The following is a 55953-nucleotide window of genomic DNA, read 5'->3' on the forward strand; positions in this document are numbered from 1 at the left end:
TGCCGATCCGGGTGCAGCAGGCCTCGCGCCTTGTGGGTTCGAAGGAGCTTGCGCTCACCAAGAAAGAAGTGGCTGATGGAAAGACCGACATTGTCGTCGGCACCCATGCGCTGCTCGGTGCGGGCATCAGCTTCGCCAATCTCGGCCTGCTGATCATCGATGAGGAGCAGCATTTCGGTGTGAAGCACAAGGAGCGGCTGAAGGAGCTGAAAAGCGATGTGCATGTGCTGACGCTGTCGGCAACACCCATTCCGCGCACCTTGCAGCTGGCCATGACCGGCGTGCGCGAGCTGTCGCTCATCACCACGCCGCCAGTGGACCGCATGGCGGTTCGCACCTTCATTTCGCCCTTCGATCCGCTGGTAATCCGTGAAACGTTGATGCGCGAGCATTATCGCGGTGGCCAGAGCTTTTATGTCTGCCCGCGCCTCGCCGATCTCGCTGACATCCATGCATTCCTGCAGTCGGATGTGCCGGAACTGAAAGTGGCGGTGGCGCATGGCCAGATGGCGGCGGGTGAACTCGAAGACATCATGAACGCCTTCTATGACGGCAAATACGATGTGCTGCTTTCGACCACCATCGTCGAATCCGGCCTCGACGTGCCGACCGCCAATACGCTGATCGTGCATCGTGCCGACATGTTCGGTCTCGCCCAGCTTTACCAGCTGCGTGGCCGTGTCGGTCGTTCCAAGGTCCGCGCCTTCGCGCTGTTCACCCTGCCGGTCAACAAGGTGTTGACGACGATGGCGGAGCGGCGGCTGAAAGTGCTGCAATCGCTCGACACACTCGGCGCCGGTTTCCAGCTTGCCAGCCACGATCTCGATATTCGCGGCGCTGGCAATCTGCTTGGCGAAGAACAGTCCGGCCACATCAAGGAAGTCGGCTTCGAGCTTTACCAGCAGATGCTGGAAGAGGCCGTGGCCGAAGTGAAGGGTGACGAAGAGGTGCGCGACAGCGGCTGGTCGCCGCAAATCTCGGTCGGCACCTCGGTGATGATCCCGGAAGACTACGTGCCGGATCTGCATCTGCGCATGGGTCTCTACCGCCGTCTCGGCGAGCTTGCGGATATAGGCGAGATCGACGGTTTCGGCGCAGAAATGATCGACCGTTTCGGCCCGCTGCCGAAGGAAGTGCAGCATCTCCTCAAGATCGTCTACATCAAGTCGCTCTGCCGCACGGCCAATGTCGAGAAGGTGGATGCCGGGCCGAAAGGCGTTGTCGTGCAGTTCCGCAACAAGGAATTCCCAAATCCGGCAGCGCTTGTCGGTTACATTGGCAAGCAGGGCTCGATGGCGAAAATCCGCCCGGACCACAGCCTGTTCCTGAACCGCGATCTGCCGACGCCGGAAAAACGGCTGGCGGGTGCGGCGATGGTCATGACGCAATTGGCGGAGCTGGCTCGGTCGTAGATTTAAGCCTTTGGGGGGGGCGGCGGTGGGTGTGGCTTACCCCACTTCTGCCCTGCCGGGAATCTCCCCCACAAGGAGGGAGATCGGCGAGACGCGCTGTCACCACTTCATTCTCTAACGTTGATATAGGCAAAACCTTGCCGCATATCGATCTCCCCACCTGTGTGGGAAATGCCCGGCAGGGCAGAGGGGGTAAGCCACCCATCGTCGGCTCATTTCCATTAGCCAATCCCTCGAAAACTCCACTCACTGCCTTCAGCGAAAATTACCGCGATGTAACGAAACGGACATGTATCGGTAGTCTTCGCGGGCGTAATCTTTCCTTCATACCCGGTGCGGCGGATCGTAAAGCCGCCGGGTCTTGAAGGAGCAGGACGATGTGGACCAACATCAACAGGTTTGCCACCGCTGGTCTGGTTGCTTTGACAATTGCGGGCACCACAATTGCCACCACCAGTCAGGCGGAAGCGCGCAATAATTTCGGCCGCGGCCTTGCCGCCGGGATCGCAGGAACGATCATTGGCGGAGCGCTCATCGCCGGGGCAAGGCATCCCGGTTACGCTTATGGCCCCGCTTATTATGCACCGGCCTACGGTCCACCCGTCTACGCCGTGCCAGCTTATGGACCGCCTGTTGTTTACCAGCCGGTTTATCCTCGCTGCCACGTGGCCTGGCGACAGAACGCCTGGGGCGACATGTATCGGGTCAGGGTTTGTGATTGATCGAATGCCATGCCAGCGACGCAAACATGCGTCGCTGGTTCTCATGCATTTTTGACTTTAGCGCTCGTCTTCCGGCGTGATCCCGACGGCGACATTCTGGTCGGTCGCGGCGATGGAGGCGGGAAGCGGCACTTTTCGCTGCTTCTCGCGGATCAGCGTCAGCAGGCCGGAGCCGACGATCAGGGCGATGCCCATCAACATCCAGCCATCAATACGGTCGCCGAAAATCAGGTAACCGAACAGAATCGCCCAGAGCATCTGGCTATATTGCGTTGGGCCGATCATGGCGGCGGGCGCATATTGGGCAGCATACATGACAAGCACGTTGCCAAGCGCGCCGAGCAGGCCGTATCCCGCCAGCAGCAACCATTGTTCGCCGCCCGGCATGATGAAGGTCGGCACCATGGCGATGCCGCTGATGGTAAGACAGCCCAGTACGCCGGCCCCATACAGCGAGACGTTCTTTTCCGACGGACCCATGGCGCGGAAGATGACTATGCTGAGTGCGCCGCTGAAGCCACCGATGATTGCGCCGATATGGCCGATGCCGAGTTCACGGAAACCCGGCCGCAGGATGACCAGCACCCCGAGGAAACCGATGATGACCGCAGACCAACGGCGGATGCCCACCTGTTCCTTCAAAAACACCACCGACATGATGGTGACGAAAGAAGGAAGCAGGAAGATCAGCGCGAAGGCTTCGGCCATGGAAAGATGGGTGAAAGCGGTGACGCTGCCGACGGCACCCGTACCGGCGGCAAAAAATCGGATGATCCATAAAGGCCGGTTGGTCGTCTTCACCACATCCACCCAGCGATCATTGCGCTTGCGGATGAAGGGCAGGGCGATGAGGCCGAACAGGGCGCCGAAGAAGGCCGATTCGATCGGCGAAATCTGGCCTTCTATGAGTTTAACGCTCGCGTCGCTCCAGGCGTAGGCAGCGAAGGCGGCAAAGGCAAGCAGAATGCCTTTCAGGGTCTGGTCGGACACGGGAAAACACCAACAGTTTATCGATTAGGGCAAGCTGCCGGTGTTCGACCGTCAGTTCATCGACTTATGCTCGTCCGCCTTGATTTTTGCAATATCCCGCAGTGCAGCAATCAATACATCAGGCGTTTGTGCACCGCTGATGGCGTATTTCTGGTCAACGATAAAGAACGGTACGCCGGAAACACCCATTTGCTGCGCCGCGTCAATTTCGGCAATCACCGTGTCCTTGTCTGCGTCCGATGCCAGAAGCCGTGTTACCACCTTTGCGTCCATGCCCGCCTTTTCGGCGATATCGGTCAGCACGGCGTGATCGCCGATATTGCGGCCTTCCTCGAAATTCGCCTTGAACAACGCGGTGACGATCCTTTCCTGAACGTCACGGCCTTCAGCATGGGCCCAGAGCGACAGGCGATGTGCGTCGAGCGTGTTCGGGCCAATCTTGATTGCATCGAAATCGTAGTGGATGCCGACCTGTTTTCCGAGTTCCACCAGCGAGGCATGGGCCTGCTCGAGACGCTCCTTGCCGAGCTTTTCCTCAAGCGCGGCCTTCTGGTCAACGCCTTCAGGCGGGTAATCCGGGTTGAGCCGGTAAGGTCGCCAGTTCACGTCGACGCTGATTTCGTCCTGCACCTCGGCAATGGCAAGATCGAGCCTTGCCTTGCCCAGATAGCACCAGGGGCAGACCATATCCGATACGACGTCGATAACGATGCGTTCCATGGCTTCATCTTCCGTTGTCTTGGACCGGGCAGGGGCGGGTTATTGCGCCCGCGCATCCCACCAGGTCTGTTTCTGATTGCCTGATATCGGGGTCATATCCGGGCGGTCGATATATTTCCAGCGGGCTATCCATTGCGCGCCGATGTAGTAGAGCGGAATGACATAGTGGCCGGCGACGAGAAGACGATCATAACCACGCACTGCCGCCTGAAAATCCTCCGTGGATCGGGCCTGCAACAGGGCCTCGATCATGCGGTCGATGTCGGGGCTGGCCGCACCCGCATAGTTGAAGCTGCCCTGCGCATCCCGCGACAATGAACTCCAGCGGTTGAGCTGCTCGGCGCCCGGCGAGAGCGATGAGGGCAGGGACCGGATGATCATGTCGTAATCGAAGCTGTTGGAGCGTGCCTGATATTGGCCATCGTCAACCGAACGGATGCCCATGGCGACGCCGATCAGGTTCAGCGAACGCTGATAGGCAAGCGCTATGCGTTCCTGCGCCGGGTTCTGCGTCATGATTTCGAATGCGAGCTGGCGGCCATTGGCGTCGGACATCCTGCCGTTCTTGATGCTGTATCCGGCCTCTTTCAGCTTATCGACGGCGAGCTTCAGGACCTTGCGGTCCGCGCCGGTCCCGTCGGTGGTGGGCATGGCGTAGGTTCCCGCCAGAAGTTCCGGCGGCATGCTCTTGGCCGCATCGCCAAGCAGCGCAAGTTCGCGCTCATCTGCGGCATTGCCATAGGCACCGAGCGCGGAGTTCTGCCAGTAGCTTTGCGTACGCTTGAAGGCGCCGCCGAGAATGTTCTTGTTCATCCACTCGAAATCGAGTGCATAGGACAGGCCCTCGCGCACCTTTTCGTCAGCAAAGACCGCGCGGCGGGTATTGAAGACAAGGCCGAACATGCCCGATGGCAGACGTGGCTGGAACACATCCTTGACGATATCGCCGCGATGAACGGCGGGGAAGTTGTAGGCCTGGCCCCAATGGGACGTATCGGAGGTGCCGTTGATGGCGTCGCCTTCGGGATAGATGTCGATATCGCCTTTCTTGAAGGCCTCGAACATGGTGGTGACCTGAAGGAAATAGGTGATGCTGATCTCGTCGTAATTCTCGAAGCCGACCTTGCTCGGGATATCCTTGCCCCAATAGTCCGGGTTTCGCTCCCAGATGATTCGTTCACCCGGCCGCAATGTCTTGATTCGGTATGGACCCGACCCGACAACAGCGCCGAGGCCCGCCTGCTCGAATTTTTCCGGATCGATCGCGTGTTTCGGCAAAATAGGGGTGGAAGAGGCGAGAATGAGCGGCGTTTCGCGGTTCGCCTTGTCGTTGAAGGTGAAGCGGACGCCGTGTTCGCCGATCTTTTCCAGCTTCGCCACGCCGTCTAGGCGGCTGTTGAACGGCGGACGGCCTTTTTCCTTCAGGAGATTGAATGTGAAGATAACATCGTCAGGCGTCACCGGCTCGCCATCCGACCACTTGGCCTTGGGATTGATGTTGAACTGGGTGAAGGTGCGTTCCTCGTCCCACTCCACGGTTTCCGCAAGCAGGCCGTAAAGGCTGAAAGGCTCGTCGCTCGAGCGCTGCATCAGCGGCTCGTAGAGGAGATTGCCGAATTCAGGGTCCCAGACGCCGCGCGCCGTTGTGCGCATTCCCTTGAGAACAAAGGGGTTGAGGCTGTCAAAGGTGCCGACGACACCGTAGGATATGCGACCACCTTTTTTCACGTCCGGATTGACATAAGGGAAGTGCCGGAAGTCGGCGGGAAGTTCCGGCGTGCCGTGCATGGAAATGCCGTGAAGCGGCTGCGCTACGGCAATTTCCGGAGAAAGCAGGGCCGTTCCCCAAAGAAACAATGCGGGGATGAGGGCCGCAAGCTTGCGCATGTCACTATCCTGTCTCAACTGTCGGTCCGTTTTGTCGTCGTGGTCGGTTATCGTCATGATTGGTTTTTTGTTATGATTCTGGCGAATATGTAGCACAAGCCCATGGCTGGACCCATGCGAGGGCGGGAAATCTTGGGTTGCCTCAAGAAAAAGTTAAAGAAGTGCTGGATATCGCCGCGAACGGCATGTAACAGGGTGGCCGGAAGAGACGGGTCACGCATTTGCCTCATTTAAACGACAGTTGAACGGGCAGAAGGATACCGCCATCGGCGAGCAGGACCCGCGGTTCTGTTCTGGCAGACATTCAGGAGACGGAACTCTTATGATGCAAAAGGCAAACACATTCACCCGGACAGCTCTGTCCGCTCTCGTTCTTTCCCTGGGCGCGGTTTCCGCTCCGGCCATCTCGCAGGCACAGGATGCTCCCGCCAATCAGGGCGCTGGCGCTCCGCCGCTCGGCTGGTTCAAGACCTGCTCCAAGCAGGAAGACAACGATGTCTGCGTCGTGCAGAACGTGGTTCTTGCCCAGAACGGCCAGATGATCACTGCCGTCGGCCTCATCACTGTCGAGGGCAAGGTCAACCGCAAGCTGCTCCAGGTTTCCGTTCCGACCGCGCGTCTCATTCCCCCGGGTGTGATGATGCAGATCGACGGTGGCAAGGGTCAGAAGCTCGATTACGCTGTTTGCCTTCCCGACAAGTGCACGGCTGAAGTTCCGCTGACGGACGCCATGATCGCGTCGCTGAAGAAGGGCAACGAGATCGTCTTCACCTCGATCAACTTCCGCCGCGCGCCGAACCCCATCAAGATCGCGCTTACCGGCTTTACCGGCGCTTATGACGGCGCGGCTATCACCCAGTCGCAGCTCGCAGAAAGCCAGCGCAGCCTTCAGGAAGGCATGCAGAAAAAGGCCGAAGAGGCTCGCAAGAAGCTGGAAGCTGCTCAGGACGCCGCAAAGGGCGCGCCGAAGCCCTGATCTCTTTACGAGAACACGAAAAAACCGGCCTGTTTTCAGGCCGGTTTTTTTATGCGCGGTTTTGATCCGACGTATTTTCAGTCAAAGCGCACAGCGCCCTTATGACTGTTGTCAAATCGGGCGTGCGCTAATGCGCCAGCGACATCTTCGGCCGCCACTCGCCGTTGGGCGCCTTGTCGAACATCCGCTCGATATTGCGGTTGCGGAGCGGCGCCTCGTTTTCATCGTGGACGAGGTTCTGTTCGGAAACGTAAGCGACATATTCAGTCTCATCGTTTTCCGCCAGAAGATGGTAGAAGGGCTGGTCGCGCTCCGGGCGAATATCGGCGGGGATGGCGTTCCACCACTCTTCCGTATTGGCATATTCCGGATCCACGTCAATCACCACACCGCGGAACGGAAACACCTTGTGGCGGACGATCTCGCCAAGCGTAAATTTTGCGTCTCTTTGTTTCATGGTATGAACTTCCTTTCCCACTAATAGTTGGGTGCGGAATGGGAAATATCAAGGGCTAGCGGTATTCGGCCCTTTTTCCCGTTATGTTCTTAAGCGACCCTGCGGCCGATCGGTGCGGTGGCGATGACGACGCCGCCGGTAACCAGCACGATGCCGATGGCGTGATATGTTTCAAACGTTTCACCAAGGAAAAGCGTGGCCATGACAATCGAGACGGGTGGCATCATGTAAAGCGTGATGCCTGCCGTGGCGGGGCCGAAAACGCGGACCGTATGGGTGAAGCAATAAAAGGCAAGCAGTGAGGCGAACAGGATGATGCCGCCGATCTTGGCCCAGGCGATGGCCGTGGCCGGCAGCAAGCCACCATGCGCCAGTTCGACCGCTGCCGGCGGGAGCAGGACCAGCGCGCCGGAGAAGGCGATGAGGCCGAAAAGGCTGAACGAGGCCATCTGCCGCGCCGCGGGATCGCGCAACAGCAGCGAATAGACCGCAAACGCAATCGCTGCCGTCAGAATGGCAAAATCGCCAATGTTGAATTTCATCTGCCAGAGAGCGGACATATCGCCCTTGAGCACGATTGCCGCCACGCCCGCAAAAGCGATGATCATGCCCGCCACTTCGAGCCTGCGGATCGGGCGGCCCTGAAAGATGCGCTGGAACAGGATGATGAATAGCGACGAAGTCGTGTAGATCAACGTACCGTTGGCAGCCGTCGTCATTGTGAGGCCCCAATAGACCACGCCGCCGCAGACGCCCATGCCGAGAATGCCAAGAACGAGCCAGAGCAGCGTTTTCTGGCGCACGAAGGCGAGGCAGTTCCGCCAGTCGGCGATCATGAACGGAGCGATGATGAGGCTCGATCCGATCCAGCGAATGAAGGCGGCAATGAAGGGCGAGACCTCTCCGATGACGCCGCGGCCGAAAATGATGTTGCTGGAGAAAAAGAACGGTACCGCCAGAAAGATGAGCCAGTCCGTGAGGCGCGTTTGCTGAGAGGCTGGCTTGATCGACATTGTTCGCGACATGGCTGGGCATCAAAAGAAAACGGCGGCTTTCCAGGGGAAAACCGCCGAGCGGGAAGGGACGCCTCTAAAGGCGTCCCAAATGCCGGTCAGGCCGAGTAGTACATGTCGAATTCGACCGGATGCGGGGTCATTTCGAAGCGCATGACTTCCTGCATCTTCAGCTCGATGAACGAGTCGATCTGGTCGTCGTCGAACACGCCGCCTGCGGTCAGGAACTTGCGATCCTTGTCGAGGCTCTCCAGCGCTTCGCGCAGCGAGCCGCAGACGGTCGGGATCTTTTTCAGTTCCTTGGCAGGAAGGTCGTAAAGGTCCTTGTCCATCGGCTTGCCGGGATGGATCTTGTTCTTGATGCCGTCGAGGCCGGCCATCAGCATGGCTGCAAAACCGAGATAGGGGTTCTGGGTCGGGTCCGGGAAGCGGACTTCGACGCGCTTTGCCTTCGGGTTGGAGCCGAAGGGAATGCGGCAAGATGCGGAGCGGTTGCGGGCGGAATAGGCCAGCAGAACCGGAGCTTCATAACCCGGTACCAGACGCTTGTAGGAGTTGGTGGTGGGGTTGGTAAAGGCGTTGATTGCCTTGGCATGCTTGATGATGCCGCCGATGTAGTACAGGCAGTTTTCAGACAGGCCGGCATATTCGTCGCCAGCAAAGGTCGGCTTGCCGCCCTTCCAGATCGACTGGTGCACGTGCATGCCCGAGCCGTTGTCGCCGAAGATCGGCTTCGGCATGAAGGTTGCCGTCTTGCCATAGGCATTGGCGACCTGGTGCACGACGTACTTGTAGATCTGCATCTTGTCGGCGCTGGATACCATGGTGTCGAACTTCACGCCCAGCTCGTGCTGCGCGGAGGCGACTTCGTGGTGGTGCTTTTCGACGACGACGCCCATTTCAGCGAGAACCGTCAGCATTTCGGAACGCATGTCCTGCAGGCTGTCGATCGGCGGAACCGGGAAGTAACCGCCCTTGACGCGCGGACGGTGGCCAAGGTTGCCGGTTTCGTAATCCGTGTCGTCGTTGGACGGCAGTTCCGATGAATCCAGCTTGAAGCCGGTGTTGTAAGGGTCTGCCTTGTATTTCACGTCGTCAAAGACGAAGAATTCCGGCTCGGGGCCAACGAAGATGGTGTCGCCGATACCGGAGGCCTTGAGGTAGGCTTCGGCCTTCTTGGCGGTGCCGCGCGGGTCGCGGTTATAGGCTTCGCCGGAAACCGGGTCGAGAATGTCGCAAAGGATGACGAGGGTCGACTGGGCGAAGAACGGATCGGTATGGGCAGTTGCCGGATCGGGCATCAGCACCATGTCGGATTCGTTGATGGCCTTCCAGCCGGCGATCGAGGAGCCGTCGAACATGACGCCATCGGCGAACATGTCTTCGTCTACGCAGACAACATCCATGGTGACATGCTGCAGCTTGCCCTTGGGGTCGGTAAAGCGCAGGTCCACGAACTTGATGTCGTTATCCTTGATCTGCTTCAAGATATCGTTTGCGGTCGTCATTTAAACGTTTTCCTTGAGTGTGGTGGTGACGAGGTGAAAAACCTGAGCCTCCCCGGCTCAGGACCTGGTTCCGATTATATGGCGTCCACGCCTGTTTCACCGGTACGGATTCGGATGACTTCCTCGACGTTGGAAACGAAAATCTTTCCGTCGCCGATACGTCCGGTCTGTGCCGCATTGCGGATAGCCTCAATGACGGCTTCCGCATTTTCGTCCGCCAGTACGACTTCGACTTTCACTTTCGGCAAAAAGTCCACAACGTACTCTGCTCCGCGGTAGAGTTCCGTGTGGCCCTTCTGACGACCAAAGCCTTTTGCTTCCGTGACCGTGATTCCCTGAAGTCCGACTTCCTGAAGGGCTTCCTTCACTTCATCGAGCTTGAAAGGCTTAATGATCGCTTCGATCTTTTTCATGAGAAAATATCTCTCCGCTTCTCCCGTTAAAGCAGGTTATTCCCGCTCTGCCACAAGAATGCACGTATTGTGCCAGATCGGAAGCGGGCTTGAAGAAAAAACTTCGCTTGCCCGGCTTTCTGGCACAAAATGCATTCGCTTTTTGTGGTTTTCCAGCCAATTTCTCGCCAAAACCCGAAAAATCCGTCATCAATTCTGTCGGTTTTCCTTATTTTAGTTATGTTGAATATTTCGGGATGCACTGACGGCGTTTTGTTGATTTGTTTATATTTTATGCATTTGATTATTATTTCGCCGCAGCCATTTGCTTATTTTTGTATCGATTGCCTTTCCGGCGTTTTGAAGGGATGATCGCTCCATGAAATCCCTATTGAATCTCTCTCTTATCGACCCTGCTGTGATGGCCCGCATCGATGCGGCCTCAGGCCAATCCGGTATTCCCCTATACGATCTTATGGAGCGGGCAGGGCAGGCGGTCGCTGCTTCGGCCCTTCGCTACTATCCGGACGTGCTGCGTTTCGTCGTGCTCTGCGGAGGCGGCAATAATGGCGGTGATGGTTACGTTGCGGCACGCTCGCTTGTGCAAAGCGGGGCGACAGTTGCGGTTCATCATCTTGGCCACGTTACGGCCATGAAAGGCGATGCCCGCACGGCTTTCGAGGGCAGCGGCGTCACAGCCCTGCCGCTTGGCGACTATGTGCCCATGGCTGGAGACGTGGTGATTGACGCGGTGTTCGGTGCCGGATTGTCCCGCGAGATTCCGTCGGAGCTTCGGCGCGTGATCGATGCGGTGACGCAGGCAGCCGTGCCGGTTCTCGCCGTCGATCTGCCGTCTGGTCTTTGCGGCAGGAGGGGCGTGCCTCTGGGCGCATCGTTCAAGGCGGAGCGGACCGTAACCTTCATGGCGCGAAAACCCGGCCATCTGTTGATGCCGGGGCGGGAACTGTGCGGGACGCTTGAGGTGTTCGATATCGGTATCCCCTCCCGTATTCTCGCCGCTCATGCGGGATCGGTTGCGGAAAACGATCCACTTGTCTGGCGCGACGCCTTGCCCCCCTCCGAAATGGAAACGCATAAATTCCGCCGTGGGCATCTGACCGTCTTTTCCGGACCGCCACATGCGACGGGAGCAAGCCGCATGACGGCAATCGCGGCGCTGAAGGCGGGGGCGGGCATCGTCACCATCGCCGCGCCGAAGCAGGCGCTCGACGTGCTTTCGGTGACATTGACGGCGGTGATGAGCTCCGGTCTGGATGATGCGGACGATCTGCGCCACTGGCTGGACGACAAACGCCACGGCGCTTTCGTCCTCGGTCCCGGTTTCGGCGATCTCGAAAAGGCGCGGCAATTCGTGTCCCTGCTCGGGGACAAGGTGGTGGTGCTGGATGCCGACGCGATCACCGCTTTCAAGGACTGCCCGGAAACCCTCTTCGACCGGGTGATTTCAGGCGCGGGGAAATTCGTATTGACGCCGCATGAGGGCGAGTTTGCCCGGCTGTTTCCCGATCTCGCCGCTGACACGTCACTGAGCAAGATCGAGAAGGCGCAGACCGCATCGGCGCGCAGCGGCGCAGTGCTGGTCTACAAGGGTGCGGATACGGTCATCGCCGCGCCGGACGGCCGCGCGCTGGTCAATACCAATGCGCCGTCGAGCCTTGCGACGGCGGGGTCAGGCGATGTGCTGGCGGGCATCATCGGCGCATTGCTTGCGCAGGGAACGCCTGCCTTTGAGGCCGCCGCTGCCGGTGTCTGGCTGCATGGCGAGGCGGGCAGCAGGGCGGGTGCAGGTATGACGGCAGAGGATCTCGCCTACGCGGTGCGGCCGTTTGCGTGACCTTGAGTTGTTGTCCACTCCGTCACCCCGGACTTGATCGCAGGAGATACCTTTCGCTGCGCAGACGCGTCGTGGCTGGATGCCGGATCTAGTCCGGCATGACGGGGGGAGGTTTTCATCACTGAGGCGAGGGCTTTTTCGCGCTCGAAGTTTAAAGCCGCGTCAGTGCGCGGCTTTGCCCTGGCTCGCGGTTGCCATCCGCGAAGCGCTGATCAGCAGCTTGCGTTCCGCCCGTTCCTGTTGCGGCGTGCGATTGTAGATTTCGCGATAACACTTGGAGAAATGCGAAGCGGAGACGAAACCGCAGGCAACGGCAACCTCGACCACCGGCATGGCCGATTGCACCAGCAGGTGGCGGGCGCGGTCCAGGCGAATTTCAAGATAGTAGCGGGCGGGTGAGCGGCCCATTTCCTGCCGGAAGAGACGCTCCACCTGTCGGCGCGACAGATCGGCCGCATCGGCGATGTCGAGCAGTGACAGCGGCTCGGACAGATTGCCTTCCATCAATTCGATGATCGACAGGACCTTGCTATTCTGAACGCCGAGGCGCGCACGCAGCGGCAGGCGCTGGCGGTCGTTGGGGCTGCGCACCCGGTCCGTCAATTGCTGCTCGCAGACGCGGTTGACAAGATTTTCGCCGAAATCCTGACCGATCAGGCTCAGCATCATATCGAGCGATGCGGTGCCGCCGGCGCAGGTATAGATGTTGCTGTCGACCTCGAAGAGATCGGCATAGACTTCCACCTGCGGGAAGGCTTCGGAAAAACCAGGCAGGTTCTCCCAGTGGATCGCACAGCGTTTGCCGTTCAAGAGACCGGCCTGCGCGAGGATATGCGCGGCGGTACAGAGGCTGCCGATGGCGATGCCGCGATTATAGGCTTCACGCAGCCAGGCATTGACGGATTTGTTGATGTGCTGGTCGACATCGATGCCCGAACAGATGATCGCCATTTCAACGCGGTTTTCGCCGCTGACATATCGGCGCTCATCGGCAAGACAGGTGTCGACCTCAAGACAGATGCCGCTTGATGACATGACCTTCTGGCCGTCGAGCGAGGCGAGGCGCCATTCGTAAGCCTGATACCCCAGCATGCGATTGGCGATGCGAAGCGTTTCAACCGCTGCGGCGAACGGCAGCATGGTAAATTGCGGAATGAGAAAAAAGACGATTGAGCGTTTCTTCTGGGAGTTCCTGCTCATTTGCCCGTGCTCCGTTGCGAATACGCAATTCCTCCCTTGGAATCGGTCTTCTGGATGTCCTGTTTCCGACATCTTTAACGAAAAATACGCCGTGAAATCCGGGCTGTCAAAAAATAGCTTTTGAAATATGCAAAATTTGCGACAAGCCTTTTTAAAGGGCGTCGTGTCGCATGTAAAACAGGCAGGTCATTTTACGCCTCTGCCGGCGCGTCTCGGGATTGACGGGGATGGCTCGCAAGTCCTGGGACGGTTGCGAGCCATGGGGTTGCGCATCATTTGCGGATGACCCTGATGCGGTTGCTGTCGGTTGTCGGCCATCCAATGTCCTTCAATGTTTCAGGCGGCAAACCTTCCAGCGCGCGGAGCATTCTTGCGCGCTTCCATGACGTATGGAGAGCGGAAATCTGGCCGGACAGGCGCTGGAGCCAGCTACCGGTCGAGGGGCGTTGCGATGAACGGCTCGCTGCGGGGTGATAATGTATCATGGCCATGTCTTGATCCTTTCGTGAACCACGATCCTGTTTACGACTTCGGTATGCGCTTACATATCTCATCAAACAAGAGAATGAATTTTATGTCATTCATCAGTTCTAGGAATGACTCGCGCTCGCCGCCTGCTGGACTTTCTGTCGTTCCGTGATGGGCCAGCGCTTCATTCCGACAAGGTGTTAGTTGCCCTGTCATTCGATGTCCCGGATGGTGCGCCTGTGTTGACATTCAATCAAACGAAATGATATCCATCTATAAATCAAAATATTTGAAGGTTCGTGCCATGACCGTAACTTTCCGCCAACCGCTGCCGCTGCTGGATAACGACATTCTGAGAACCTTCGTCGCGATTGCCGAGACCGGGAACTTCTCCACCGCTGCAGAGGTGGTGTTCAGAACGCCGTCCGCCGTTTCCATGCAGATAAAGAAGCTGGAGGAACAGCTGAAGACGACGTTGTTCCTGCGCGATGCCCGCTCGGTTACTTTGACGGCCCATGGCGAAACGCTTCTTACCTATGCGCGCCGCATGATCGCGCTGTCTAACGAGGCCGTGTCGCGTTTCGTCATGCCTGAACTGTCTGGCGTCGTCAGGCTCGGTGCGCCGGAAGATATTGGCGAGCGCGGTTTGCTCCCGGGTATCCTCAAGCGTTTTGCCGAGGTTTTCCCCGGCATCATGATCGATGTCACGATCGATTCCAGTTCCAATCTCTACAAGCGCATGGATGAACGGCGGCTGGATCTGGCACTGGTCAACTGTGCGTCGCATCCGCTGCGGGATACGGGCGAGGTGCTGATGCGCGAACGTCTCGTCTGGGCAGGGGCAAAATGCGGTACGGCCTATCTGCGCGATCCGCTGCCCATATCGATCTGGGAAGAGGGCTGCATCTGGCGTTCGGAAGCGATCAACTCGCTTGAAAAGCGGGGTCGCAATTTCCGCGTGGCCTATCTCAGCGGCCATACCATGGCGCAGCGCGCAGCAATTGCCGCCGATCTCGCCATCGCGCCCCTGCCGCGCTCCTATGTGCAGAACGACATGGTCATTCTGAGCGACAAGGAAGGCCTGCCGGAACTTGGTTATTTCGATATTCGCCTGATCACGGGCGAAAGACCCTCGCGCCCCATCCTTGCGGTCGCGGAAAGCATCCGCAACGCCTTTGTCGAGGTCGCCAAGGCGGCCTGAGGTAGATCTTTATAAGGAATGCGCGACGGCGAGCGTCCGTCGCGCCATAGGCAAAGGTGGGCCTAGATCGCTACCGTGCCCCGCTTTGCGGAAAAGTCCGCATCGCCGGTTTGCCAGCTTCCACGACCGGCCAGCCAGTCTGCCGAATTCTGTAGCCCACCAAATGGGAAAACGTGTATTTGCCGGATCGGCCCTGCCGGATTTGCCTGCCAGTGCCGTTCGATAGGGCCGACCACGCTTTCCGGTGAATGGCCCTTGGCCAGCGTCGTCAGGGAGAGCGCGTTCTTTTTCAGATAGGCGATGGAATTGCCGACGCCGCAGAGAGCTGCATATTTCAGCAGCGTCGTGATCCTGGCCGGACCGGAGACGCCGATATGCACCGGCAAGTCGATGCCGGAGGCGGCAAGTCCTTCCGCCCAGGCGATGAAGCGCGCGGGGTCGAAGCCGAACTGGGTGACGATGCGCATTGCTGCATCGCTTCTTTCGGCAAAATCATACTTCAACTTCAAGGCGGCCGTCGCCGTCTCATCGCTGAAATCGGGGCTGCCTTCGGGATGGCCGGCGATTGCAATCTGATTGATCCCGCAGCGATCCAAGATGCCGGTCGACAGCATATCCATGCTGGATGCGAAGGGACCAGCCGGCGTGGCGACGCCACCGCCGACTACCAGCACATCCGACACACCCGCTTCGCCTGCCAGCCGCTTCACCTGCTCCTCGAATTCCACGCGAGACGATATGCGCCGTGCCGCGAGATGCGGCACTGGTGTGTAGCCGAGATCGCGAAGATGTTTTGCAGCGTCGACCAGCCTGTCCTGCGAGGCCTGTCCGGTGTCTGTCAGATAGACACGCACGCCCTCTGGAAAGATACCGGCAAGACTTGCCGGGCCGAGCACCTGTGCGGGTGAGGCTTCAATGGAGGCGGCAATGGCGGGAGAGGTCGAGATATCGTGCAATTTGAATTTGGTCCTTTTCCTTATCATGCACCGCTTTTTTGCCCACGTCTTTGCCTGTTGCGGCAAGACAGCCCTGCATCTGCGACGAAGCTTGATTTCATGCGTTTGGCTGGCGGCAATGGCTGGTTGTCCTCACCAGACACGTTTGGTGAGGCCGTTCCACAGCCATGTCCAGATCGTCGGCGGAAACCGCAGCACCGATTTGCCAGGCAAGGGCGGTTGCGGCGCAAGGCTGCCGGAAAGGGCGTCCTCGATAGCGCTGACCGCAATATCGACCGAGGCGGCGGTCAGAAGCAGGGGGTAGGTGGCTATGGTATCGGAAGGCGAGGGCTTCAGCCGCTTTTCGTAAAGGGTTGCGCCGGTATCCACGCCCTTGTCGACCAGATGCACGGTCGCGCCGAAATTACCCCGGTCCTTTTCCACCAGCGCCCAATAACCGCCCATCTGGCCGCGATAGGCGGGATTGATGCCGGCGTGGAAATTGATGACCGGGCAGCGCAGAGCTTGAAGGGTTGCCGGTGTCAGAAGGCGGCAGGAAATGGTGAAGATCGCCGCCGGTTGCAAGGTGTTGATGGCCTTGTGGCACTCTTCGTCGTTCAGGGAGGCAACATGTGTAACAGGAACTGCCTGGCCGAGATCGGCAGAGAGGCCATGTTCGGCAATGATCTCATTGGTGCGCCGAACAGTGAAGCGTTTGCCGAGCCGGGAGGCGATCATCGTCGCCATCTGGCCTGCGGCTGTCATCCAGCCGAGCCGCCGCGCCCGTCTTTTCAGAATGGCCGATTTGCTTTCCGCCTGCTCCACGATGACATGGATATCCGGAAACCGGGCGGCCAGCGCATTGATCATGACATTGGGGTTCAGCCCCCCCGCCGTCATCACCAGTAGCCGATTGTTTATCTCAGTCATGTCACCCACACGATTTTCCCGATCATGATCCCTGCGCCCGAGTTTCCCTCGCGAAGTTCAAAACCATGTTAATTTTCACCGACGGGATTTTTTCAAACGCCGGTGGAACCGATTTCCAATGCTCACGTTATTGTGACGCATATCACATCGGCGCTTGCCTTTGGACGGCAAGTCATAGGGGAGTTATTTCAAATGATCACACGTATTCTTTCGACAGTTTTCGTGGCTTTGTTGACCGTCGTGACCTTGAGTTCCTGCGGTAATACCATTCGCGGCGTTGGCCGGGATACGGCAAATGCAGTGGACGCCACGCAGGACGCAGGTCGTAGCGTAGACCGCGCCGCGCGTCGCTAAGTCTCTCCCCTCCAAGGTCTGGCGTCTCCCTGAATGAAGGGGACGCCTTTTCTTTGACCTGATTTCACCGTCACAGTTCATGAAGTAAGAATCGCGCCGTATTAAGATGGGGCGAGAGGGCATGAGCGGGCGTTGATGAAAAGACTGGTGACGAAAAGACTGATTGGCTTGCTGCTGCCATTGCTTTTGCCGTTTTCGGCTGAGGCGGGCGGACAGGCGGATTTCTGCAAAACCATGGAGCATTCGGGCGGACGTTACATCGTCTGCAGTTTCGATCCGGCGAAAAGCATGATTCGGATTTACGACCGCGATCATGTTTCGGGTGAGGGATATCGCTCCTTCTCCGATCTCTCCTCCGCCCTGTGGCGGCAGCACATGTTCAGCGTTTTCGCCATGAATGGCGGCATGTATCATTCCGACTATTCTCCCGTTGGCCTTTTTGTCGAAAATGGCGTCGAACGTTCACCGATTATTACCGGCGGCGGGTGGGGCAATTTCCATCTTCTGCCGAACGGCGTGTTTTATCTGAAGGGTGCAATGGCGGGCGTTCTGGAAACGCAGGCCTATGTCTCTGCCGGCTTGAAGCCGGATTTTGCCACCCAGTCCGGCCCGATGCTGGTGATCGATGGAAAGCTGCATCCGCGTTTTCTGCCCGATAGCGACAGCCTGAAACGCCGCAACGGCGTCGGCGTGTCGCGCGACGGCATGGTGCATTTCGCGATTTCGGAAAACACCGTGCGTTTTTACGACTTCGCGACGTTGTTCAGGGATGCGCTGGATGCGCCAAACGCGCTGTATCTCGACGGGACGATTTCCAGTGTCGACATTCCCGCGATGAAAAGGCGCGATTTCCTGTTTCCCATGGGGCCAATTATCGCTGTCGTCGACAGAGTGCCTGACTAAGTCAGATCGGCGCCTTGGGGTAGGCTTTTTCGAGGCCTGCCGATGCCGTCAGTCCCTTGCGGAAGGCCAGATAGGCAGGATGCTGGCTGGCCTTGGCCGCCTCCGTGATGCGTATCTGCAGGCGGGCAGGGGCGTTACAGCCCAGCCATTCGCCTGATGTCTCCAGTTTCAGACTGTTAAGGAAGCGGGCATTGGCCTGTTGATCGAGATAGAGATTGAGGCCGGCCAGCAGGTTTTCATCCTGCAACACGTTTTCCATCAAAAGCAGCACCCACGCCTTGTCCTCGCTTGCAAGCGAGGCAAGTTTCGATGCGACCGTCTCGCGGTCCGGAAAAGATGATGCCTGCTGCATGTAATGACGAATCCCGTTGCCGTTTTCTGTCGATAAGGCACAGCCGAAAGGCTTTCAAGGCACAACAGTCCGGACACTGAAATTCAACTCTGGAATGCCGATTGCCGCTGGCTTCAACAGGTGTTTGTGCGAAACCTTCATAAACCAGTTACACTTTGGTTCAAATTGAGGCGAACGACAAAAAGGGGTAACCTGAAAGCCCCGATCTAAAGCCTTGTTTTTTCACACACCTATGCAACTGACGAATGGCAGCCCGTCAAAAACGCCTTCATTTAGCCGCTTTTTGCATTTGCGTTCTGCGCCGGATTTTAATAAATGCTTCCCCCAACGGGCCCGGTCTTGAAGATCGCCCGGAGAGTGAATAGCTGGAGTAATCATGGAAGAAACCGCTCAGAAATCCTGTTGGGCCGTCACCTTGCGCGCGCTTGCAGGCTTTGCCGCATTTCTCGCATTGACGTACATTTTTGGCAGCCCATAAGCACTTCTCATGAATGACGGGTTTTGAAACGGCGCGGTTTCCTCTGGAAACCGTGCTGTTTTCGTTTCTGCGGCCCGCATGTCGCAGCTGCAAAAGCCGGTGCCGCTCTTTTGTGGCGATCCGTCGCGGCTTTGGATATGATGGCGGTGGAATCCATTCTTATTCAAGGTAAGCCTCATGTTTCTTTCGGTCTTCGACGTCTTCAAGATCGGTATCGGTCCTTCCAGCTCGCATACGATGGGGCCGATGACGGCGGCGAACCGCTTTCTTGCGCTTATCCTCGGTGATGAATGGCCGCGTCCGGCGGGTGCTTCCGTGTCGCGCCTGAAGGTCAGCCTGCACGGTTCGCTTGCCTTTACCGGCATTGGCCACGGCACCGGCCGTGCGGTCATCCTCGGCCTGACGGGCGAGCGGCCGGATCTCGTCGACCCCGACGCCATGGACCCGATCATCGAAAAGGTTGAAAAGGCGGGCACCGTGTCGCCACCCGGCCACCCCTCCTATGAGTTCAACCCAGCCGAGGATCTGGTCTTCGACAAGAAGAACCCGCTGCCCGGCCATGCCAACGGCATGACCTTTTCTGCCTTAGACAATCAGGGCAGGCTGCTTCTCAAGCGCATCTATTATTCCGTCGGCGGCGGTTTCGTCGTGACCGATACGGAACTGGAAGCGATCAAGCAGCGCGGCAAGACCATCGATAATGGTCCGCGCGTGCCTTATCCGTTCGCCACGGCGCGGGAAATGCTTGAGATGGCGGGCCGCTCCGGCCGCACCATCGCCCAGATGAAGCGCGCAAACGAAGAAACGGTAATCTCCCGCGACGAGCTGAACGAGCGCCTCGACCAGATCTGGGAGGCGATGAACGGCTGCATCGAGCGCGGGCTGAGGGTGGACGGCATCATGCCGGGTGGCCTGAAGGTGCGCCGCCGTGCCCGCTCCATCTACGAGAAGCTGAATGAGGAATGGCGCAGCAACAGGCTCAATCCTGTCATGGCGAATGACTGGTTGAGCGTCTATGCCATGGCCGTGAACGAGGAAAATGCTGCGGGCGGGCGCGTGGTGACAGCGCCGACCAACGGTGCTGCGGGCGTCGTTCCGGCCACGGTCCGGTATTTCCGGCATTTCCACGAGGATGCGACCGTTGACGATGTTCGCGATTTCCTGCTGACGGCGGCCGCAATCGGCGGCATCATCAAGCATAATGCATCTATTTCAGGTGCCGAGGTCGGCTGTCAGGGCGAGGTTGGGTCCGCTGCCGCCATGGCGGCCGCAGGCCTTGCCGCCGTCATGGGCGGTTCGCCAGAACAGGTGGAGAATGCCGCCGAAATCGCGCTCGAGCATCACCTCGGCATGACCTGCGACCCGATCGCCGGTCTGGTGCAGGTGCCCTGCATCGAGCGCAATGCGCTGGGTGCGGTGAAGGCGGTAACGGCGGCTTCCCTGGCGCTGAAGGGTGACGGCCAGCATTTCGTGCCGCTCGATGCCTGTATCGAAACCATGCGCCAGACCGGCAACGACATGAGCGACAAGTACAAGGAAACTTCCACCGGCGGTCTTGCCGTCAACGTTGTGGAATGCTGAGCGGGCAGGGCGTCAGGCATGGTCCACATGCTTGACGCCCGACGCAAAAAGGCATTGATAAGCATATGCCTCTACATCTTATAAAACTTTGCGTCGGCGCGGATTCACTCCAGGATTTGAGAGACTGGGTTGCGCATCGCTCGCTGACCGCGATCGCAGCTGGCCTTGAGCCGCACAGCGTCCACACCACGCGGATGATCCCGAAACGGCTTGACGAATTGCTGGAAGGCGGTTCGCTCTATTGGGTCATCAAGGGCCAGGTGCAGGCACGGCAGAAACTTCTCGACATACGTTCCTTCAAGGGCGACGACGGCATTACCCGCTGCGATCTCATTCTCGGCCCCGAGGTGATCGAGACGTCGCCTGCGCCGAAGCGGCCGTTTCAGGGCTGGCGCTACCTCAAGGACAACGAGGCCCCACGCGATCTCGGCGGCGGTGATTTCGGCGGCGAGGAGATGCCCTCCGACCTCAAGCGGGAACTGGCCGAACTAGGCCTGCTCTGATCGTCAATGGATGTGATTGAAATGAAAAAGCCGGCTTCCTTGCGGAGCCGGCTTTTTCATTTGGGGAGACGGTATTTGCGTGGGTTTGGATGGCTTCAGTTGATGCCGCCAACCGCAGTGGTGGCGCGGCCATCCTGTATTTTCACCCAGCGTCCGGGATTGGCGGTGTCCTGACGCTTCAGGTAGGTATATTCGGTCTCCGACCAGTTCATGACCTTGTTGCGCATGTTGTCGAGGACGAAATCACCGCGATCGGTGCGAACGGTCAGAACTGCATGGCCTTCGCCATTCGGCTGCAGAACAACCGTGATCAGCAGGTTGTTGGCGGAGAAGCCCTTGTTCATCAGCATCTTGCGCTTCAGAAGCACGAAATCTTCGCAATCGCCGACCGTGGTGGGGTAGGCCCAGCGCTCTTCGACGCCGTAGATTTCCATGTCGGTCATCGGCGTGATCGTGGTGTTGGCGGTATAGTTGACGTCGAGCATCGTCTTCCAGCGCTCTTCGGTCAGTTTCATCGGGCCGTTGTCCAGCGATGTCGGCTGGCATTCGCTCTGATAGGTCTGGCAGAACTCGTAGTGGCCGATCGGCGGGTTGGCCTTGCCGATCACGCGCATGGCGGCGGATGGCGAAGCGCTGGCCTGATGGGCGATGGCGCTGACGATGAATGCGATCAGAAAGAAACCGAAACGGTTGTTTTTGCTCATTGCTTGTCTCCCCGTGTTGAGGAGACACTCGCATGTATATTTTGACCCCGCGGAAAGATGCGCGTGTCAATTTGAGCTTATATTTCAGCAAATTAGCGCTTGTTTTGAACTGTATTCGAGTTAGTTTTTACGCGTGTTTGAAGCAAATTTTATTACAATTTTACGCATCTCGACCTTAGGTTTTTGGTAGCCATTTAGGCTGCTGTATTGAAAGCGATTTTCGGCACAGAGATATTTTTGCGATGCTGGGTAGACAGGCCGCGGAGCGTATCGAAGACGCGGATTTCCCGTTTTGGGATTGGTGTTTCAAGTCGGGACAGGGCAAAAAGGCAGCGAAAAAAACTTCAAGAAAACTGTTTTTTTCTTGGAAAAAATGCCTGGAGCGGGATTTTCCAGTGCGGTTTTGCGCGAGAACTAACGCGAAATGGAGCGCGCCGGGCACTCTGACCGGATAGCACGGAAGTCAGCTTCAACGGAATCCAAAGTGCGGGAATGCAGTATTTTAGACTGTCAGCGCAAATGCACGAGCGGCATTTTTTGTAGACGAAAGCACTCTGCTCCCATCATTCCGGCCTTGCGCCGGAATCGGATCGATATGCGCCTGCGTGGCGGGAAAAGCTTTTTCGGCGCAGAGACTTGTGCTGGCTGTAGTCCGGCTCACGGCCGGAGCGCCGGAAAGCGATAGCCGTGACAAGATCTGGCGAATGCCGCACTTGCCGCACGGACATATCGCTCCACGGTATTACGGGAAGTGACCTAGAGAAATTCGATCAGGGCGTCGGGCGACTGGACCCGGTCGAATTCGACCGCAACGCCTTCCATGAAGTGGCGTACGATCTTGCCGCTCATGTTCTTGCCAAGCTGGACCCTGGTGCCGAGTGGAGGCCGGTTTTCGATCTCGATGGCTGCGCCCGACAAGGAAAGGTCGATCAGCCGGCAGGCGAGAAGCACGCCGTCTTCCAGCATCAGATGTGCCCGGGTATTGCGTGGTGTCAGGCGGTCGTGGCGGCGGTCTTCCGGCAGGCCGAGCAGCTGGCGCTTGGCGATCCATGCGAGCTGGGCGGCCAGCTTTTCCCGCTTGCGTTCGGGCGCATTGATGGCAATGACGAAGCCTAACGCGGTAAGCGCCGTAACCGTTCCTTCGATGCGGCCGATATGCTGGAGATAGGAGATGACGCGATCACCGTTGCGCGCAATGCCCGAGCAGGCGAACAGCGCTCTTTCGGCGGTCATCTCGGTTGCGGTGCAATCATATTCCTGGTGATCGGGCAACATGAGGCGGCCAGTGAAGGACACACGGACGGGATCGTCGAAGTGAACCTCTTCAACCGGACGCAGGGTTTGGGCAGTGTTGACCGAACGTGATGAGAACATGGCAGCGCAATTGTAACCAATGATGATGACAAATCTCTACGCCGCCCGGGTTAACAGACTGTATTGTTTAACCCTTACAATTTTTGCAATCGTCAAAATCGTTACAGCTTTGACGTATTTCTTACGAAATTCCGGTGCGATCATACGCGATCCACCCTCACCATGCGGGGTGGGATGCGGCAGTCAGCGGGTTACCGCATGCGGCATGACAGCGGTTCGCGCATTCGTAGAATAGGTTGTCGGCGCGATATCCATGCGTAGCAGGCGGCTGCTTTTCATGACGAGGCAACTGATCGGTGCTGCGAATTCGTGACGGGGCCGCTCCGGCAGCAGCGCTCCGAGCAATCTCGGGGCTGTGTCATTATCCGAACTTAGTGGCAAGAGCAGCATTTCGAAAGCAAGCGGCGCCGCGCCATGGTCGTCCTCCGCTTCGATATCGAACACCACGGGCAATTGATGTTGCAGGATGCCGCGTGCGACACGGCAGGGGAAGGTGGCACTTGCCGCCGGCCACAGATCCGAGAACGGGCTGTCGCGCAATTCCCTGCCGAACAGGTCGCACAGGTGCGTGCCTGCAAGGCGGAAGAATGGCGTCCTTTCTCCCTTGTCCACGAGGATGAAGAGGTCGCCGAGATGATGTTTCAGCTTTGCGGGATCGAAGTCTTCTCGGCGGGGCGCAGGTTTATTGCCGCGCAGCGTGTCCCAATAGGCATATATCTCCAGTCCGGCCATGCTCTTCATAGCATCGTTCTCCATGTTCGTTTTTGGGACATCATGTCCATCCGAACGTCTGTTACTTGTGGTGTAGCGAATTTCATGCCAACCGATTTTATTAAGGTTAACAAATGGTTGAGATTGCGCGACGACCAAGGTCGTGGCATCGCTGCGGCCATGTCGGGGACATGCTCCCAGTCAGCACAATTGATGCTTTCGCCCGTAACTTTACGGCGGGCGTGCAGGCCGGACTGCCCCTGGGTACAGGCGCTCGAACCGATTGCTGTTTTTGCGTCGTGGCTCGAAAGGCAGGACGGCTTTTTTTTCGCCCGGGCTTCCTATATTGCTCGGGGGACGCAAATTTCCACAAAAACAGGGATGGAATCATGTCCAACGGCGACGGCGAACAGCCGCCGGTTTCGGAAAGTCAGGAACTGAAAGAGGACGCACATAATCCCGTCTTCAACCTGCCGCCGCTTCTGGTCGGCATATTGGCGGCGCTGCTCTTGGCCTTCGTGGTTCCGGCCTATCTTCTTTCGGAGGATGGCAACGGCTGGTTCATCTTCACCTTCGGCTTCATTCCGCTGCGTTACGCGGTGCCATTATCCCAGCAGGGGCTGGAATGGCTCTGGACGCCGGTGACATATTCTTTTCTGCACGGCGGCATCGAGCATATTCTTTTTAACGGATTGTGGTTGATGGCCTTTGGCGCGCCGGTTCTGCGCCGGATCGGAACGCTTCGCTTCGTGCTAATATGGTGCATATCCGCCGCCGTTTCAGCTTTTGGCCACGCGGCGCTGAACTGGGGCGATGTGACGGTTCTGATCGGAGCATCTGGTGTCGTTTCGGCCCTGATGGGAGCCGCATGCCGTTTCGCTTTCCCGTCACGCGGCGGCTACAGCGCCTCTTTCGGCCATCTGATGCCGAGGCAGAGCATTGTCGCGGCGCTTTCGAACAGGACCGTGCTGATCTTCACGCTGATGTGGCTTTTCGGCAATGTCCTGATCGCGGTCGGCGTGCCGCTGTTTGGCGATGTCGGCGGCGAAGTCGCCTGGGATGCCCATGTCTTCGGCTTTCTGCTCGGCTTCCTTTTCTTCGGCCTGTTTGATCGCCCGATCCGCGGGAACCTTTCCAGTGGAAGTGTGGAACACCCGCTCTAGGGCGATCACGCTCCTTGTCGGCGGTGGCGCAAATTTGCTTGTGCAGGTCCCATCCGGGATTGCATTCGCATAGGCCTCAGCGCACCATGTTCCATGATTTGCAACCGCGGAGAGACTTCGCCGCGTTGCAGATTGCTGACAGGAGGAGGAAGGCATGGCAACATTCGTAAAAGATCTTCTCGACCGCAAGGGCCGGAATGTCGTGACTGTGGGACCGAGCGTAAGCATCGGCGAGGCGGCAGCAACGCTGAATGCGCACAAGATCGGTGCACTCGTCGTGACCGATGCCGACGGCGTCGTTCTCGGTATTTTCACGGAACGCGATCTGGTGAAGGTCGTGGCAGGCGAGGGCGCTGCCTCCCTTCTGCAATCCGTTTCGGTGGCCATGACCAAGAACGTCATCCGCTGTCATCACAATTCCACCACCGACGAATTGATGGAAATCATGACCGGAGGGCGGTTCCGCCATATTCCGGTTGAGGACGACGGTCGTCTTGCCGGCATCATCTCCATCGGTGACGTGGTAAAGGCGCGGATCGGCGAGATCGAGGCGGAAGCCGAACATATCAAGGCCTATATCGCCGGATGAGGTTTCGTTTCCGGCGCGTCCGCAATAGTCATTTCGAAACGACTCCGTCATTCCTGTGACACGCGCAGGAATGACGGCCTAGGAGGCTGCGGCTACCGCCAGCTGGAATGCTCAGCACGTATATTTGTAGTGTAGGTTAGCGTCGGAACGCCTGCTGCATGCGCTCCAGCTCGGGAACGCGGGCGCGTGTTTCCTCGTATCCCCTGTCGATGGCTTCGCTGGCGCGATGGAATTCTGACAGGCCGATATCGTTGATACGGGGATGCAGCATGAGGTCGGGCGGGTCGCCCGCCAGACGCGAGCGCGAAATCCGGTCCTGAATGATATTGAAGGCCTGCACCATGACGCCAGGCAGGCCGGGGCGCGGCGGACCTTCCAGGGAAGGTGCTGCGCCATTCGGGGGCGAAGAGGAATGTTTGACCACGGCAGAGCGGCCGAACAGATCGTAATTGAGATTGACGGCGACGACGAGCGCCTGCTCATAGGCCCTGCAGACCGAAACCGGCACGGGGTTGACGAGAGCGCCGTCGATCAGGGTGCGGCCGTTGCATTGCACGGGCTCGAAAATGCCCGGCAACGCATAGGATGAGCGCAGTGCGGTGACGAGGTCGCCCTGGTGAATCCAGACCTCGTGGCCGGTGCGCAATTCCGTGGCGACGGCGATGAAAGGGTGCTCGAGGTTTTCGACGCGCAAGCCTTCGAGATGCTCCTGCATGCGCTTAGTCAGCCGCATGCCGCCGAAGAGACCGCCGCCGCCGATCGTCAGATCGAGCAGGCCGGCAATGCGCCGCATTGTCAGCGAACGGGCAAATTCCTCCAGCTCATCGAGCTTTCCGGCGAGATAACAACCGCCGACCAGCGCGCCTATCGAGGTTCCGGCAATCATGCCGATCTTAACCCCGGCCTCGTCTAGTGCCCTCAGGACGCCGATATGGGCCCAGCCGCGCGCAGCACCACCGCCGAGCGCAAGCGCAATCCGGCGAGTATCAACGATCTCGTTGACGATTGTTTCGGTGTTGCCAGCCGCAAGAGCATTGTGACGATTGCTTCCCCAGCCCAACATGACCGTACACTCCCTGCCTGCTCCCAGGACCCGGTCTGTTCCTCCCCGAATCCTGAATTATTGGTAGCAAATTGGTGCGGCGGATGGAAGGTGGCCGTTCACGTGCCAGAATAGGTAGTCGCCGGGTCGAAATGGCGGGTATCGTCGGTGATTCTGGTGACGGCATTGCCATCGGCCAACTCGACCGTGCGGTAGAAGCAGGAGCGGCGGCCGGTATGGCAGGTTGCGTCATGACCTGCGACGGAGACCTTCAGCCATACGGCGTCCTGATCGCAATCGGTGCGGAATTCCTTCACGGTTTGCAGGTTGCCGGAGGTTTCGCCCTTTTTCCAGATCTTGTCGCGCGAGCGGCTGTAATAGTGGGCGATGCCCGTTTCCAGCGTCAGCGACAGGGCTTGCGCATTCATATGGGCGACCATCAGCAATTCACCATCACGCGCATCGGTGACCACGGCGGTGACAAGGCCGTGGGCATCGAATTTCGGTGAGAAGAGACCTGAATTTTCAAGCACTTCCTTGTCCGCAGGCGCGGACGGAAACGAAATGGACATTGCTACCCCGGGGGAAAAGCGGAACCGTTAGCGGTTCCGCACCATGGTCATAAAGCGCACCTGCTCCGCCGGGTCGTTCTTGAAGGTGCCGGTGAAGCTGGTGGTGAGGGTCGTGGACCCCTGCTTGTTTACGCCGCGCATGGACATGCACATATGTTCGGCGTCGATCATGACGGCCACGCCGCGGGGCTTCAGAGTTTCCTCGATGGATCTTGCGATCTGCGCGGTCATGTTTTCCTGCGTCTGCAGGCGGCGGCCAAAGATTTCGACGACGCGGGCGATCTTCGACAGGCCGAGCACGCGCCCGGCCGGAAGATAGGCGACATGCGCCTTGCCGACGATCGGAACCATGTGGTGTTCGCAATGGGAGAAGAAGGGGATGTCGCGCACCAGCACCACATCGTCATAACCGCCAACTTCCTCGAAGGTCGTGCCGAGAACGTCCTGGACGTTCAGCTCGTAACCGGCGAAGAGTTCGCGATAGGCCTTGGCAACGCGCTTCGGCGTGTCCAGAAGTCCTTCGCGGGCGGGATTTTCTCCTGCCCAGCGCAGAAGAACGCGCACTGCTTCTTCCGCTTCCGTCTGGCTTGGGCGAGCCTCTGCCACATCGGGTTTTGCGCCAGCGCCGGGGAAATTCTTCACGATCGCATCCATTCCGTCTCTCCCGATGCGGGTCAAGGCCGCACCTGAACTTTGTTTTTCGTAGCGGGGACTTCGTCCACCGTTGCTGCTATCTGGTTGTTTTACAGCATTTTGGCAAGGCCGATGCTGATATTTCGGTATCGGAGCCGTTAATTTCATATCGGCTTGATGTCCAGAAAGCTCGTTAGCATATAATGGGAATGAAGGGCAGGAAAGCTCCACTGCGACAAACGCTGTGTTTGAAAAATATATCCTGTCCCGTTTTTGGGCATTCTTGAACGCCGGATACCTGATGATGGACGATATCTACAACAACCGAATTCTGGAATTTGCCGGAAATATTCCGCTGACCGGCGTGCTTGATGATGCAGATGCCAGCGCTGAAAAACACTCGCGGCTGTGCGGCTCCAAACTCAAGGTCTATCTGAAGGTGGAAGGCGGCATCGTCACGGCTTTTTCACATGAGGTTCGCGCGTGCGCGCTCGGCCAGGCATCCGCCTCGATCATGGCGCATCATGTCGTCGGCGCTTCCAGCGGTGAGATCCGGCAGGCGCGGGAAGACATGCTTGCCATGCTGAAACAGGGCGGCGAGGGGCCGACAGGCCGTTTCGAGGATATGCGGGTGCTTTCACCCGTCCGGGATTTCAAGGCACGCCACGCCTCGACCATGCTGACCTTCGAAGCGGTGGTCGATGCTCTCGACCAGATCGAAGCCCGGCCGGTTCTGAACGCTGCGGGTTAGGCGATGTGCGGTGAACCGGACTGCGGACATCAGAAGACGGGGGATAAGGTCGGGCGATCCCGCAACTGGGGGGGAGTGTTTGCGAAGACCCCAGGCCGTCTTTTCGGCGTTGGCTTCATCCGGCTCTATCAGCTGACTTTGTCGGGTTTCGTCGGCAATTCCTGCCGCCACATTCCTACCTGCTCCGAATATGGCTATGAGGCGATCGCCCGCCACGGACTTTGGCCGGGCGGGTGGATGACGCTGTTTCGCGTCGCGCGTTGCGGTCCGGGCGGCACCAGCGGGCTGGACCCTGTGCCGGAAACGCTGGCCGATGACAAGCACTGGTGGACGCCCTGGCGCTATTGGATGCTGCATCGATGACCTATGTCGCTCTTCTGCACAGCATCGTGCTCGGGGCGGGCAAGCGGCTCATCATGGCCGATCTGCGTGAAATGGCGCAGGATCTGGGCTTTGAGGAATGCAGGACGCTGGTTGCGACCGGAAATCTGGTCTTCCGTGCACCGGAGGCGCCTGTCTGCGAAATCGAGGATGCGTTGGAGCGCGCCTTTGAAAAACGGTTCGGCAAACACGTCGATATTCTCGTTCGCTCAGCGCCTGATTGGCTTGCCCTGACTGCCACAAACCCGTTTCCGGATGGCAATCCACCGGATGTCTGCGTAAGGGTGATGCGCAAGCCGCTTGCCGGGGATTATCTTGGACTCTTGGAGAAGTACCGCCAGAAGGAAAAGATCGCCATTGTCGGCGGTGACCTGTGGATCGACTTTTGCGGCAAGCCAAGCGAAAGCCGGCTTCTCTCTGCGCTGACCACGAAGAAGCTCGGCATCGGCACGACCCGCAACGCCAATACCGTCAATGGAATCGCCGAAATGCTTCGCTGAGCCGCCGTTCACCTTTGACTGGAACGGGAAAATTCTTTATCAGCCTGCCTGCCCATCTGCGAAAGAGGGCGTTCTTTTTATTCCAACACCACCCGCATTCGTTGGCGGGACTGGATCAGGAGCATTCGACGATGTCACAAACCGTTTCCCTTACATTTCCCGATGGTTCCGTACGCAGCTATCCCGCCGGCACGGCCGGCCGCGAGGTCGCCGAATCCATCTCCAAATCGCTTGCGAAGAAGGCTGTCGCCATTGCGCTTGATGGCACCGTGCGCGATTTGTCCGAGGCAATCACCGATGGCAAGATAGAAATCGTCACGCGTGAAGACAGCCGCGCGCTGGAACTCATCCGCCACGATGCCGCCCACGTCATGGCCGAGGCCGTGCAGGAGTTGTGGCCCGGCACGCAGGTGACGATCGGCCCTGTCATCGAGAACGGCTTCTATTACGACTTTGCCAAGAACGAACCTTTTACGCCGGAAGATCTGCCGAAGATCGAAAAGCGGATGAAGGAGATCATTCAGCGCAACAAGCCGTTTACCCGCGAAGTCTGGTCGCGCGAGAAGGCCAAGGAAGTGTTTGCCGCAAAGGGCGAAAACTACAAGGTCGAGCTGGTCGATGCCATTCCCGAAGGTCAGGATCTAAAGATCTATTATCAGGGCGACTGGTTCGATCTTTGCCGCGGCCCGCATATGGCGTCCACGGGTCAGGTCGGTACGGCCTTCAAGCTGATGAAGGTAGCCGGCGCCTATTGGCGTGGTGACAGCAACAATGCGATGCTGTCGCGCATCTACGGCACCGCCTGGGCGACCCAGGAAGAGCTGGACAATTACCTGCACGTTCTGGCCGAAGCCGAAAAGCGCGACCACCGCCGTCTTGGCCGGGAAATGGACCTGTTCCATTTCCAGGAAGAAGGTCCGGGCGTGGTCTTCTGGCACGGCAAGGGCTGGCGCATGTTCCAGACGCTGACGGCCTATATGCGCCGTCGGCTTGCCAATACCTATCAGGAAGTCAACGCGCCGCAGGTGCTGGACAAGTCGTTGTGGGAAACCTCCGGTCACTGGGGTTGGTATCAGGAAAACATGTTCGCGGTGAAATCCGCCCATGCCTTTACCCATCCCGATGACGAGGATGCGGACCAGCGCGTCTTTGCCTTGAAGCCGATGAACTGCCCCGGCCACGTGCAGATCTTCAAGCATGGCTTGAAGTCTTACCGCGAAATGCCCGTTCGCCTTGCTGAATTTGGCAATGTCCATCGCTACGAGGCTTCAGGTGCACTGCATGGCCTGATGCGCGTTCGCGGCTTCACGCAGGACGATGCGCATGTCTTCTGCACGGAAGAGCAGATGGCTGCGGAATGCCTGCGCATCAACGACCTGATCCTCTCGGTCTATGAGGATTTCGGTTTCAGCGAGATCGTCGTCAAGCTTTCGACCCGCCCGGAAAAGCGTGTCGGTTCCGACGATCTCTGGGACCGTGCCGAAAGCGTCATGATGGAGGTTCTGAAGACCATCGAGGAACAGTCCGGCGGCCGCATCAAGACCGGCATTCTGCCGGGCGAGGGCGCTTTCTACGGGCCAAAGTTCGAATATACGCTGAAGGATGCCATCGGTCGTGAATGGCAGTGCGGCACGACGCAGGTGGACTTCAACCTGCCGGAACGTTTCGGCGCATTCTATATCGACCAGAACTCCGAAAAGACGCAGCCGGTGATGATCCATCGCGCCATCTGCGGCTCGATGGAGCGCTTCCTTGGTATCCTGATCGAGAACTTTGCCGGTCACATGCCGTTGTGGTTCGCGCCGCTTCAGGTCGTGGTCGCGACGATCACCTCGGATGCGGACGATTATGGCCGCGAGGTTGCCGAAGCACTGCGCGAGGCGGGCATGGCTGTCGAAACCGACTTCCGCAACGAGAAGATCAACTACAAGGTCCGCGAGCACTCGGTGACCAAGGTGCCGGTCATCATCGTCTGCGGACGCAAGGAAGCGGAAGAGCGCACTGTCAACATCCGCCGTCTTGGTTCCCAGAACCAGACGCCGATGTCGCTCGAAGACGCGATTACAAGCCTCGTGGAAGAGGCGACGCCGCCGGATGTGAAGCGCAAGCTTGCGGCGAAGAAGCAGGTTGCGTGACAAAAAACAACGGCCCCTTCGGGGGCCGTTTTCGTTACTGGCTGAGGGTATTGACGCCTATTCGAAATCGCCGGTCATGTCTTCCGGCGCCTGATCCTTCATCAGCACTTCCACATCGGCGTCCCGGCCGGACGTGACCTTGAAGTTGCGCTGGTAGACCTTGTCCTTGTTGCGGGCCATTGCGGTATATTCGCCTTCCGCCAGAACCATGGTCGAAAAGGCGCTGACGCTTTCGTTCACAACGTCGCCGCCGCCGTTCAGCACCGACCAAGCCGTATCGGCAATGGCTTCGCCGCCCTGTTCGGAGACGAGCTTGAGCGTGATCTGTGCCGCCTGATGCTGCAGGGTCGCTTCGGTCAGCTTGCCTGCCTCCACCTGAATATCGGCGCGCACCACCGCATTGACGTTGCCGTATTCGGAAACGACATGATAGGTGCCGGCATTGAGGCGAACGACGGTGTTGGGCTTGATGTCGGCCATGACAAGGCCGCGCTCGCCATCCGGTCGGGCGTCGGAGGAATAGACGGAAAACTTGAGCTGGTTAGCGGAGATCTGTTTGTCGGAACCCGCGATCGCATTCAGAACGAAACCGCCAGCATCGAGAATCAGCACCTGTTTCTGGACATTACCGGAGCTCGGAACATTGAGTTTCTTGGTAACACCTGCGCGCCCGAAGGCAACGTTGACGAAATATTCGCCGGGTACCAGATGGAACTGCGCCGAACCACCCTCGGAGCTTGCCAGCATCGGCAATTTGCCGTCAGCGCCCGGAATGGGGCTGAAGACGCGCCAGGAAAGGCCTTCCTTCACCGCTTCGCCTTCACTCGTCAGTTTCGCTTCCATGTCGATATCACGGGCGGTGCTTGCGGGGGCATTCGGGGCGGTAGGAGCGGTGAACGCATTGAGTTTCGGCATTTTAGGCGTGCCGCCAAGCTGCTTGAAGTCCTTGAAAGCGTCTTGCGAAAAGGCTGCCTGTGATAAAACGCCGATCGCGGCGAACGCAATGGCCAGACGTGCCGCGATTTTGATTGCCGACATTTTCGATACCGATTGACTTCTTGATTTTCCCGCATCACTTCAAAACCAATGCCGTGGCTATTTCAAGGCCCATAATTTCGCGATGACAGCACAATGGAAGAATTTTGATTATGACAAGTGACATCAAGCTCCTCGACTATCTCAAGGTTCGCCGCTCCACCCCCGCCCTGCAACTTTCCGAGCCGGGTCCATCGAAAGCGGAAATCGAGGAAATCCTGCGTCTTGCCGTGCGCGTGCCTGACCATGGCAAACTGGCGCCATGGCGCTTCATCGTTTATCGCGGCGAAGACCGCGTGCGTCTCGGGGAAGAAGCGCTCCGGATCGCGCTTGAGAAGAACCCGGAACTGGACCTGCAGCAGCAGGACGCGGAGCGCACCCGCTTCACGCGCGCTCCCGTCGTCATCGCCGTCATCAGCACCGCCAAGCCGCATTTCAAGATTCCGGAATGGGAACAGATCATGTCCGCCGGTGCGGTGTGCCTCAATCTCATCTTCGCCGCCAACGCCAATGGTTATGCGGCGAACTGGCTGACGGAATGGCTTGCCTTCGACCCGGCCTTCCTGTCGGAACTGGGGATTACCGCAGACGAGAAGGTCGCCGGATATATTCATATCGGCTCAACGACATTCCCGCTTGTGGAGCGGCCACGGCCGGAGCTTGCGGATGTGGTAACCTGGGTTGGGGATGTCTGATGTTCTACACTACCGACACCAACCAGCACGGCCTGCCGCATGATCCGTTCAAGGCTATCGTCGCGCCCCGGCCGATCGGCTGGATTGGTTCTAAAGGCCGGGACGGCTCTTTTAACCTGTCGCCCTATTCGTTTTTCAACGCGATTTCGGACCGGCCGAAGCTGGTGATGTTTTCCTCCAGCGGGCGCAAGGATAGCCTTCGCAATGTCGAGGAGACCGGTGTCTTCACTGCCAACCTCGTCAGCCGCCACCTCGTCGACCGGATGAACGCGTCTTCCGCGCCGGTGAACTATGATGTCGACGAGTTCCGGCTTGCCGGTCTGACTGCCGTTGACGGGCGGGTGGTGGATGCGCCTTTCGTGGGGGAGGCGCTGGCCGTTCTGGAATGCCGCGTGACCGAGATCATCCAGCTGAAGGACATCGACGGCACGCCGGCGGACTCGTGGATGGTGATAGGGCAGGTCATGGCTATTCACATCAACGATACGATCATTCGTGATGGTCGCATCGATATGGGACTGGCACGTCCGGTGGCCCGTATGGGTTACATGGACTACTGCGACGGCGGCAGCGACGTGTTTCAGTTAAAGCGTCCGTCTACTGCGCCGTAGAACTTCTTCGCCGGCAACTGTTAAATTTTATGGTGAACCAAACGTAAACTATTTGCGCCTAGAGTTTTATACATGGCGGCGGCAATGATGCCGTCGTCCATTGTTGCGAATGTGTTTCGAGGCTCAGGTGATCGTACAGGCATTTCTTCGCTGGTCTGAAAAGGCTGGATCGACCGAGCGGGCGAAGGCCGCCAATGCGCTTGGCCGTGCCTATCTGCATTCAGACATGGCGCGGGAGAACCGTGACGCCGCCTATATGGCGATGACCTATCTTCTTGACGACCCTTCTCCGCGCGTGCGGCTGGCACTTGCCGAGGCGCTGGCGGATGATCCCGATGCGCCGCGCGCCATTCTCGTTTCGCTTGCCGAAGACCAGCCGGAGATTGCCTGCACCGTGATTGCCCGCTCGCCGGTTCTTGGCGAGGCCGATCTGGTCGATCTCGCCGGGCGCGGCGAAAGCCTGACACGCGCCTTCATTGCGGCAAGGCGGGGCCTGCCGCGCGGTGTCTGCGCAGCACTTGCCGAAGTCGGTGATCTGCCGGAAACGATGATCCTTCTAGAGAACGACGACGCCTTCATCACACCGTTTTCGCTGCGCCGCATTGCCGAGCGGCATGGCTGCAACGCCGACATTCGCGACCTGCTGCTGTGCCGAGAGGTGCTGCCCGCCGATACCCGCCATCTTCTGATGGCGCGCGTCAGCGAGGCCCTGGCAGGTTCGGCGCTGGTTCATGCCCTGATCGCGCGCAACCGCGCCGACAGTATTTTCCGCGATGCGGAAGATTCCGCCACCATCCTCATTGCCGCCAATGTTGCGTCGCCGGAGTTGCCGGCGCTGGTGGAGCATCTGCGGCAAAGGCTGGAACTGACACCGGCGCTTCTCATCCATGCCGTCTGTTCGGGCAGGCTGGAGTTTTTCACGGCGGCGATGGTCAATCTCTCAGGTCTCGACGACCGCAAGGTGCGCGCCATTCTGGCGACCGGACGGCCGCACGCGCTGAAGGCGCTGTTCCAGTCCGTCGGTCTTTTGGGCGATGTCGTTGATGTCTTCATTGAGGCGACGCTGATGTGGCGCCGTGCCGCCCGATCGCATCTGTCGCAGGCCGCAGCCTCTGTATCGGCCGAACTGCTTGCGCATTTCCGCAACGTCGATGGTTCCGAAACGCTTTTCGAACTCTTGCACGCCGTGCGTAAACTGACCATTGCCGAGGAACGGCAGAAAGCGCGGCACTATGCGGAAGCGCTGACGGTAGAGGCGGCCTGAGGCTTACTTCTCGAACCGCTTGGCAATCCACGAATAGCTGTTTTCCACCATTCTGACCGGCGTTCCGAGCAGGTGCTTCACGCCTTCAGTGGAAGGCAGGATGCGGCTGACGCGGCTGATCGCCTGTTTTGTCAGGCTCTCTTCTTCCTTTTGCGTGACCTGTGCCGGTGGCTCCTCTGTTCCGGCCGGGGCCGTGGCGGCGGGAGGCTGCGTTGCGGGCGCGTTGCCCGCAGTCTGGGGCGTCTGCTCCCCCGGTGTCTGGCACACGGCCACCACGACCGGGTAGGACGCATTTGCGAAACGTTCCAGCTCTTTCTCCGACACGGCGTCGCATAGTTCGATGCTCGTCCAGCGCTGCTGCGAGGTGGCGAGGTAATGGCAATCGGTGGCGGTGTCGTCACAGCCTAGGAAGGTCATGAGAACGAGGGCTGTTTTCATGGTGTGTGTTGCCTCTGTCGGGAATTATGCTCTAGAAACTCATCTATCCCGATTGCAGTGACATTACGACGAAATACGCATTTTTTTGAGAGAAAGCAGGCATCGCATTGGCCCCCGAAATCAAGCTTGAAACACCCCGGCAGGAAGCGGTTCTGCGCCTTATCGATCTGTCTAACGTCTATATGGCGTCGCTTTATCCCGCCGAAAGCAATCATCTGGTCGATATCGGCCAGCTGGAAAAGGACAATGTCTCCTTTTTCGTGGCGCGGCATGGTGGCCGCGTCGTTGGCTGCGGCGCGCTGGTGGAGGCGGGTGACGGTACGGCGGAGGTCAAGCGCATGTTCGTCGATCCGGAGGCGAGGGGATTGCGGATCGGCAAGCTGATCATGGATACGCTCATTGCGCGCGGCGCCGAGCTAGGGCTTACGGCCATCCGGCTTGAAACCGGCATCAGCCAGCCGGAGGCGATCGGTCTTTACCGCAAGGCGGGGTTTGTCGAGATTGAGGCGTTTGCGCCCTATAAGCCGGACCCGCTCAGCCTGTTCATGGAGAAGACGCTTTAAAGGTGAGGCGGGCGCTATCGGCGCGCTTTGCAGAACACTCGATGCCGCCCTTGGCGATGTCATCCTCGGCCTCGTGCCGGGGATCTGCCGACGTCTGGTAACATCGTTGGGTTGCAGATGCCAGGGACAGGCCCGAGCATAACGAAGACGAGGTTTAAGACGCTGCTTTTCGGAACGCCGTCGCTTCGTTGCTATCCTCTTCACGCGCAACGATGTCGTCGAGCGGGTCATTTTCAGCTGTAGGGGTCGGCGGAACGTCGACGGTGGCGCCAGTGGAGATTTCCACTTCACGCACCCATTCCCGCCAGATTGCCACCAGCAGCGCCGTCAGCACCGGGCCGATGAAGAGGCCGAGGAAGCCCATGGTCTTGACGCCGCCGACGAGGCCGAAAAAGGTCGGCAGGAAAGGCAGCTTGATCGGGCCGCCAACGAGTTTCGGACGGATGGTCTTGTCGACGATGAAAAGCTCTACCGAACCCCAGATGAATAGCCCCAGGCCATAAGCGGGAGAGCCGCTGGCGACCAGATAGATCGATACGAGAGTGAAAGAGAGCGGCGCGCCGCCCGGGATGAGCGCCATGACACCGGTGAGCACGCCGAGTGTGACGGGCGAGGGGACGCCGGCAATCCAGTAGGCGATGCCGAGGATTATGCCTTCGCCGATGGCGATCAACGTCATGCCCGTGACGGTGGAGCTGATGGTGGCTGGCACGACGCGGGAAATGCGCTCCCACCGCGTCGGCAGGATGCGTTCCCCCACAAGATCGACCTGATGGGAGAAGCCGGCACCGTTGCGATAGACAAAGAACAGCGCAATCAACATGAACAGCAGGGTCAGCACGAGGTGGAACGCGCCGTTGCCCGCGGCGAGGATCGCCCGGTAGATATTGCCGATATTGGCACCGCTGACGAGCTGGATCACTTCGCCGATCGCACCCGGTGTGCCGATATATTTCACCCACTGCTCGCCGAGCCAGGAGCCTACGCCGGGGAGCGCCGCGATCCAGTCTGGCACGGGTGCGCCCACCTTGTTGACATGCACCGCCCAGCCGAACCATTCGCGGATTTCGCTGGCCGTATAGGAAGCGGCGATGAAGATAGGCACCACGAGGAAGGTGAGGATGAGGATGATGGCGATGGAGGCGCCGAGCGTGGTGTTGCCGCCCACCTGCCGCAGAAGCCGCGTATAGACCGGCCAGCTGGCGAAGCCGATGACAAGGGCCGCCAGAACCGGAACGAGAAAGCCGTGGAAGAAGTAGATGCCCGCAAGGGCGACGAGAACCAGCAGCCAGCGCGCAGCCGATATTGGCGGGATCAGAGCGATCCGCGTCGGGCTTGCAGGACCAAGCCATCTCGGTTCGCCACTGGGCTTACGGCTGTCAATATTACTCACGGCAGGCTCTTTCTCGCATTCTCCCCGAAGGGTGCATTCACTCTGTCACACCAATACATATAAGTGCAATATAGCCGTATCACATTACCGTTGTGTGTTTATCGCTCAGCCTATTGAACGATTTTGGTAAAAATAGAACATCGGTCTTGGCGCGCGCATTGAAATATGACAATTGAACTCCGTTTTTATTGCGGCCTCCGCTTGCCGCGCCCGCTCTTCAGGTCACGCCATGCTGCGCCGTTTCTTCGCCTATTACCGTCCCTATCGCGGTCTGTTCATTCTCGATTTTTCCTGCGCGGTTCTGTCGGGCGTGCTCGAACTCGGCTTTCCGATGGCGGTGAAGGCCTTTGTGGACGTGCTGCTGCCGGGTGGCGAATGGGGCATCATCCTCGCCGCATCGCTCGGGCTTCTCGTCATCTATGTCCTGAATACGGGTCTGATGGCGACCGTCACCTATTGGGGACATATGCTCGGCATCAATATCGAGACCGACATGCGGCGGCTTGCTTTTGACCACCTGCAGAAGCTCTCCTTCCGCTATTTCGACAACCAGAAGACCGGTCATCTGGTTGGCCGGCTGACGAAGGACCTGGAAGAGATCGGTGAGGTGGCCCATCACGGCCCCGAGGATCTGTTCATCGCCATCATGACCTTCATTGGCGCATTCCTGCTGATGCTGTCGGTCAATGTGCCGCTGGCGCTCGTCACCGCCGCCGTCGTGCCTGTCACCGCCTGGGTGACGAGCCGTTACGGTGGCCGAATGACGCAGAACTTTCGCGCGCTCTATGGTCGGGTAGGCGATTTCAACGCCCGTATCGAGGAAAATGTCGGTGGCATGCGGGTGGTGCAGGCCTTTGCCAATGAGGACCACGAACGCGCGCTGTTTGAGAAGGACAACCAGAAATACCGCCGCACGAAGCTGGATGCCTACAAGATCATGGCGGCCAGCACTTCGCTCAGCTACATGAGCATGCGGCTGACGCAGATGATCGTGATGATCTGCGGCGCCTGGTTCGTGCTGCATGGCGGCCTGACGGAAGGCGGCTTCGTTGGCTTCCTGCTTCTGGTCGGCGTGTTTTTCCGCCCGGTGGAGAAGATCAACTCGGTCATCGAGACCTATCCGAAGGGCATTGCTGGTTTTCGCCGCTTTACCGAGCTTCTGGACACGGCGCCGGATATCACCGACGCACCGGATGCGATCGAGGCACCGGCGCTTTCCGGCGCCATTGAATATCGCCATGTCGGTTTCGGTTATGCCGAGGGCAAGCAGGTTCTCGACAATATCGACCTGAAGATCAATGCGGGCGAGACGGTGGCCTTCGTCGGGCCTTCGGGGGCCGGCAAAACGACGCTTTGCTCTCTGCTGCCGCGCTTTTATGATGTCACCAGCGGTTCGATCACCATTGACGGCATCGATATCCGCAAGATGAAGCTTGCCTCGCTGCGCAACCAGATAGGAATCGTGCAGCAGGATGTGTTCCTGTTTGGCGGCACGATCCGCGAGAATATCGAATATGGCCGGCTCGGCGCTTCCGATGTCGAAATCATGGATGCGGCGCGGCGTGCCCGGCTCGATGGCGTCATCGAAGCGATGCCGATGGGGCTCGACACCGTCATCGGTGAGCGTGGCGTGAAACTTTCCGGTGGTCAGAAACAGCGTCTTGCCATTGCCCGCATGTTCCTCAAGAACCCGCCTATCCTCATTCTCGACGAGGCGACCTCGGCGCTGGATACCGAAACCGAGCGGGCCATCCAGCAATCGCTGACGGAGCTTGCCAAGGGCCGCACAACGCTCGTCATCGCCCACCGGCTGGCAACGATCCGCGATGCGTCACGCATCGTTGTGGTAGACCAGACGGGTATTGCCGAAACGGGCGCCCATGCCGAGCTTCTGGCCGCCAAGGGCCATTATAGCCGCCTGCATGAGGCGCAGTTCAGCGGGCATCTTCAGGGTCTGAGCTAAGTGGCGCATCTTGCGCCGCATATCAGGCGTTCTCCGCTGCGTTTTCCTCGATGATGCCGGTATTCGGCTCGGGCTTGCCGGGATGGCTGGTGACGAGATAACCCATGGCGACAGCGGCGGCGACGATGACCAGCAGCACCACGCCGCTGATGGTCATCAGCCAGTCGCGCGGCCTTCGCTGCGCCATGATATATTTCGGCCACCGGTAAGGCTGGTTCGCCACGCTGAATTTATTGCCGTCTCGCATGAACTTCCCCGGACTATTGTTGCTTCGTGACAGATAAACGCGGGCATGCACGCGGCTGTTCCGCAATGGCGGGGCAGAGGCGATGACAACGCCGTGAGGTTTCGCGGTAGGACTGGCCATGGGTCCCCGTTGTTTACTGGCTACTACGCCGCGTAGAAGAGTCTTTTCAGCCCAGAGACTTTGGCTTGCTGGCTTCCGGCTTAACGCTGGAATGACGGAGGAGGGGGCTCATTTCACTAAATCCATGACGCGCTGCGCCGATGGTTGCGTTCAGGCCGAATGTTACTGCGACCTCTCGCGCCGGCACACAGCTTCGAAACTCCGCTTGCCAGTTCACACCCTTTTATGCGAATGATTTGCAATTGCATTAATTCAATTTCCATTTGAAAGTTCGCAAGATGGACAAGCCTGTCTTTGGATGGCGGCGGAATGGCGACGATCTCTCGCTGTCCGACGTTCACAGCTCGATCAAGATAAGCCCGAATGCCGGTACGTTTCGCCGGGCGATGGCGTTCTTCGGACCAGGATATCTCGTCGCGGTCGGTTACATGGACCCCGGCAACTGGGCAACGTCGCTCGCCGGCGGTTCCAAGTTTGGCTACACGCTACTGACGGTGGCGCTGATATCGAACATCATGGCCGTCGTTCTACAGGCGCTCTGTGCCCGTCTGGCGATTGCTTCCGGGCGCGATCTGGCGCAGGCCTGTCGCGATGCCTATCCGAAACCGGTGGCGATGGTGCTGTGGCTGCTGGCCGAAATCGCAATCATTGCGACCGATATTGCCGAGGTCATCGGCACGGCGATCGGTCTCAACCTGATTTTCGGCATTCCGCTCGAACTTGGCGTCCTCATCACGGCGCTCGACGTGTTCCTGATCCTTTATCTGCAAAGGCTTGGCTTCCGCTGGGTGGAGGCGCTTGTCATCACGCTTCTCGGCGTCATCGCGGTGTGTTTCGCCATTCAGCTGGCGCTGGCCGATCCCGACTGGAGCCAGGTGATTCGTGGTTTTGCGCCGACGACGGAGATCGTCACTAACCCCGAGATGCTCTATCTGGCGCTTGGCATTCTGGGCGCGACGGTGATGCCGCATAATCTCTATCTGCATTCAGGGATCGTGCAGACGCGCGCCATCGGCGAGACGCTGGCCGAAAAACGCGAGGCGCTCAAATTCGCGACACTCGATTCAACCATCGCCCTGACGTTTGCTCTCGTCATCAATGCCGCGATCCTCATCCTCGCAGCGGCGACCTTCAACAAAACGGGTCAGACGAATGTTGCCGAACTGGGTGAAGCGCATAGTCTGCTCGCGCCGCTGCTCGGCCTTGCGATTGCGCCGACGCTGTTCGGGGTGGCGCTTTTGTGCTGCGGCATCAATTCCACCGTTACGGCAACGCTTGCGGGTCAGATCGTGATGGAGGGCTTCCTCAAGATGCGGCTTGCCCCGTGGCTGCGCCGCCTCATCACCCGAGGCATCGCCATCATCCCCGCCGCCGGCGTCACCATCGCCTTCGGCGAAAGCGGCACGTCTCAACTGCTGATACTGACGCAGGTGGTCTTAAGCCTGCAACTTTCCTTCGCCGTCTTCCCGCTGGTCATGTTCACCGCCGACCGCGCCAAGATGGGCGAACTGTGCGCCCCGCGATGGCTCTCGGCGTTTGCATGGCTTATCGCAGTGGTAATTGCGGCGCTGAATGTGAAGCTGCTGTTTGATTTTGTGGGGTGAGGCGCGTCAGGCCGCGCCTTTTTGAAGTGCGGCCGCCGTTCCTGCAGGATAGATGGCGGCGATAACATTTGGAGCAGGGGCCGGCTGATGAGCGATCTGATTAGGCCGTTACCTCGTATTCTTGATCAGCGAGCACCTTCTTGAATAAATTCACTGCCTCGTGTGACCACTTTCTGGCCATGCTCGATGCCTTGGTGCCAGTTTTAATGCGGCAGTGATAACGGTTGTCGCTCGACCTGAGATCGACACCTTTTTCCAGCTTGATCTTGTGGATCAGCTTGTTGAGAGGCTGCCAATGCGGCAACCCAAGTCGATGAGCAAGTTGCGTGATAGTGAGTGGGTGCGACTGGTTAGGGTTGTCAACGACGGTAATGCCTAGGAGTGTTGGCAGGAAGTCTTTCTCGTCAGCGACCTTCTCTAATGTTTCATAATTAACCTCAACCGCACCGGATGGGATGTCGTGGCGAACAAGCTTCATCGTTCTTGCGGCAAGCGCACGAACGAGTTTGGGATTGATTGATTTAAGTGCTGACTGACTCTTTAGGGCGTCAAAAATCCAGCGGAAATCATTCGTGTGGATTGCTCGAATCCGGAATTCCTTTCCATCAACACCAAATACGGCCTGATCTGGCGGATGCTTTTCCATCTGATCGGGCCGCCAAATTACTTGATAGACGTTCGGTATAAGCCCGTCGTCATCTGCAACCAGTTCTCCAATGTCACGTAGGATAGACTTTACGTTTGGATCACCAAGGCCGTATCCAATGATGAATACAGGATGTTCTGCAAAGTAGGTTAAAAGCTTTGCGGAAACATACTTCTTCTTTTCCGCCCACTCCTCATAATCGGCTTTCGTCAACACAATTGATTTGGCGTTTGAGACATCACCGTGGATGTGGAATATTTCACCAAAACTATTTGTATTGTATCGGAGGATGGTCTGGCCACTAATGGGTTCGTATCCATCAAAAACTTGTTCAAGAAACATGTCGTAGTTGGTTGTAATAATGGCATGTGGTTTGATTTCGGCGAATGCCGCAATCTCTTTCGAGCGTTGATCATCGGTAATGTCTGACAGTTGTGGCGTGCTGTTCGCGATGTATTCACAGACAAGATGCTTAAGAAAAGCATCCTTATTCACCTTTGATGAAAAGTACTCCGGCGGAAAATAATTCCTTCCCTCTTTCCAAGCCCATTCAAAGGCCATTTCTGCCAGCACGGTGCCAATCTCCACCATGTCGTCATCGTATTTTTGCCTGTTGTACTCATAGGCGTCTACTCCTGCCGGTAGCTTGGCGAACATTGCCTTTAGCAACTCAGCCCAGTTAGGCGCTCCAAAAAAGCGACGCGGTATACCACTTCCGACAAACAAGATTGGCTGGCATTCAAACTCAAGCAGCAAATCGCGGATCGCTGCGTCTGCTTTTAGTTGATAGGATACTTCCTGCTCCATGAATCATTCTCCCTATACTCGATATACCGCCACTGAAGTATATCCGAGTCAATCTAACGTTGAAGGAGAAGGGTGTATTTATACAACCAAATTTGGCGGGATCGCGGGCCTTATTGGTCTATCTTTCTAGCTAAAACTTCCAGGCGTCTTTCAACGCCTGAAAGTTGGTTTTGATAGTAGATACTACAGCAAAAACTATCTCAGGCTACTCAGCTGCAACCGCTCGTCGCACCGCAAGTATCGCACTTCTCGCAGGTGCCGTTGCGCACCATCGTGAAGTTCTGGCATTCCGAGCACATGTTGCCGGTATAGCCTTGCGCGATCGAGCGCATGCGGCGTTCGTTTTCCTTCTTCTTGGCTTCCGCCTTGGCCGATGCCGCGTCAGCGGCGGCCTTGTCGGAGAAGAGGGCGGTGGCGGTCTGCTTGGCTTCCTGGACCACGTCGTCGATTACCTCTTCGGCAATCTCTTCCGCCAGTTCCTTGGCGCGTTCTTCATAATCGCGCTTGAAGGAGACGATTTCCGAGGTGGAGATCGCGACTGTCGGTTCCAGCTTGCGGGCGGCTGAGCCTGCAAAGGAAGTGACGTTGGCCGAGGCGCGGGCGGGGGCTGCCGTTGCCGAACCCTTAGGTTCGGAAGCAGCACGTTCGCCTTCGTTGTTGGAAACCAGCGTCGGCTTGTAACCGCGTGTCCAGCCGGTGGAGAGCAGATTGGTCTTGCCTTCCTGGATGCCCTTGCCGAGTGCCGTATTGGAGAAGTCAGACGTATCGACATGAGCGAGGTCGTGGCGGCCGAGATAGGATACGGCGAGTTCGCGGAACACGTAGTCGAGGATCGACGTGGCGTTCTTGATCGCGTCGTTGCCCTGCACCATGCCGGCCGGCTCGAACTTGGTGAAGGTGAAGGCCTCCACATATTCTTCCAGCGGCACGCCATATTGCAGGCCAAGCGAAATGGCGATGGCGAAGTTGTTCATCATCGCACGGAAGGCAGCGCCTTCCTTGTGCATGTCGATGAAGATTTCGCCGATGCGGCCGTCACCGAATTCGCCGGTGCGCAGATAGACCTTGTGACCGCCGACCGTTGCCTTCTGGGTGTAACCCTGACGGCGGTTCGGCAGCTTTTCACGCTCGCGCGATACCCGCTCGATGACGCGCTCGACGATCTTTTCGGTGATCGTCACGGCCTGCTGGGCGAGCGGCTGCTGGATCAGTTCTTCAACGAAGTCTTCGTCGTCCTCATCTTCCACCAGCGAAGCGTTGAGCGGCTGGGAAAGCTTGGAGCCATCGCGGTAAAGGGCGTTGGCCTTGAGCGCCAGCTTCCACGACAGCATGTAGGCTGCGCCGCAATCTTCCACGGTTGCATCATTCGGCATGTTGATCGTCTTGGAGATCGCACCCGAAATGAACGGCTGTGCTGCCGCCATCATGCGGATATGCGATTCGACCGAGAGATAACGCTTGCCGATCTTGCCGCAGGGGTTGGCGCAATCGAATACGGCCAAGTGCTCGTTCTTGAGGAACGGTGCGCCTTCCAGTGTCATCGCACCGCAGACGTGCACGTTGGCCGCTTCGATGTCCTTTTTGCTGAAGCCGAGGTGCTCCAGCAGGTTGAAGCTCATGTCGGACAACTGCTCGTCGGAAACCTTGAGCGTGCCCTTGAGGAAATCGGCGCCCAGCGTCCACTGGTTGAAGACGAACTTGATGTCGAAGGCGCTTTTCAGCGCGCCGTTGACGGCTTCGATCTTCTCATCGGTGAAGCCCTTGGCCTTCAGCGTCGAGGGATTGATCGCAGGTGCCTGGTTGAGATTGCCGTGGCCAACGGCATAGGCTTCGATTTCGGCGATCTGGCTTTCCGAATAACCGAGCGAACGCAGGGATTCCGGCACGGCGCGGTTGATGATCTTGAAGTAGCCGCCGCCGGCGAGCTTCTTGAATTTCACCAGCGCGAAGTCCGGCTCGATGCCGGTCGTGTCGCAATCCATCACAAGGCCGATCGTACCTGTCGGCGCGATAACGGTGGTCTGGGCGTTGCGGTAGCCGTGCTTTTCGCCAAGCTCCAGCGCCTTGTCCCAGGCGGCGGTAGCGTGGGCGACAAGGTCCTGATCCGTGCAATCGGAATGGATGAGGGCAACCGGGTTCACCGACAGGCCTTCATAACCGTAGGAAAGGCCATGGGCGGCGCGGCGGTGGTTGCGGATGACGCGCAGCATGTTGTCGCGGTTCGGCGCGAAGCCCGGGAAGGGGCCAAGCTCGCCGGCCATTTCAGCCGAGGTGGCATAGGAAACGCCGGTCATGATGGCGGTCAGCGCACCGGCGATGGCGCGGCCTTCGTCGCTGTCATAGGGAATGCCCGAGGACATCAGCAGGCCGCCGATATTGGCGTAACCGAGGCCGAGCGTGCGGTATTCGTAGGAGCGTTCGGCAATCTGGCGCGAGGGGAACTGCGCCATCATGACCGAGACTTCGAGAACGACGGTCCACAGGCGAACCGCATGTTCGTAATCGGCGATGTCGATGCGCTTCGTTGCCTGATCCTTGAACTGAAGCAGGTTCAGCGAAGCAAGGTTGCAGGCCGTGTCGTCGAGGAACATATATTCCGAGCACGGGTTGGAAGCACGGATCGGGCCTTCGGCCGGCGAGGTGTGCCAGTCGTTCATGGTGGTGTTGAAGTGCAGGCCGGGGTCGGCCGATGCCCAGGCGGCGTGGGAGATCTTTTCCCAGAGATCACGGGCTTTAAGCGTCTTCATGACCTTGCCGTCCTTGCGGGCGGTCAGGTTCCAGTCACCGTCGTTTTCAACAGCGCGCAGGAAGTCATCCTTCAGCGATACGGAGTTGTTGGAATTCTGGCCTGAAACCGTGAGGTAGGCTTCGGAATCCCAATCCGTGTCGTAGGTTTTGAACTGGATGTCCTTGTAACCCTGCTGCGCGAACTGGATGACGCGCTTGACGTAATTTTCCGGCACCATGTCCTTCTTGGCAGCGCGGATTTCGCGCTTCAGGGCAGGGTTCTTGGCCGGGTCGAAGCAATCGCCGTTATCTGCCTCGCAATTGACGCAGGCCTTCATGATTGCCTTGAGATGCTTGGCAACGATCTTGGAACCGGTGACGAGAGCGGCAACCTTCTGCTCCTCGTTCACCTTCCAGTCGATATAGGCTTCAATATCGGGATGGTCGGCATCAACGACGACCATCTTGGCCGCACGGCGGGTGGTGCCGCCGGACTTGATCGCGCCGGCTGCCCGGTCGCCGATCTTGAGGAAGCTCATCAGGCCGGAGGACTTGCCGCCGCCGGAAAGCTTTTCGCCTTCGCCGCGCAGGTAGGAGAAGTTGGAGCCGGTGCCGGAACCGTATTTGAACAGGCGCGCTTCACGCACCCACAGGTCCATGATGCCGCCTTCGTTGACCAGATCGTCTTCGACAGACTGGATGAAGCAGGCATGCGGCTGCGGATGTTCGTAAGAGGACTTGGACTTGGTCAGCTTGCCGGTGAAGGGGTCGACGTAGAAGTGGCCCTGGCCCGGGCCGTCGATGCCATAGGCCCAGTGCAGGCCGGTGTTGAACCACTGCGGGCTGTTGGGGGCTACACGCTGGGTCGCCAGCATATAGGCAAGCTCGTCGCGGAAGGCGAGTGCGTCTTCCTCGGTGGAGAAATATTTGCCCTTCCAGCCCCAGTAGGTCCAGGTGCCGGCCAGGCGGTCGAAAACCTGACGCGCATCGGTTTCGGAGCCATAACGCTCACCCTCGGGGAGGTCCTTCATGGCCTTCTCATCGGCAACCGAACGCCACAGGAAGGAAGGAACATCGTTTTCCTCAACCTTCTTAAGCACCTTCGGCACGCCGGCCTTGCGGAAGTATTTCTGCGCCAGAACGTCGGTCGCGACCTGGCTGAACTGCGCGGGAACGTCGATATCCGCCAGACGGAACACGATGGAACCGTCCGGGTTCTTGATTTCACTGACGGCCTTGCGGAATTCGATTTCCGCATAAGACGATTGGCCGGGCTTCGTGAAGCGGCGTTCGATGCGCATGGTTTCGTGTCCTCGTCCATTGGGCGCCCGGCAAAGGGCGCAAAAATTCGTTCCAGCCGTGCGAACTATGCGCGCAGCCGGTTTTTGCCGATCTGTAAGGGATATTCATCCTTGGATGTGATCCCTGTATCTCGTGGCTTATTCGGCTGCAAGAGTCATGTGAGTACTAAATATAGTATCAACAGCTTCCTGCCGCCAGTCCCCGCGTCATGTTTTTGGCGGTATCCGCAAGGCACGCAAAATCCACCGGCGAACCGCCCCCTGATGGTCGGACGCCCCTTCTGGACTTGCGAACTGAGATTGAAAGGAACCGGCCTCGTTACTTTCCGGTCCGTTGCCGCCGCAACATAACTGTCACTTTCCTCCTGCGGCATAGATTCGTCAAGCCATAGATTGAAACCGTTTTTTAACCACAAGATATTGTGTGCAGTGCCTGTGGAAAACGGGGATAGCAAAAGCGTTCAAAAAAATCAGTGACTTGGCGCGAGACTTTGAAGCTTGCGCGAGGCTGGTTTCCGCAGCGGAAAGCGAAAACCCCGCATTTCCGGGGTGCGGCATAAAGGCGACACTGCGGTTTTTCCGTGTTTTTTTGCCGTTACCAAAAAAGCATTTCCACACAAAAAAACCGCCCCGAAGGGACGGCTTTTCAGGCATGGTTTTGGGTTGCGACAGGCGATCAGCCGCGCGATCCCTTGGCGATCGGTTCCTGATAGGTGAAGCCCATGTCCCAGGGAAAATAAATCCAGGTGTCCTGGCTGACCTCGGTGACAAAGGTGTCAATGGTCGGCACGCCCTTCGGCTTGGCGTAAACGCAGGCAAAATGCGCCTTCGGCAACATTTCGCGCACTTCCAGTGCGGTCTTGCCGGTGTCGGTCAGATCGTCAACGACGAGCACGCCTTCGCCGCCGTCGGACATCAGCTCCGGCGCCACGCCCTTCAGGAGAACCGTGTCGCCCTGGTTGACGTAATCGTGGCGGGTGGCGATGCAGACCGTATCGATCAGGCGGATGTTCAGCTCGCGGGAAATGATCGCTGCCGGCACGAGACCGCCGCGGGTGATACAGACGATCGCCCGGAACTCCCGGCCAAGGCCGGCAAGACGCCACGCAAGCGCGCGGGCGTCGCGGTGAAACTGATCCCAGGTTACGGGAAAGGCTTTATCGGGAAGGGACATGTCGTCTACCATCTGGTCAAAATTGTCGATGGCTTTGGCTAATAGCCGCAAGACCTGCAAAAAGGCAAGCATTGCGCGCAGGCTCTTGCGGCTTCATCCACGGCTACCGGTGTTTAACGCGACAAAAGCGTCATCGCCGTCATGGAATCGAGCAGCGTGCGCGTCACGCCGCCGAACAGGAGTTCCCACCAGCGGGAATGGCCGTAGGCGCCCATGACCAGAAGGTCGATGCTGTGGTCTGACAGCCGGTTTTCGATGGCCGCCTGCGGCGAGATGCCGGCGATTTTTTCCTGCGAGGTTACCGTGACGTTGACGCCGTGGCGGGCGAGTGTTGCGGCCAGTTCGGTTCCGGCAAGTCCAGACGATTGCGTTTCGCTCTCGGCCTGATCGACGGAGAAGATCTCGACGCTCTCGGCTGCAATCAGGAAGGGCAGGGCATCGAAGGTGGCGCGTGTTGCCTCGCGGGAGCCGTTCCAGGCGATCAGTACACGCTTGACCGGTTTGGCAACCGTCAGCACATGCGGTACGAGAAGAACAGGGCGGCCGCTTTCATGGAGAAAGCCGTCAATATCCGAGCGGCTGTCGGAGAGTGCGGAGGAGTTGCTCTGGCGGGCGACGATGAGATCGGCGCAGCGCGCGCTATCGATTGCCGATGACGAGGCGTAACCCACTGAGGTTACAAAGCTGCGCCACTCATGCGAGATGCCATTGGCAGACAGCGTGTGTTCGAAGAGGTTTCCAACATCCGTGGTTTCCTTGTGCGCCACGTCCTGAAGCACCTGAACGGTAGCGGGGTCGGGAATTTCCATCGGCGCGACGAGCGGAACGGCGGCCAGCGTTTCCATGTGCAGGCCAATCACATGCGAGGAAAACTGGTTGGCAAGACTTACCACGAAATCGCCGAGCTTTTGCGTGTTCTCCACATTGTCGATCACTGCCAGTATCGTTTTGTAACCCATTTTTTAGCTCCTCGGTGACGCGTCGTTTTTGGGAGAGTGGCTGCCTTTGCCGGGTGCCACCTTGATTTTGGTCAATCCTCTTCCGTCTCAGGCGGTTGCATCGCCCTTGCTGGCCGACAGTGTTTTTTCCTGACCAATGGTTTCGATCATCGTCGCCACTGCATCCGCCGCCGCTTTCAGGACGGTGGCATCACGGGCGCGCACGACGATCTCCGTCGAGAAGCGTTGTCCGTCATATTTCGGGTAGGAGCCGATGCTGGTTTCCGGGTGCGCTTTCTGAATTGCGGTCAGCGGCGTGCCGATGTCACCTTCGCCATAGGGAGAGCGCACCGACTGCGACATAACTTTCGCGCCGGTGCGCAGCGTTGGCATTACATTGTCCAGCATGGCCTGAAACACCTGCGGAACGCCGGCCATGACGTGGACGTTGCCGATGACGAAGCCGGGGGCGACCGAGACGGGATTGGCGATGTGGCTTGCCCCCCTTGGCATGCGTGCCATGCGCTTGCGCGCTTCGGTGAATTCCATCTCGCGCACACGGTACATGTCACCCAATATCCGCAAAGCCTCGGCATCGTGCTCGCAGGGCAGGCCGAAAGCCACGGATACTGCATCAGCGGTGATGTCGTCATGGGTCGGGCCGATGCCGCCGGAGGTGAAGACATAATCATAGCGGGCGCGCAGCGCATTCAGCGCCTCGACGATTGCGTGCTCCTCGTCGGCGACGATGCGCACTTCCTTCAGGTCTATTCCGGACATGGTGAGCACATCCGCGAGGTGCCCGATATTCTTATCCTTGGTGCGTCCCGACAGCAATTCGTCGCCGATGGCGAGCATGGCGGCGGTCACGACAGATGGGGTGGGTGAGGGATTGGACATGGGGGGTACTCGTCAGCTGTTTTGTCCGACGTTAGTCCGCCGCCCGGTGAATGCAAAGCGGTTTTGAAAAAATGTCTATCTGTGAAAGGTTGACGTTCCGGCGTTTCGTTCACTGATTGCGAACAGTGCGTATGCGGATGCACCGCTGGTGTGGGACCGGCCTCTGGGCTACCTTTGCATCACATGCTTGTAACGGGTCACCACTAATGATCATCGCGTTCTTAAAAAGGCTTCTGGCTGGTACGCCTGAGACGATTAACCCTAAGGATACAAAGAAAATGACAAAAGTTCTGGTGCTTTATTATTCATCTTACGGCCATATCGAGACGATGGCATATGCCGTTGCCGAAGGCGTGAAGTCTGCCGGCGCGGAAGTTGTCGTCAAGCGCGTTCCGGAACTGGTTCCTGAGGAAGTCGCCAAATCCTCGCACTTCAAGCTCGATCAGGCTGCCCCCATCGCGACTGTTGACGAACTGGCAGAATACGATGCCATCATCGTCGGCGCCGGCACCCGCTTCGGCACGGTTGCCTCACAGATGCGCAATTTCTGGGACCAGACCGGCGGTCTGTGGTTCGGCGGCAAGCTTGTCGGCAAGGTCGGCTCTGCCTTCACCTCGTCGGCCACGCAGCACGGCGGTCAGGAATCGACCATCCTTGGTTTCCTTCCCACCTTCCTGCACCACGGCATGGCCGTTGTCGGTCTGCCCTATGCTTTCCAGGGCCAGATGGGCGTCGATGAAATCAAGGGCGGCTCGCCTTATGGCGCCTCCACCATCACCGATGGCGACGGCTCGCGCCAGCCTTCTGCTATCGAACTGGAAGCCGCACGCTATCAGGGCGCACATGTCGCCAAGCTGGCCGCAAAGCTTTCCGCTTGAGCCTGCATTGCTGGAAAAAGAAATGCGGCCCGAAAGGCCGCATTTTCTTACCCCGGCATCTAACGTCGCCGGTACCGCAGGGAATGATTTTTAAGGCGGGTCAGATCGGCAGGTTGACCATGAAAAGGCAGCTTGCAATCACGACGCCGAGCATGGAAATTTCGAGAAAACCATTCAATCCGTCACGCATTTCAATCCTCCTTGTTGATCGAAGAGAGAACGGAAAAGATTTATCGCGGTTCCATAACAGCAGAATGAAATTTAGGAAATTTTAATGCCCTGCCGCTCCGCTACAATACGGAGTGGACATCGGTGCTTCAGCCGGTAACGACGAAGGCGACCACGAGGTGACCGAGAAGGCCGATGGCGAGGCAGGAGAGGAGAAATATGAACAGGGCTTTTTTCATGTTTCCAGAAGCTTCCATCTGTTTTTACCCTTTAAACCTGTTGTCCTGACTTGTTTCGCCTCAGGACGCCATTTTAATTCTCGACCATGGGTCTTGATGCCGTCAGGCCTTGATGTCGAGGCCAGCCTCGATTGCGGCGGCGATGAAGGCCTTGCGCGCATCCTCCGGCTTTTTCCTGCCGGCATCGACGGCGGCGCAGACCAGCAACGCCGCGTCCAACGCATCGCCGTCCTCTATCGGCCAATCCTCGATCATGGCCCAGGACGCCGCCTGCGTGGTCTCGATGCTCGTATAGTCGCCCGGCGTTTCGAACGCGATCAGGACGGGTTTTTGCCAGCGCGTGTTCATCGCTCATCCGTGTTGGTTATCGTGTCCGGCTCTAAACCAAGCGGGCAGGATGCGCAATTGGTTTCGGTTGGCTCGCGGTGCGGTCAGTCGTCGCGTCCGAACAGCCAATCGCGAATGATGCGGCGGTCTATGAGTTCGAGCGAGCGATCGGGCGCAATGCGATAGGTTTCCACCGCCCTCGTGCTGCCGTCGATGCGGAACTCGTGGCTGAAGGTACTGCCGATCGGCGATTTCGTCAGCTTGGTGCGCGGCTGGCCCTTATAGGTGATGCTGCCGGGGATCGGTTCGACATAAGCGGCCGGGCCTGAGGTCGTGCAGCCCGCAAGCGTAAGCGCGATTGCGGCCAATGATACGAGCGTTTTCATCCTGTCCTCCGAAGTGCGTCTGCGAAAACGATATGGAGGCGCAACGGTTCCCCGCGAGTGATAAAGGGCAGAGCTATTCGCACCTGCTACTTGCGTCTCGGATTTTGAGTGTCGCGCGCGACCCAGCGGAAGAAAGCGTAGACGAACAGGCCGAAGATGAAAAGCGGGATGAGGTTCGCAAAACCGGACATATGATTCTCATTTCTCCCTCCCGATCCGGGGTCTAACCGGAGAGAAAGAGGCAAGGCAAGCGTGGCGTGCAGCGCCGCAGGTAAAATGTCCGTGTGCCTGTTTGGGGAACGGTTTGCGTGCGCGGGAAGATCGCCGGAGAAGAAGGAAACAGGTGAGACCTGGCGCACTGCCAGTGATACCAGGTCTCCCAGTCCCCCGCCAGTTTCAGGGAACGGGTGACTTGATTTAGTATGACGAACGGTACGCGATATACATAGACCGAGAAATTACCTCGAATAAATCGCTACCTTGGTCGATGACCAAGGGGCCGGAGCGTGGTGCGTAGCCAATCGCAGACGCCATGCGCGCGCACGACCCGCCGCGTTGTCCGCAAATGCCGTTTAACCCGTTGAATCGGCTGGAGATGCATTCTCGGCCCACGCCATAAGCGGATGAAGTAAACGGAACTTTTTGCGTGTTTGATCATTAAACACAGCGCATATCTATTATTCATGGAGGGCTAAACATGATCGGCACCATTCTCGTTATCCTCATCATTCTTTTCTTGATCGGTGCTTTGCCAAGCTGGGGTTACCACAATTACGGTTATGGTCCCTCGGGTGGCCTCGGACTGGTTCTGGTCATCGTCCTCGTTCTTGTTCTGCTGGGTCGCATCTGATCGATCCGCATTGAAGATGCAGCGACTGCCCGCACCCGCGCAAAGCGCCGGCTGCGGGCATTGTTTCTTCTGGAATATGAGTGAGATACAAAAAATGTCGGAATCCGAAGGGCTTAGGACGTGGTCGATTGCCCTTTGTCCATCGGATCGGAAAAAACAGCACATTCGGAACGAACCCTCTTGCGCGCATAATGGATTCGTTCTAAATGCCCGCCATCGCTCGAATTCATGAGCGTGTGAGGCCTCGTGGCGGAGTGGTGACGCAGAGGACTGCAAATCCTTGTACCCCGGTTCAATTCCGGGCGAGGCCTCCAAAAATTTCACCGAATAGAACCTGTTTTTTTTGAACCTTTGGCTAACCTTGCGGTCATCGGCTGCCCTTGCTGTTCTAAAAAATCCCGGCCATTTCGCTTTTTCCAGCACTTAGGGCTCACCGCGCTTGAAAGCGCAGGCTTGGGCAATTATGAGATTGTTTAAAGGCGAGGGGAGACCCGTGCCGTTTTGAGCTTTTGGGGCCGAGGCTTCCCGACCGGCATCCGCGAAATTGAGGCGATAACGATATGATGGATTTCGAAACCGCACGCGCCAACATGGTCGACAGCCAGTTGCGCACGACCGACGTGACGTCGCATTCTGTGCTGAAGGCGTTTTTGAGCGTGCCGCGCGAAGCTTTCGTGCCGGCGGGAGTGCGGCAGATTGCCTATGTGGACGAGGATCTGCAGATCTGTCCCGCCCGGGATGGTCGCCCGGCCCGTTACGTCATGAAGGCCTCGCCGCTGGCGAAGCTTTTGCAGCTTGCGGCAGTGACCAAGGAAGACGTGGTGCTGGAAGTCGGTGGCGGCGCCGGTTATACCGCGGCCATCCTGTCCCAGCTCGCCGGTTCGGTGGTTTCGCTCGAATGCGACGAAACGCTGGCGGCTGAGGCGACTGAGACGCTGGCCTCACTCGGATATGACAATGTTGCTGTTGTCACCGGCGATCTCGAAAAGGGTTATGCGGGCGAAGCACCCTATGACCTGATTTTCATCAACGGCTCTGTCGAGGAAGTGCCGGCGGCACTGACCGACCAGCTGCGCGATGGCGGACGTCTGGTCGTCGTTGTCGGATACGGTAACGCTGCCAAGGCAACCGTTTACCGTCGCGATGGCAACAGCACATCGGCTGCAACCTCTTTCAACGCGTCGATCAAGCCTCTGCCCGGTTTTGCCAAGGCGGCCGAATTCGTTTTCTGATCTTTAAAAGCGATCATTGTTTTGGACGCCGGGGTGGATTTTTCGCCCCGGCGTTTGTTTTTTACGGGTGCCGCACCGGCAGACCTGCTTCGCCCGTCAATTGCCCCAAAAGACCATCCTCACAAAGCTGTGCATCACGGCGAAACTTGTCGAATCAGTGATTTAGTTCCTGACTATGCTGCCCTAGACTAAGGGTGATTCGGGGTGTGCGTATTTCTACCCCTTTTCAGGCCATCGGCCCGAAAACCGGAAGCGGTTTTCGACAGGAACGGTGTGCAGATTTAAAATTTTGGAGCGTCCTTTGGGCGTCCGTATGGACGCAAGGCGGTCTAGAGAGTGGAAACCGGGGATTGATATGGCTCAGCCAAGCGTAGCGCGTGAACCGTCCATGGAAGAGATCTTGGCGTCCATACGCCGGATCATCGAAAGCAACGAGACCGGGCCTACCGGCGCGTTTTCCGGGCAGTTGCCGCCTGTCTATGACGACGAAGACGATGGCGCAGGCGAAGCGTCCTTCGTGACGGAGGCCATCAGCCCGCCGGCGCGCGTTCCCCCCGCCGCAAACCAGGCATTTGGCGCAAGGCCGGTGCAGGATTTTTCCGCGGCCTCCGAAAAGCAGACGCCAGAACAGCAGGAAATCTCGGCCGAGAAAAGCATGTCGCTTGCCGATGTTGCCGCCCGCGTTCGCGCTGCCGCCGACCGCAACGCTGCCATGGGGCCGCAGGCATTTGCCGCCCAGGCGCAGCGTGAGCCCGCGCAGGCAGTCCCGGCCGCTCATTCCTCCAGCGTACCGCAGCCTTCGGCTGCGCAACAGGTTGAACGCCCTGCGCCGCAGCGCCCGACGGATGTGCGGCCGCTGTTGGCGGCCGCTGCCGCGAGCACCAGTGAACAGCCGGCAGCTTTTGCCGCCGAGGATCGTGCTGCTGCTGCTGCTGTCGAGAGCGCAGCTTTCGAGAACCGCTTCGACCAGCTGACGCTGCGTAGCGCCATCGAAACGCCTGTAGCCCAGGATCATTTCGAGATTTCGGTGCAGGAACCTGCTGTCGAGATGCCGTCATTCGATCTGGCCGAACCCAAGGAAGAGGGCGGTTTGTCGCTCAACCTCATTTCCGAGGCTGCCGGTGCGCAGATCGCCCGTTCCTTCAGCGAACTCGCGGAAATTTTCGATGGCGTCGAACGACGCTCGATCGAGGATATGGCCGCCGAAATGCTGCGTCCGATGCTGCAGGACTGGCTGGAAGACAATCTGCCGACCCTGGTGGAGCGTCTCGTGCGTGAGGAAATCGAACGTGTGGCGCGCGGCTCGCGCCGCTAGGCTCTGTTCGTCCGCATCTTGTAACATGCGCGAGATAATGAAACAGAGGCCGCTCCGGCACCGGGGCGGCTTTTTTGTTGAAGATGAAGGCGCTATGGGGTCATAGTCGCTGACGGGTCGGTTTCTGTTGACTCTCGACCATCCATCCTTATTTAAAAAAATCCACACAAGAACTCTAAAATTCAGGTCAGGAAATGCTCGAAAAGACCTACGATTCCGCATCCGTCGAACCGAAAATCGCCAAAGCCTGGGACGAGGCGAACGCTTTTCGTGCCGGCGCCAACGCTAAACCGGGCGCGGAAACCTTCACAATCGTCATCCCGCCGCCGAATGTCACCGGCTCCCTGCATATGGGCCATGCGCTCAACAACACGCTTCAGGACATATTGGTCCGCTTCGAGCGCATGCGCGGCAAGGACGTGTTGTGGCAGCCGGGCATGGACCATGCGGGCATCGCCACGCAGATGGTCGTCGAGCGCAAGCTGATGGAACAGCAGCTTCCGGGCCGCCGCGAAATGGGCCGTGAGGCCTTCGTGGACAAGGTCTGGGAATGGAAAGCCGAATCCGGCGGTTTGATCTTCAACCAGCTGAAGCGCCTCGGTGCGTCGTGCGACTGGTCGCGTGAGCGCTTCACCATGGATGAGGGTCTGTCCGAGGCCGTTCTCGAGGTGTTCGTCACCCTTTACAAGCAGAACCTGATCTACAAGGACAAGCGCCTCGTCAACTGGGACCCGAAGCTG

Annotated in this window: 58 protein-coding genes and 1 tRNA gene (2 of these 59 running past the window's edge); 28 read left to right on the forward strand and 31 right to left on the reverse strand. The window is 58.4% G+C overall.

Features of this window, described 5'->3' with window-relative positions; genetic code table 11:
- Positions 1-1412, forward strand: partial view of a transcription-repair coupling factor gene (gene mfd, locus FB593_RS00890; protein WP_019566117.1) — the 3' portion only. 2086 nt of this gene lie to the left of the window's left edge; only the last 1412 of its 3498 coding nucleotides appear in the window; its start codon lies off the left edge, out of view; the stop codon is at positions 1410-1412.
- 377 nt (positions 1413-1789) lie between these two features.
- A complete protein-coding gene (locus FB593_RS00900; RefSeq protein ID WP_065687278.1) occupies positions 1790-2134 on the forward strand; it encodes a hypothetical protein in 345 nt (114 codons plus the stop codon).
- A gap of 57 nt (positions 2135-2191) precedes the next feature.
- Here the strand turns inward: FB593_RS00900 and FB593_RS00905 are convergent, their stop codons facing one another.
- From FB593_RS00905 to FB593_RS00915, 3 genes are read right to left on the reverse strand one after another with little or no spacing between them, the layout of a single operon-like run.
- Entirely contained in the window at positions 2192-3124 is a 933-nt protein-coding gene (locus FB593_RS00905) for a DMT family transporter (protein ID WP_003515734.1), read from the reverse strand.
- A 51-nt stretch (positions 3125-3175) separates the two neighbouring features.
- Positions 3176-3844 carry a DsbA family oxidoreductase gene (locus FB593_RS00910; protein ID WP_003515731.1) on the reverse strand — a complete coding sequence of 223 codons (669 nt, stop codon included), beginning with the start codon at positions 3842-3844 and terminating at the stop codon, positions 3176-3178.
- Positions 3845-3883: 39 nt separating this feature from the next.
- Positions 3884-5731 carry an extracellular solute-binding protein gene (locus FB593_RS00915; RefSeq protein WP_025593697.1) on the reverse strand — a complete coding sequence of 616 codons (1848 nt, stop codon included), beginning with the start codon at positions 5729-5731 and terminating at the stop codon, positions 3884-3886.
- Between the two features lie 322 nt (positions 5732-6053).
- Between FB593_RS00915 and FB593_RS00920 the strand changes: the two genes are divergently transcribed.
- Entirely contained in the window at positions 6054-6707 is a 654-nt protein-coding gene (locus FB593_RS00920) for an invasion associated locus B family protein (protein ID WP_013636323.1), read from the forward strand.
- A gap of 127 nt (positions 6708-6834) precedes the next feature.
- Here FB593_RS00920 and hspQ read toward each other — a convergent pair whose 3' ends face one another.
- The 4 genes from hspQ to FB593_RS00940 form a co-directional block, all read right to left on the reverse strand.
- Positions 6835-7164, reverse strand: coding sequence for a heat shock protein HspQ (gene hspQ, locus FB593_RS00925; protein ID WP_003515726.1), 330 nt, complete (start codon positions 7162-7164; stop codon positions 6835-6837).
- Positions 7165-7253: 89 nt separating this feature from the next.
- Entirely contained in the window at positions 7254-8177 is a 924-nt protein-coding gene (locus FB593_RS00930) for a DMT family transporter (RefSeq protein WP_075807527.1), read from the reverse strand.
- Between the two features lie 98 nt (positions 8178-8275).
- A complete protein-coding gene (gene glnA / locus FB593_RS00935; protein ID WP_003515722.1) occupies positions 8276-9685 on the reverse strand; it encodes a type I glutamate--ammonia ligase in 1410 nt (469 codons plus the stop codon).
- Between the two features lie 74 nt (positions 9686-9759).
- The gene (locus FB593_RS00940) at positions 9760-10098 is read right to left on the reverse strand and encodes a P-II family nitrogen regulator (RefSeq protein WP_003515720.1); all 339 of its coding nucleotides are present in this window, start codon (positions 10096-10098) and stop codon (positions 9760-9762) included.
- Positions 10099-10187: 89 nt separating this feature from the next.
- Here FB593_RS00940 and FB593_RS27410 point away from each other — a divergent pair, with 89 nt between their 5' ends.
- Together FB593_RS27410 and FB593_RS00945 are read left to right on the forward strand one after the other, a co-directional pair.
- A complete protein-coding gene (locus FB593_RS27410) occupies positions 10188-10343 on the forward strand; it encodes a hypothetical protein (protein ID WP_003515718.1) in 156 nt (51 codons plus the stop codon).
- A gap of 113 nt (positions 10344-10456) precedes the next feature.
- A complete protein-coding gene (locus FB593_RS00945; protein ID WP_145166261.1) occupies positions 10457-11932 on the forward strand; it encodes an NAD(P)H-hydrate dehydratase in 1476 nt (491 codons plus the stop codon).
- 162 nt (positions 11933-12094) lie between these two features.
- On the opposite strand, the gene FB593_RS28045 is transcribed toward FB593_RS00945, so the two are convergent.
- Entirely contained in the window at positions 12095-13132 is a 1038-nt protein-coding gene (locus FB593_RS28045; RefSeq protein WP_003515714.1) for a GlxA family transcriptional regulator, read from the reverse strand.
- Between the two features lie 272 nt (positions 13133-13404).
- Entirely contained in the window at positions 13405-13623 is a 219-nt protein-coding gene (locus tag FB593_RS00955; RefSeq protein WP_013636319.1) for a hypothetical protein, read from the reverse strand.
- A gap of 239 nt (positions 13624-13862) precedes the next feature.
- Here FB593_RS00955 and FB593_RS00960 point away from each other — a divergent pair, with 239 nt between their 5' ends.
- Complete coding sequence (locus tag FB593_RS00960) at positions 13863-14801, forward strand: LysR family transcriptional regulator (protein ID WP_003515711.1); 939 nt, start codon at positions 13863-13865, stop codon at positions 14799-14801.
- A gap of 62 nt (positions 14802-14863) precedes the next feature.
- Here FB593_RS00960 and FB593_RS00965 read toward each other — a convergent pair whose 3' ends face one another.
- Together FB593_RS00965 and FB593_RS00970 are read right to left on the reverse strand one after the other, a co-directional pair.
- Positions 14864-15784: a methylenetetrahydrofolate reductase gene (locus tag FB593_RS00965; RefSeq protein WP_145166262.1), complete on the reverse strand. Its 921-nt coding sequence runs from the start codon at positions 15782-15784 to the stop codon at positions 14864-14866.
- Positions 15785-15889: 105 nt separating this feature from the next.
- Positions 15890-16666, reverse strand: a complete 777-nt coding sequence (locus FB593_RS00970; protein WP_065687284.1) for a formyl transferase — start codon at positions 16664-16666, stop codon at positions 15890-15892.
- Positions 16667-16858: 192 nt separating this feature from the next.
- Between FB593_RS00970 and FB593_RS00975 the strand changes: the two genes are divergently transcribed.
- Positions 16859-17020, forward strand: a complete 162-nt coding sequence (locus tag FB593_RS00975) for an entericidin A/B family lipoprotein (RefSeq protein ID WP_003515706.1) — start codon at positions 16859-16861, stop codon at positions 17018-17020.
- Between the two features lie 135 nt (positions 17021-17155).
- Positions 17156-17923, forward strand: a complete 768-nt coding sequence (locus tag FB593_RS00980; RefSeq protein ID WP_145166263.1) for a phosphodiester glycosidase family protein — start codon at positions 17156-17158, stop codon at positions 17921-17923.
- Between the two features lies 1 nt (position 17924).
- On the opposite strand, the gene FB593_RS00985 is transcribed toward FB593_RS00980, so the two are convergent.
- Positions 17925-18275 (reverse strand): hypothetical protein, encoded by a 351-nt coding sequence (locus tag FB593_RS00985; RefSeq protein ID WP_003515702.1) that lies wholly within the window; start codon positions 18273-18275, stop codon positions 17925-17927.
- A gap of 390 nt (positions 18276-18665) precedes the next feature.
- Entirely contained in the window at positions 18666-18932 is a 267-nt protein-coding gene (locus tag FB593_RS27415) for a hypothetical protein (RefSeq protein ID WP_025593682.1), read from the reverse strand.
- On the opposite strand from FB593_RS27415, the gene FB593_RS00995 reads away from it, so the two are divergent.
- Both FB593_RS00995 and FB593_RS01000 read left to right on the forward strand, forming a co-directional pair.
- Positions 18931-20334 carry an L-serine ammonia-lyase gene (locus tag FB593_RS00995; RefSeq protein WP_145166264.1) on the forward strand — a complete coding sequence of 468 codons (1404 nt, stop codon included), beginning with the start codon at positions 18931-18933 and terminating at the stop codon, positions 20332-20334. The two genes, FB593_RS27415 and FB593_RS00995, sit on opposite strands and share 2 nt — an antisense overlap.
- 65 nt (positions 20335-20399) lie before the next feature.
- Entirely contained in the window at positions 20400-20837 is a 438-nt protein-coding gene (locus tag FB593_RS01000; RefSeq protein WP_013636312.1) for a DUF1489 family protein, read from the forward strand.
- 95 nt (positions 20838-20932) lie between these two features.
- Here the strand turns inward: FB593_RS01000 and FB593_RS01005 are convergent, their stop codons facing one another.
- The 3 genes from FB593_RS01005 to FB593_RS01015 form a co-directional block, all read right to left on the reverse strand.
- Positions 20933-21541, reverse strand: a complete 609-nt coding sequence (locus FB593_RS01005; RefSeq protein WP_111790295.1) for a transglutaminase-like cysteine peptidase — start codon at positions 21539-21541, stop codon at positions 20933-20935.
- Between the two features lie 756 nt (positions 21542-22297).
- The gene (locus FB593_RS01010; protein WP_080798355.1) at positions 22298-22915 is read right to left on the reverse strand and encodes a PilZ domain-containing protein; all 618 of its coding nucleotides are present in this window, start codon (positions 22913-22915) and stop codon (positions 22298-22300) included.
- Positions 22916-23098: 183 nt separating this feature from the next.
- The gene (locus tag FB593_RS01015; protein ID WP_025593679.1) at positions 23099-23656 is read right to left on the reverse strand and encodes a PAS domain-containing protein; all 558 of its coding nucleotides are present in this window, start codon (positions 23654-23656) and stop codon (positions 23099-23101) included.
- 359 nt (positions 23657-24015) lie between these two features.
- On the opposite strand from FB593_RS01015, the gene FB593_RS01020 reads away from it, so the two are divergent.
- Together FB593_RS01020 and FB593_RS01025 are read left to right on the forward strand one after the other, a co-directional pair.
- Entirely contained in the window at positions 24016-24789 is a 774-nt protein-coding gene (locus FB593_RS01020) for a rhomboid family intramembrane serine protease (RefSeq protein WP_112292225.1), read from the forward strand.
- Between the two features lie 154 nt (positions 24790-24943).
- Positions 24944-25378 (forward strand): CBS domain-containing protein, encoded by a 435-nt coding sequence (locus FB593_RS01025; RefSeq protein ID WP_003515681.1) that lies wholly within the window; start codon positions 24944-24946, stop codon positions 25376-25378.
- 136 nt (positions 25379-25514) lie between these two features.
- Here FB593_RS01025 and FB593_RS01030 read toward each other — a convergent pair whose 3' ends face one another.
- The 3 genes from FB593_RS01030 to folE all read right to left on the reverse strand — a co-directional run bounded on the left by FB593_RS01030 (position 25515) and on the right by folE (position 27646).
- Positions 25515-26441 carry a patatin-like phospholipase family protein gene (locus FB593_RS01030; RefSeq protein WP_038491283.1) on the reverse strand — a complete coding sequence of 309 codons (927 nt, stop codon included), beginning with the start codon at positions 26439-26441 and terminating at the stop codon, positions 25515-25517.
- Between the two features lie 98 nt (positions 26442-26539).
- Positions 26540-26992, reverse strand: coding sequence for a phosphoribosyl-AMP cyclohydrolase (gene hisI / locus FB593_RS01035; RefSeq protein ID WP_013636306.1), 453 nt, complete (start codon positions 26990-26992; stop codon positions 26540-26542).
- A gap of 27 nt (positions 26993-27019) precedes the next feature.
- A complete protein-coding gene (gene folE, locus FB593_RS01040; RefSeq protein WP_003515674.1) occupies positions 27020-27646 on the reverse strand; it encodes a GTP cyclohydrolase I FolE in 627 nt (208 codons plus the stop codon).
- A 283-nt stretch (positions 27647-27929) separates the two neighbouring features.
- On the opposite strand from folE, the gene FB593_RS01045 reads away from it, so the two are divergent.
- The 4 genes from FB593_RS01045 to thrS all read left to right on the forward strand — a co-directional run bounded on the left by FB593_RS01045 (position 27930) and on the right by thrS (position 31392).
- A complete protein-coding gene (locus FB593_RS01045) occupies positions 27930-28376 on the forward strand; it encodes an iron-sulfur cluster assembly scaffold protein (RefSeq protein WP_025593674.1) in 447 nt (148 codons plus the stop codon).
- Between the two features lie 3 nt (positions 28377-28379).
- Positions 28380-28739 carry a membrane protein insertion efficiency factor YidD gene (gene yidD, locus FB593_RS01050; RefSeq protein ID WP_111790292.1) on the forward strand — a complete coding sequence of 120 codons (360 nt, stop codon included), beginning with the start codon at positions 28380-28382 and terminating at the stop codon, positions 28737-28739.
- Complete coding sequence (locus FB593_RS01055; RefSeq protein WP_112292223.1) at positions 28736-29257, forward strand: DUF1697 domain-containing protein; 522 nt, start codon at positions 28736-28738, stop codon at positions 29255-29257. Before yidD ends, FB593_RS01055 begins: the two co-directional genes overlap by 4 nt.
- Positions 29258-29388: 131 nt before the next feature.
- Entirely contained in the window at positions 29389-31392 is a 2004-nt protein-coding gene (gene thrS, locus FB593_RS01060; protein ID WP_145166265.1) for a threonine--tRNA ligase, read from the forward strand.
- Positions 31393-31449: 57 nt separating this feature from the next.
- Here the strand turns inward: thrS and FB593_RS01065 are convergent, their stop codons facing one another.
- The gene (locus FB593_RS01065; protein ID WP_003515664.1) at positions 31450-32430 is read right to left on the reverse strand and encodes a hypothetical protein; all 981 of its coding nucleotides are present in this window, start codon (positions 32428-32430) and stop codon (positions 31450-31452) included.
- 110 nt (positions 32431-32540) lie between these two features.
- Here FB593_RS01065 and FB593_RS01070 point away from each other — a divergent pair, with 110 nt between their 5' ends.
- The 3 genes from FB593_RS01070 (at position 32541) to FB593_RS01080 (ending at position 34997) form a co-directional block, all read left to right on the forward strand.
- Complete coding sequence (locus tag FB593_RS01070; RefSeq protein ID WP_080798367.1) at positions 32541-33122, forward strand: nitroreductase; 582 nt, start codon at positions 32541-32543, stop codon at positions 33120-33122.
- The gene (locus FB593_RS01075) at positions 33122-33733 is read left to right on the forward strand and encodes a flavin reductase family protein (protein ID WP_112682299.1); all 612 of its coding nucleotides are present in this window, start codon (positions 33122-33124) and stop codon (positions 33731-33733) included. Before FB593_RS01070 ends, FB593_RS01075 begins: the two co-directional genes overlap by 1 nt.
- A 109-nt stretch (positions 33734-33842) precedes the next feature.
- On the forward strand, positions 33843-34997 hold the full coding sequence (locus FB593_RS01080) for a DUF2336 domain-containing protein (RefSeq protein WP_112402228.1): 1155 nt from the start codon (positions 33843-33845) through the stop codon (positions 34995-34997).
- A gap of 3 nt (positions 34998-35000) precedes the next feature.
- Here FB593_RS01080 and FB593_RS01085 read toward each other — a convergent pair whose 3' ends face one another.
- Positions 35001-35435: a hypothetical protein gene (locus FB593_RS01085; RefSeq protein WP_003515657.1), complete on the reverse strand. Its 435-nt coding sequence runs from the start codon at positions 35433-35435 to the stop codon at positions 35001-35003.
- 107 nt (positions 35436-35542) lie between these two features.
- Between FB593_RS01085 and FB593_RS01090 the strand changes: the two genes are divergently transcribed.
- Complete coding sequence (locus FB593_RS01090) at positions 35543-35998, forward strand: GNAT family N-acetyltransferase (protein ID WP_112682301.1); 456 nt, start codon at positions 35543-35545, stop codon at positions 35996-35998.
- Positions 35999-36152: 154 nt separating this feature from the next.
- On the opposite strand, the gene FB593_RS01095 is transcribed toward FB593_RS01090, so the two are convergent.
- On the reverse strand, positions 36153-37391 hold the full coding sequence (locus FB593_RS01095) for an AI-2E family transporter (protein WP_145166266.1): 1239 nt from the start codon (positions 37389-37391) through the stop codon (positions 36153-36155).
- Between the two features lie 229 nt (positions 37392-37620).
- Between FB593_RS01095 and FB593_RS01100 the strand changes: the two genes are divergently transcribed.
- Positions 37621-39354 carry an ABC transporter ATP-binding protein gene (locus FB593_RS01100; protein WP_112292218.1) on the forward strand — a complete coding sequence of 578 codons (1734 nt, stop codon included), beginning with the start codon at positions 37621-37623 and terminating at the stop codon, positions 39352-39354.
- A gap of 22 nt (positions 39355-39376) precedes the next feature.
- Here the strand turns inward: FB593_RS01100 and FB593_RS01105 are convergent, their stop codons facing one another.
- Positions 39377-39601, reverse strand: a complete 225-nt coding sequence (locus FB593_RS01105; protein ID WP_013636298.1) for a hypothetical protein — start codon at positions 39599-39601, stop codon at positions 39377-39379.
- A gap of 398 nt (positions 39602-39999) precedes the next feature.
- Here FB593_RS01105 and FB593_RS01110 point away from each other — a divergent pair, with 398 nt between their 5' ends.
- Entirely contained in the window at positions 40000-41325 is a 1326-nt protein-coding gene (locus FB593_RS01110) for an Nramp family divalent metal transporter (RefSeq protein WP_013636297.1), read from the forward strand.
- 100 nt (positions 41326-41425) lie between these two features.
- Here the strand turns inward: FB593_RS01110 and FB593_RS01115 are convergent, their stop codons facing one another.
- From FB593_RS01115 to FB593_RS01140, 6 genes are all read right to left on the reverse strand, one after another.
- Positions 41426-42778: an SIR2 family NAD-dependent protein deacylase gene (locus FB593_RS01115; RefSeq protein WP_121556647.1), complete on the reverse strand. Its 1353-nt coding sequence runs from the start codon at positions 42776-42778 to the stop codon at positions 41426-41428.
- 209 nt (positions 42779-42987) lie between these two features.
- The gene (locus FB593_RS01120; RefSeq protein ID WP_112292216.1) at positions 42988-46806 is read right to left on the reverse strand and encodes a vitamin B12-dependent ribonucleotide reductase; all 3819 of its coding nucleotides are present in this window, start codon (positions 46804-46806) and stop codon (positions 42988-42990) included.
- 381 nt (positions 46807-47187) lie between these two features.
- Positions 47188-47460: a hypothetical protein gene (locus FB593_RS27420; protein WP_162632910.1), complete on the reverse strand. Its 273-nt coding sequence runs from the start codon at positions 47458-47460 to the stop codon at positions 47188-47190.
- Positions 47461-47482: 22 nt separating this feature from the next.
- A complete protein-coding gene (gene gpt / locus FB593_RS01130) occupies positions 47483-47980 on the reverse strand; it encodes a xanthine phosphoribosyltransferase (RefSeq protein ID WP_003515641.1) in 498 nt (165 codons plus the stop codon).
- A gap of 113 nt (positions 47981-48093) precedes the next feature.
- Positions 48094-48939 (reverse strand): universal stress protein, encoded by an 846-nt coding sequence (locus FB593_RS01135; RefSeq protein WP_003515639.1) that lies wholly within the window; start codon positions 48937-48939, stop codon positions 48094-48096.
- Between the two features lie 87 nt (positions 48940-49026).
- A complete protein-coding gene (locus tag FB593_RS01140) occupies positions 49027-49818 on the reverse strand; it encodes a competence/damage-inducible protein A (RefSeq protein ID WP_013636292.1) in 792 nt (263 codons plus the stop codon).
- Positions 49819-50096: 278 nt separating this feature from the next.
- Between FB593_RS01140 and wrbA the strand changes: the two genes are divergently transcribed.
- Entirely contained in the window at positions 50097-50696 is a 600-nt protein-coding gene (gene wrbA / locus FB593_RS01145; protein WP_019566148.1) for an NAD(P)H:quinone oxidoreductase type IV, read from the forward strand.
- Between the two features lie 509 nt (positions 50697-51205).
- Here wrbA and FB593_RS01160 read toward each other — a convergent pair.
- Together FB593_RS01160 and FB593_RS01165 are read right to left on the reverse strand one after the other, a co-directional pair.
- Positions 51206-51451, reverse strand: a complete 246-nt coding sequence (locus FB593_RS01160) for a DUF982 domain-containing protein (protein WP_003515635.1) — start codon at positions 51449-51451, stop codon at positions 51206-51208.
- 83 nt (positions 51452-51534) lie between these two features.
- Positions 51535-51816 carry a hypothetical protein gene (locus tag FB593_RS01165; RefSeq protein ID WP_003515633.1) on the reverse strand — a complete coding sequence of 94 codons (282 nt, stop codon included), beginning with the start codon at positions 51814-51816 and terminating at the stop codon, positions 51535-51537.
- A gap of 697 nt (positions 51817-52513) precedes the next feature.
- Here FB593_RS01165 and FB593_RS01170 point away from each other — a divergent pair.
- The 5 genes from FB593_RS01170 to FB593_RS01190 all read left to right on the forward strand — a co-directional run.
- Positions 52514-52666: a DUF3309 family protein gene (locus FB593_RS01170; protein WP_003515628.1), complete on the forward strand. Its 153-nt coding sequence runs from the start codon at positions 52514-52516 to the stop codon at positions 52664-52666.
- A 240-nt stretch (positions 52667-52906) separates the two neighbouring features.
- Positions 52907-52980, forward strand: a tRNA-Cys gene (locus tag FB593_RS01175).
- Between the two features lie 246 nt (positions 52981-53226).
- A complete protein-coding gene (locus FB593_RS01180; protein WP_003515626.1) occupies positions 53227-53898 on the forward strand; it encodes a protein-L-isoaspartate O-methyltransferase family protein in 672 nt (223 codons plus the stop codon).
- Positions 53899-54253: 355 nt separating this feature from the next.
- Positions 54254-55213, forward strand: coding sequence for a cell division protein PopZ (popZ, locus tag FB593_RS01185; RefSeq protein WP_113473112.1), 960 nt, complete (start codon positions 54254-54256; stop codon positions 55211-55213).
- 194 nt (positions 55214-55407) lie between these two features.
- On the forward strand, positions 55408-55953 hold the start of the coding sequence (locus FB593_RS01190; RefSeq protein WP_065687297.1) for a valine--tRNA ligase. Its footprint extends 2298 nt past the window's final position; only the first 546 of its 2844 coding nucleotides appear in the window; it begins with the start codon at positions 55408-55410; its stop codon lies off the right edge, out of view.

It is taken from the genome of Rhizobium sp. SJZ105 (assembly GCF_007828365.1).
GTDB classification, from domain to species: domain Bacteria; phylum Pseudomonadota; class Alphaproteobacteria; order Rhizobiales; family Rhizobiaceae; genus Agrobacterium; species Agrobacterium tumefaciens.

Coding starts and splice junctions, on each gene's coding strand:
- FB593_RS00900 (WP_065687278.1), top strand. CDS start 1,790: ATGTGGACCAACATCAACAGGTTTGCCACCGCTGGTCTGGTTGCTTTG.
- FB593_RS00910 (WP_003515731.1), bottom strand. CDS start 3,844: ATGGAACGCATCGTTATCGACGTCGTATCGGATATGGTCTGCCCCTGG.
- FB593_RS00915 (WP_025593697.1), bottom strand. CDS start 5,731: ATGCGCAAGCTTGCGGCCCTCATCCCCGCATTGTTTCTTTGGGGAACG.
- FB593_RS00920 (WP_013636323.1), top strand. CDS start 6,054: ATGATGCAAAAGGCAAACACATTCACCCGGACAGCTCTGTCCGCTCTC.
- hspQ (WP_003515726.1), bottom strand. CDS start 7,164: ATGAAACAAAGAGACGCAAAATTTACGCTTGGCGAGATCGTCCGCCAC.
- FB593_RS00930 (WP_075807527.1), bottom strand. CDS start 8,177: ATGTCGATCAAGCCAGCCTCTCAGCAAACGCGCCTCACGGACTGGCTC.
- glnA (WP_003515722.1), bottom strand. CDS start 9,685: ATGACGACCGCAAACGATATCTTGAAGCAGATCAAGGATAACGACATC.
- FB593_RS00940 (WP_003515720.1), bottom strand. CDS start 10,098: ATGAAAAAGATCGAAGCGATCATTAAGCCTTTCAAGCTCGATGAAGTG.
- FB593_RS00945 (WP_145166261.1), top strand. CDS start 10,457: ATGAAATCCCTATTGAATCTCTCTCTTATCGACCCTGCTGTGATGGCC.
- FB593_RS28045 (WP_003515714.1), bottom strand. CDS start 13,132: ATGAGCAGGAACTCCCAGAAGAAACGCTCAATCGTCTTTTTTCTCATT.
- FB593_RS00955 (WP_013636319.1), bottom strand. CDS start 13,623: ATGGCCATGATACATTATCACCCCGCAGCGAGCCGTTCATCGCAACGC.
- FB593_RS00960 (WP_003515711.1), top strand. CDS start 13,863: ATGATATCCATCTATAAATCAAAATATTTGAAGGTTCGTGCCATGACC.
- FB593_RS00965 (WP_145166262.1), bottom strand. CDS start 15,784: ATGATAAGGAAAAGGACCAAATTCAAATTGCACGATATCTCGACCTCT.
- FB593_RS00970 (WP_065687284.1), bottom strand. CDS start 16,666: ATGACTGAGATAAACAATCGGCTACTGGTGATGACGGCGGGGGGGCTG.
- FB593_RS00975 (WP_003515706.1), top strand. CDS start 16,859: ATGATCACACGTATTCTTTCGACAGTTTTCGTGGCTTTGTTGACCGTC.
- FB593_RS00980 (WP_145166263.1), top strand. CDS start 17,156: ATGAAAAGACTGGTGACGAAAAGACTGATTGGCTTGCTGCTGCCATTG.
- FB593_RS00985 (WP_003515702.1), bottom strand. CDS start 18,275: ATGCAGCAGGCATCATCTTTTCCGGACCGCGAGACGGTCGCATCGAAA.
- FB593_RS00995 (WP_145166264.1), top strand. CDS start 18,931: ATGTTTCTTTCGGTCTTCGACGTCTTCAAGATCGGTATCGGTCCTTCC.
- FB593_RS27415 (WP_025593682.1), bottom strand. CDS start 18,932: ATGAGGCTTACCTTGAATAAGAATGGATTCCACCGCCATCATATCCAA.
- FB593_RS01000 (WP_013636312.1), top strand. CDS start 20,400: ATGCCTCTACATCTTATAAAACTTTGCGTCGGCGCGGATTCACTCCAG.
- FB593_RS01005 (WP_111790295.1), bottom strand. CDS start 21,541: ATGAGCAAAAACAACCGTTTCGGTTTCTTTCTGATCGCATTCATCGTC.
- FB593_RS01010 (WP_080798355.1), bottom strand. CDS start 22,915: ATGTTCTCATCACGTTCGGTCAACACTGCCCAAACCCTGCGTCCGGTT.
- FB593_RS01015 (WP_025593679.1), bottom strand. CDS start 23,656: ATGAAGAGCATGGCCGGACTGGAGATATATGCCTATTGGGACACGCTG.
- FB593_RS01020 (WP_112292225.1), top strand. CDS start 24,016: ATGTCCAACGGCGACGGCGAACAGCCGCCGGTTTCGGAAAGTCAGGAA.
- FB593_RS01025 (WP_003515681.1), top strand. CDS start 24,944: ATGGCAACATTCGTAAAAGATCTTCTCGACCGCAAGGGCCGGAATGTC.
- FB593_RS01030 (WP_038491283.1), bottom strand. CDS start 26,441: ATGTTGGGCTGGGGAAGCAATCGTCACAATGCTCTTGCGGCTGGCAAC.
- hisI (WP_013636306.1), bottom strand. CDS start 26,992: ATGTCCATTTCGTTTCCGTCCGCGCCTGCGGACAAGGAAGTGCTTGAA.
- folE (WP_003515674.1), bottom strand. CDS start 27,646: ATGGATGCGATCGTGAAGAATTTCCCCGGCGCTGGCGCAAAACCCGAT.
- FB593_RS01045 (WP_025593674.1), top strand. CDS start 27,930: ATGGACGATATCTACAACAACCGAATTCTGGAATTTGCCGGAAATATT.
- yidD (WP_111790292.1), top strand. CDS start 28,380: ATGTGCGGTGAACCGGACTGCGGACATCAGAAGACGGGGGATAAGGTC.
- FB593_RS01055 (WP_112292223.1), top strand. CDS start 28,736: ATGACCTATGTCGCTCTTCTGCACAGCATCGTGCTCGGGGCGGGCAAG.
- thrS (WP_145166265.1), top strand. CDS start 29,389: ATGTCACAAACCGTTTCCCTTACATTTCCCGATGGTTCCGTACGCAGC.
- FB593_RS01065 (WP_003515664.1), bottom strand. CDS start 32,430: ATGTCGGCAATCAAAATCGCGGCACGTCTGGCCATTGCGTTCGCCGCG.
- FB593_RS01070 (WP_080798367.1), top strand. CDS start 32,541: ATGACAAGTGACATCAAGCTCCTCGACTATCTCAAGGTTCGCCGCTCC.
- FB593_RS01075 (WP_112682299.1), top strand. CDS start 33,122: ATGTTCTACACTACCGACACCAACCAGCACGGCCTGCCGCATGATCCG.
- FB593_RS01080 (WP_112402228.1), top strand. CDS start 33,843: ATGTGTTTCGAGGCTCAGGTGATCGTACAGGCATTTCTTCGCTGGTCT.
- FB593_RS01085 (WP_003515657.1), bottom strand. CDS start 35,435: ATGAAAACAGCCCTCGTTCTCATGACCTTCCTAGGCTGTGACGACACC.
- FB593_RS01100 (WP_112292218.1), top strand. CDS start 37,621: ATGCTGCGCCGTTTCTTCGCCTATTACCGTCCCTATCGCGGTCTGTTC.
- FB593_RS01105 (WP_013636298.1), bottom strand. CDS start 39,601: ATGCGAGACGGCAATAAATTCAGCGTGGCGAACCAGCCTTACCGGTGG.
- FB593_RS01110 (WP_013636297.1), top strand. CDS start 40,000: ATGGACAAGCCTGTCTTTGGATGGCGGCGGAATGGCGACGATCTCTCG.
- FB593_RS01115 (WP_121556647.1), bottom strand. CDS start 42,778: ATGGAGCAGGAAGTATCCTATCAACTAAAAGCAGACGCAGCGATCCGC.
- FB593_RS01120 (WP_112292216.1), bottom strand. CDS start 46,806: ATGCGCATCGAACGCCGCTTCACGAAGCCCGGCCAATCGTCTTATGCG.
- FB593_RS27420 (WP_162632910.1), bottom strand. CDS start 47,460: ATGCCTGAAAAGCCGTCCCTTCGGGGCGGTTTTTTTGTGTGGAAATGC.
- gpt (WP_003515641.1), bottom strand. CDS start 47,980: ATGTCCCTTCCCGATAAAGCCTTTCCCGTAACCTGGGATCAGTTTCAC.
- FB593_RS01135 (WP_003515639.1), bottom strand. CDS start 48,939: ATGGGTTACAAAACGATACTGGCAGTGATCGACAATGTGGAGAACACG.
- FB593_RS01140 (WP_013636292.1), bottom strand. CDS start 49,818: ATGTCCAATCCCTCACCCACCCCATCTGTCGTGACCGCCGCCATGCTC.
- wrbA (WP_019566148.1), top strand. CDS start 50,097: ATGACAAAAGTTCTGGTGCTTTATTATTCATCTTACGGCCATATCGAG.
- FB593_RS01160 (WP_003515635.1), bottom strand. CDS start 51,451: ATGAACACGCGCTGGCAAAAACCCGTCCTGATCGCGTTCGAAACGCCG.
- FB593_RS01165 (WP_003515633.1), bottom strand. CDS start 51,816: ATGAAAACGCTCGTATCATTGGCCGCAATCGCGCTTACGCTTGCGGGC.
- FB593_RS01170 (WP_003515628.1), top strand. CDS start 52,514: ATGATCGGCACCATTCTCGTTATCCTCATCATTCTTTTCTTGATCGGT.
- FB593_RS01180 (WP_003515626.1), top strand. CDS start 53,227: ATGATGGATTTCGAAACCGCACGCGCCAACATGGTCGACAGCCAGTTG.
- popZ (WP_113473112.1), top strand. CDS start 54,254: ATGGCTCAGCCAAGCGTAGCGCGTGAACCGTCCATGGAAGAGATCTTG.